Below are 57,671 nucleotides of genomic sequence, written 5' to 3' on the forward strand. Positions count from 1 at the left end.
ATCCTTGAAAACTGGATACCGAAAACGAAACATCGCGTTTTAGAAGGTTTCTTCTCTACAAACTGTGCAAACAGTGGTAGGCGAGAAATTGAAATACACCGTTTCTAATTGATTTAGAAACACTTAGGTTAAGCTACTAAGAGCACACGGTGGATGCCTAGGCGCTAGGAGCCGATGAAGGACGTGGCGAACAACGATAAGGCCTCGGGGAGCTGTAAGCAAGCTGTGATCCGGGGATGTCCGAATGGGGAAACCTAACTGGATTCATCTCCAGTTACTCACACCTGAATACATAGGGTGTGCAGAGGCAGACGAGGGGAACTGAAACATCTAAGTACCCTCAGGAACAGAAAACAAGAGTGATTCCGTCAGTAGCGGCGAGCGAACGCGGAACAGCCCAAACCAATGAGCTTGCTTGTTGGGGTTGTGGGACGTCTCTTTGGAGTTACAAAGGAGTATCGTAATTGAAGAGGTCTGGAAAGGCCCGCTAAAAAAGGTGAAAGCCCTGTAGATGAAATGATGCTCTCTCCGAGACGGATCCCGAGTAGTGCGGGGCACGTGAAACCCCGTATGAATCTGCCAGGACCATCTGGTAAGGCTAAATACTCCCTAGCGACCGATAGTGAAGCAGTACCGTGAGGGAAAGGTGAAAAGGACCCCGGAAGGGGAGTGAAATAGAACCTGAAACCGTGTGCTTACAAAAAGTCAGAGCCCTATTACTGGGTGATGGCGTGCCTTTTGTAGAATGAACCGGCGAGTTACGTTCCCGTGCAAGGTTAAGGTGAAAAGCCGGAGCCGCAGCGAAAGCGAGTCTGAATAGGGCGACTGAGTACGTGGACGTAGACCCGAAACCAGGTGATCTACCCCTGTCCAGGGTGAAGGTACGGTAACACGTACTGGAGGCCCGAACCCACGCACGTTGAAAAGTGCGGGGATGAGGTGGGGGTAGCGGAGAAATTCCAATCGAACCTGGAGATAGCTGGTTCTCCCCGAAATAGCTTTAGGGCTAGCCTCGGAAGATGAGTCGTGGAGGTAGAGCACTGATTGGATGCGGGGCCCGCAAGGGTTACCAAGTTCAGTCAAACTCCGAATGCCACAGACTTTATTCCGGGAGTCAGACAGTGAGTGCTAAGATCCATTGTCGAAAGGGAAACAGCCCAGACCATCAGCTAAGGTCCCCAAGTGTGTGTTAAGTGGGAAAGGATGTGAAGTTGCACAGACAACCAGGATGTTGGCTTAGAAGCAGCCACCATTGAAAGAGTGCGTAATAGCTCACTGGTCGAGTGACTTTGCGCCGAAAATGTAACGGGGCTAAACACACCACCGAAGCTATGGCTTGATACGTTGTATCAGGGGTAGGGGAGCGTTGAATGAAGATTGAAGGTGTACCGCAAGGAGCGCTGGACCTCATTCAAGTGAGAATGCCGGTATGAGTAACGAAAAGATCAGTGAGAATCTGATCCGCCGAAAACCCAAGGATTCCTGAGGAAGGCTCGTCCTCTCAGGGTAAGTCGGGACCTAAGGCGAGGCCGAAAGGCGTAGTCGACGGACAACAGGTTGAAATTCCTGTACCACCGAAAGCCGTTATGAGCAATGGGATGACGCAGGAGGATAGTGACGCGGACTGATGGATGTCCGTTCAAGCAGTGAGGCTGGTATGTAGGCAAATCCGCATACCCCAAGGCCAGGCTGTGATGAGGAGCGAAAATTATAGTAGCGAAGGTCATGATTTCACACTGCCAAGAAAAGTCTCTAGCCAGGAAGCAGGTGCCCGTACCGTAAACCGACACAGGTGGGTGAGAAGAGAATTCTAAGGCGCGCGGAAGAACTCTCGTTAAGGAACTCGGCAAAATGACCCCGTAACTTCGGGAGAAGGGGTGCCCCGGTAGTGTGAATAGCACGAGGGGGCCGCAGTGAAAAGGCCCAAGCGACTGTTTAGCAAAAACACAGGTCTGTGCGAAGCCGCAAGGCGAAGTATACGGGCTGACGCCTGCCCGGTGCTGGAAGGTTAAGGGGAGTGGTTAGCGCAAGCGAAGCTATGAACCGAAGCCCCAGTAAACGGCGGCCGTAACTATAACGGTCCTAAGGTAGCGAAATTCCTTGTCAGGTAAATTCTGACCCGCACGAATGGCGTAACGATTTGGGCGCTGTCTCAACGAGAGATCCGGTGAAATTTTAATACCTGTGAAGATGCAGGTTACCCGCGACAAGACGGAAAGACCCCATGGAGCTTTACTGCAACTTGATATTGAACTGGGGTGCGATTTGTACAGGATAGGTGGGAGCCGTAGACATCGGAGCGCAAGCTTCGTTGAGGCGCCGTTGGGATACCACCCTGATCGCATTTGAGTTCTAACCTCGTACCGTGATCCGGTACAGGGACCGTGTCAGGTGGGCAGTTTGACTGGGGCGGTCGCCTCCTAAAGTGTAACGGAGGCGCCCTAAGGTTCCCTCAGAATGGTTGGAAATCATTCGAAGAGTGTAAAGGCATAAGGGAGCTTGACTGCGAGACAGACACGTCGAGCAGGGACGAAAGTCGGGCTTAGTGATCCGGTGGTACCGCATGGAAGGGCCATCGCTCAACGGATAAAAGCTACCCTGGGGATAACAGGCTTATCTCCCCCAAGAGTCCACATCGACGGGGAGGTTTGGCACCTCGATGTCGGCTCATCGCATCCTGGGGCTGAAGTAGGTCCCAAGGGTTGGGCTGTTCGCCCATTAAAGCGGTACGCGAGCTGGGTTCAGAACGTCGTGAGACAGTTCGGTCCCTATCTGTCGTGGGCGTAGGAAATTTGAGAGGAGCTGTCCTTAGTACGAGAGGACCGGGATGGACGCACCGCTGGTGTACCAGTTGTTCCGCCAGGAGCATCGCTGGGTAGCTACGTGCGGAAGGGATAAGCGCTGAAAGCATCTAAGCGTGAAGCCCCCCTCAAGATGAGATTTCCCAGTATGTAAGACCCCTTGTAGACGACGAGGTCAATAGGTTGGGGGTGGAAGTGCCGCAAGGCATGGAGCTGACCAATACTAATCGGTCGAGGGCTTATCCAATAAAGCTAACACGCGATGTTTTTCGTTTTCGGATTCAGTTTTCAGGGAGCAACACACCTGCCCGTTTGGTAATGATGGCGGAGGGGTTCCACACGTACCCATCCCGAACACGACCGTTAAGCCCTCCAGCGCCGATGGTACTTGGACCGCAGGGTCCTGGGAGAGTAGGACGTTGCCAAGCAAAGCAAGACGATTGACCGTTTCGAGGAGAGATCCGGCGAAGCGGTGACTATTCCCTGATAGCTCAGTTGGTAGAGCACTCGACTGTTAATCGAGTTGTCACAGGTTCGAGTCCTGTTCGGGGAGCCATATGGAGAGGTGTCCGAGTTGGCCGAAGGAGCACGATTGGAAATCGTGTAGGCGTCACAAGCGTCTCGAGGGTTCGAATCCCTCTCTCTCCGCCACAAGTAAGGCCCGTTGGTCAAGTGGTTAAGACACCTCCCTTTCACGGAGGTAACAGGGGTTCGAGTCCCCTACGGGTCATATCTTTTCTTTCATTACATTGTTAAGTTTAGTAACATTGCTTATAAAAATAACTTGACAATGCTAATCAAAAAATGATATAATATGTTTTGTGTCACAATGGAGGTTTAGCTCAGCTGGGAGAGCATCTGCCTTACAAGCAGAGGGTCGGCGGTTCGATCCCGTCAACCTCCACCATAGAATACTATAGTAAGAACAATGACGCGGGGTGGAGCAGTCCGGTAGCTCGTCGGGCTCATAACCCGAAGGTCACAGGTTCAAATCCTGTCCCCGCAATTAATCTGGAACCGTGGTGTAGGGGTTAACATGCCTGCCTGTCACGCAGGAGATCGCGGGTTCAAATCCCGTCGGTTCCGCCATTAATTGCTTTATAAAAGTATCAACTCACTACATTAATAGATGGTTATCATCGTGATTGAGTAGAAGAGTCGACACACAGCAATACATTAGACTACGGCTCGGTAGCTCAGTCGGTAGAGCAGAGGACTGAAAATCCTCGTGTCGGCGGTTCGATTCCGTCCCGAGCCACCATTTAGCTTAATGTATAACACTTGCCGGTGTAGCTCAGTTGGTAGAGCAACTGACTTGTAATCAGTAGGTCGGGGGTTCAAATCCTCTCGCCGGCACCATCTTTTTTTTATTTATTGTGGAGGCTTAGCGAAGTGGCCAAACGCAGCAGACTGTAAATCTGTTCTCTCCGAGTTCGGTGGTTCGAATCCATCAGCCTCCACCAGTTTTGAAGGGGCATAGTTTAAAGGTAGAACAACGGTCTCCAAAACCGTTAGTGTGGGTTCAATTCCTGCTGCCCCTGCCAATATAACATTAATGATTTATTTTATAGCATGGCGATCGTGGCGAAGGGGTTAACGCACCGGACTGTGACTCCGGCATTCGTGGGTTCAAGTCCCATCGGTCGCCCTTTTTATTGGGGATTAGCCAAGCGGTAAGGCAACGGACTTTGACTCCGTCATGCATAGGTTCAAATCCTATATCCCCAGCCATTATTTACTTTTACTTAAATGATATGTAAGCGGACGTGGCTCAGCGGTAGAGCATCGCCTTGCCAAGGCGAGGGTCGTGGGTTCGATTCCCATCGTCCGCTCCAAATTTTACAATATAATATGGCGCCATAGCCAAGTGGTAAGGCACAGCTCTGCAAAAGCTCTATCCCCAGTTCGAATCTGGGTGGCGCCTCCAGTTATTTTTTAAATTCTTGCGCCCTTAGCTCAGCTGGATAGAGCGTTTGACTACGAATCAAAAGGCCAGGAGTTCGAATCTCTTAGGGCGCGCCATTTTAGCTCTTATGTTTTAAATGGAAGTACCAAAAAAATAGCATTATTTTTACTTAGCCGGTGTGGCGGAATTGGCAGACGCGCGCGACTCAAAATCGTGAGGGAAACCGTGGGGGTTCGAGTCCCTTCACCGGCATACACATGAAAAGCACTAGATCAAATGATCTAGTGCTTTTTTTATTTGCTTTTTTAGAATCACACAGCATACTTGTTCAGTATGTAGTATGTAGTATGTAGTATGTAGTATGTAGTATGTAGTATGTAGTATGTAGTATGTAGTATGTAGTATGTAGTATGTAGTATGTAGTATGTAGTATGTAGTATGTAGTATGTAGTATGTAGTATGTAGTATGTAGTATGTAGTATGTAGTATGTACTTAAATTGAATATATATAAGTTAATCGGATAATTCACAAGGGCTCCCCGTCTAAGGTCTAGGATAAAAAACCACCTGTAGTCCATTTTGCAGAATACAATTCTACTTTACAATGTGTATATAAGGCAAAGACAACATTTGCTACAACCAGATAGGAAAGTAAAAAGGTACTTGCTTTACAATCTTAAAGTATTGTTATCTGGCTAAAGATCAACATCTAAGAAGTGTATACCGAAAATGATGAATACCAATAACGAGGTAAAGGAGGTGGAACATTTGCGCATAAATCGTAAAAGTATAGCTGCTTTTGCATTAATTTTCATCGGTGTGTTGATGGTTTTTGGCAAATTTTTACCCGAAGTACATAGTCTACTCAGTTATCTGATAGGACTATTATTCCCAGTCGCATTACTTGTACTTGGATATTATGCTTTACAAAGCGGACATCGATTTTTAGGAATTGCATTATCCGTTATAGGTGCGTGTATCCTATTTGCTAAATTGTCTTGGATTATCGGGCCTGCTATTGGAATCGCATTAATATGGTGGGGTTATTCATTACTAAAAAATCGTCATCATCAACAAGAACAGAATAGAATGTTCTAAACAGATCATATTCTTTATGTAAATCACTTCTTATTGTTGATGTACAGGCTGTGAATGGGTAACATTCTAATAAAGCGATTTATATTGTACGATATAAAGATAATAAGATGTTATTACGAAATATTGTAAGTTATTTTTGAAAAAAGTAGTAAAATATTAGTAATAGTTGATTTCATCTGTTATTCATACTTGTTCGATATGATGCAATACGATATAGATGAATATCAAAAAAGATCACTTGTGATCAAGCAAGGGAGGGAGCAATTATTCATGAACGTTTTTAAACGTGTACGTGATATTACGGTGGCTACTTTAAATGAAAGATTAGAACAGAGTCAAGATCCTGTGAGAATGATTGATCAATTTCTTTTAGATACACGACGTGCTATTACAGAAGCTGAACAATTGCAGCATCATGTGACTCAACATACACGTCAGTTAAAACAACATGTAGATCAGGCATCTGCGATGCGTCAAAAGCGCGAAGAACAAGCGATGTTAGCTCTACAGGCTGAAGAAGAAGATTTGGCTCGTATGGCTTTGCAAGAAAAAGTGATGTATGAAGAAAAAGAAAATCAGTATTCTGAATTGTTGGATCAAAATACAGAAGCTTTGCGAGAAGTACAGGCTCAATTAAATACATTAAAATCAGAGTACCAAGCAGTCTATAGCAAACGTGAGTATTATTATGCTCGTATGGAGACTCTTCGTTTGCAACAACAGATGAATCGTCGTTTTGGTAATGCGGTACAAAGCACACCACAAGCATTTGGACGATTAGAAGATCGCATTTCTGATTGGGAGATTGAAGCCAAAGCATTACGGGATTTGCGAAATGGTGATTCTTATTCTTCTGGTTCAGGCACAACGAATGGTGTGTCGTTAGATGAGGAATTGGAACGGTTAAGACGTAAGCTTGATGCAGATCGTAAGGAGGAGTAATATGCGTCCGAAGTTATATCGTTCAAATCATGATCGGATTTTGACGGGACTTAGTGGCGGTCTAGCTGAATATTTTCAGATTAATCCTACGTTGTTGCGGGTTCTGTTAATATTAAGTATTCCTTTTACCGGAACAACGACAGTGTTGATCTATATTATTGCAGCACTGATTGTACCTAAACAACCGCCAGTATATCGTCCTTTTGAACAAAGTCCTTTTCATGAAGAATATCAAGAAGATCGTTATGGTCCGCGTCAAAGTTATGGCGGATACTGGGGTACTTCACAAAATGCGTATGAACCTAATACGTATGATGCTCCACAAAAAAGCAATTCTCGTTATTTTGGGAAAAACCGCCCTCCACAACAAGCTCCAGATCAGACATCCAAATCAAATGGTGATCTTGATTCGATGATGGAAGGTATTGAAAATAAAGCTTTACGTAAAGAAGTAGAACAATTAAGAAAAAAAGTCGCTCAATATGAGAAGGGAGATTTATAATATGGGAGTTTTTAAAAGATTGAAAGATATGACTAAGGCATCGGTGAATGATTTACTAGATAAGGTAGAAGATCCAATTGTAATGTTAAATCAATATCTGCGTGATATGGAAGCAGAAATTCATCAAGCAGAGGTTACTGTAGCTAAACAAATGGCAAATGAACGTCGTATGAAACAACGTTTTGATGAAGCTGCACGTGTAGGTATGCAACGTGAAAGCCAAGCAACCGCTGCACTTAAAAATGGTCAAGAAGAAGTGGCTCGTAAATTGCTAGAAGAAAAGTTGTATTTTGATCAAAAATTCACTGAGTATTCTGAAATGCACAGCCAAGCTAAAGAGCAAGTGACAGATATGATGAACCAATTGCATGAAATGAAAGACGAGTTCTACAAAATGCGTAACAAACGTAATGAATTGGTTTCTCGTGCTCAAATGGCAAAAGCGAAAAAACAAATGGCTCAAGTAAGTTCTGTAAATTCAATTGATAAAGGCGGCGCTTCGCTTGGATTTAACCGCATGGAAGAGAAAATCATGCAAATGGAAGCAGAAGCAGATGTAATGCGTGCTCCTTACCGTTCTGGTTATGGATCAAGCCCGTATGTGAGTGCAGAAGATGCAGAAAAACAACTTAGAGTGGATGAGCAATTGAATTTGCTGAAAAGTAAATTAGCACCTAAAACGATTGAATCTAATCCATCTGAAGGTCCATCTCTTTCTAAAGAAGATACACAATATTAATTTGTTCTTTTGAGCAGACTAAGTGCTCATAGATGTTATATAGCTATTCATAGATGTAAATCATAGTTATTAAAATGACAATATGATATGCTAGAACAGGCGAAGCCATACAGCGTATGTGTCATCATGCGGGTATGGCTTTTCTATTATTAGCAGTAAAGGAGGTGCGGTTATGGGAAGAAAAAGAAAAATATTTGCAGTGTTATTAATTGCGATTGGCTTGCAGGTGCTTTTGGGTGTATCATTTGGCTTTTTTACGGTTGCCGCACTTCTTTTGTTGCTAATTGGAATTATGCGTTTACGTAGTGGAGCGATGAGACAAGGGTATATTTTCGGCGGAATAGGATTAGGGTTATTGTTGTTAGATCATTTGATGATTGTGGTCGGGGTTACTTTGATATCGCTAGGATGGTTTTATGTACATGCTAATAAAGTCCATCGGGGACAACCATATCGTTTGAAACAAGGATTTATCACAAATATGCGTTATGATCGTGAACCGTGGATGATGCAAAGTTCTAGTTCATGGCATGCTATCGGAGATATTGATTGTGATCTGTCGCTGGCTATGCCTGATGAATCGGAGACTGTTCTTTATTTTCAAGGAATATTAGGAGATCTGGACTTTTCGATACCAGAAGATTATGGTGTAGAAATTGAAGCTTATTTATTGTTTGGTCAGATTGGCTGTGAATCGAATGGATATCCTATAGCAGAACGGCAACAAGGAGTGCAGAATCGATTGCAATGGAAATCAGCTAATTATGCTACCAGTAAACAAAAAGTGAAGTTGGTTATTTCGTATATTGCAGGAGATTTAAATATTCGATTATCCTCGTAATCTGTTTATGCAAAAGTAGACTTTTACAGCAGTAGCAGTAGGCTATTTCTATCAAGCTAATGAATGGATAAAAGGTACTAAATTTTTAAAAAGTCAGAAAAGCAGGAGGACTTGATACGTGAAAAAAAGAAAACCTGCTGACTTGATTGTCCGCAGTATGAGTGAAGGGGTTTTACTGTCCTTCTTATTACTGGTTATTATTATTTATGTACTATATACCTCTGGTCATTTGAAAATAGATTTATCCTGGCCTTCTTTATTACAGACTGGTGCAGCGTTATTGGTACCGGTTATTGTTGTAGGTGCATTATATGGTTTATATCATGCGCTTAGGCTCAAAATGCGTCTGGATAAATTACGGGATACGTTATTGATGTGGGAAAAAGGCAATTGGTCGCAAGCGGCTCCTCAATGGGGAAATGATGAATGGTCACGACTGGGTGAGCAAATTGATCGCATCGGTAAAAAGTGGGAAGATCAGATTAGTAGTCTGCAACGTTTATCTACTAACAATGCACAATTGGCAGAACAGGCTAGAATTACAGCTATTATCGAAGAACGTCAGCGTTTAGCGCGAGAATTGCATGATGCAGTCTCTCAGCAGTTGTTTGCGATTTCGATGACAGCGACAGCGATAGGACGTACTTTTGATAGTAATCCAGCCCGTGCTAAGCGTCAGGTTGAATTAATAGAAGAAATGTCATCTGTTGCACAATCGGAAATGAGAGCGCTACTATTGCATCTTCGCCCTGTATATCTAGAAGGGAAGCGTCTGTCTCAGGGGTTACGGGAATTAATTCGCGAATTGCAAGCCAAAATCCCGATGGAAATTACTTTGGATATGGATGATGATCTGCGGTTGTTAAAAGGAGTAGAAAATCATATTTTCCGTATTGTACAGGAGTCTTTATCAAATACACTACGTCATGCCAAAGCCGAGCGGATGGAGATTCGGATCGTGCAAAAGGTAGATTCTGTACGGGTAACTTTGAAAGATGATGGAATCGGATTTGAATTAAACGAAACCAAACAAGCTTCTTACGGCTTATCTACAATGAAGGAACGAACAAATGAACTCGGAGGCACTATTCAATACATAACTGCTCCTGGAAAAGGAACACGTATAGAGATTGTGATTCCGATTGTGACTTTAAATACGGAAGAAAGCAGGTGGGGATAATACAATGGAAAACGATGAGCAATTGATCAAAGTATTATTAGTCGACGATCATGAGATGGTTCGTATTGGACTTGCGGCTGTACTAGACACAGAAGATGGTATTGAAGTGGTGGGTGAAGCAAGTAACGGAGAAGAAGGTATTCGTCTTGCGCAAGAATACAAACCGGATGTCATTCTAATGGATCTTGTGATGGAAGGTATGGACGGTATCGAAACAACAAGACGTGTATTGCAGATCAATTCTGATTGTAAAGTGATTGTACTGACAAGTTATTTGGATGATGAAAAAATGTATCCTGTGATCGAAGCAGGTGCTTTTAGTTATTTGCTTAAAACATCCCGTGCTAGTGAAATAGCAGATGCTATTCGAGCTGCTGCTAGAGGACAATCAGTGCTGGAATCACAAGTGGCTTCTAAAATGATGAGTCGCTTTCGTGAGCCACTTGAACGTGCACTTCATGAAGAATTAACAGATCGTGAAATGGATGTCCTTCGCTTACTAGCACAAGGTAAATCCAATCAAGATATTGCAGATGAATTAATTATCGGTATCAAAACGGTCAAATTCCATGTAACAAATTTGCTAGCCAAGTTAGGTGTAGAAGATCGTACACAGGCTGCAATTTATGCGTATAAAAACGGATTAGCCGAGTGATACACTATTTGCGTACAGATATCAAATTTATTTGCAAAAGATATAAGTACTTCTTATAGTGGTCAGATAGCGATAGATAGGGTAATTATGGTAGAATACGTTTACCACATTACAGATTTTACATAGAAAGTTGAGGAGCTATGACTGGAAAACAAAATCTTGAGACATTGCAGACACCAAGTGCGGTATTTTTCATTTTTGGAGCAACCGGGGATTTGGCAAGACGTAAATTGTTTCCTGCTATTTATAGTTTGTATCGTGAAGGTAAACTTGCAGAGGATTTTGCAGTCATTGGTGTAGCGCGTCGACCGCGTACCAATGAAGAATTTCGGGAAGATCTCCATCAGTCTATCATAGAGTTTTGTCGCTACAAGATCGGAGCCGAAGAAGATTGGACTCGATTTGCAGAACATTTTGAATATAAATCGTTAGATATTAACAATGTCGCCGGTTTCCAAGAGTTAAGAGAACAAACAGAAGTGATTGAGAATAAGTACGGTATCCCAGGCAACCGATTCTTTTTCTTAGCACTTGCACCTGAACTATTTGGCAGTGTATCGCTTAACCTTCGTGCAGGTGGCATGATGGATGGTACAGGCTGGAATCGTCTGGTGATTGAGAAGCCTTTCGGATATGATCTGGAATCTGCACGCAAACTTAATGCAGAGATCAATGAAGTGTTTGAAGAAGATGAAATTTATCGGATTGACCACTATTTAGGTAAAGAAATGGTGCAAAATATCGAAGTGATTCGATTTGCGAATGCTTTCTTTGAACCATTGTGGAACAATCAGCATATTTCAAATATTCAGATTACGCTTAGTGAAACGGTCGGAGTCGAAGAACGTGGTGGATATTATGATCATTCCGGTGCATTGCGTGATATGGGACAGAACCATATGTTGCAAATGTTAGCGATGATCGCGATGGAACCGCCAAGTCGTCTATTACCTGAAGATATTCATGATGAAAAGGTAAAAGTGCTTCGCTCTCTTCGGGCATATATGACACCAGAAGAAGTGGATCAAAATGTAGTACGTGGTCAATATACAGCAGGTGAATCTAAAGGTAAAACATTACCTGGATATCGTGAAGAAGACAAAGTAGATCCTGCTTCTAATACAGAAACGTATTTTGCAGCACGATTATTTGTAGATAATTTCCGCTGGTCAGGTGTACCTTTCTATATTCGTACTGGTAAACGTCTACCTGTGAAAACAACGGAGATTATTGTTGAATTCAAGCGGACACCAACAAATGTATATCTTGGACAGCGTCATAATCTAGAGCCGAATCTATTGGTTATTCGTGTCAATCCAATGGAAGGTATTTATATCAAAATCAATGCTAAAAAACCAGGTTCTGATTCTGAAATTCAACCACTTGCGATGGATTTCTGTCAAAGTTGTATGATCGGAATCAACTCGCCAGAAGCGTATGAAAGCTTGATCGAAGATGCAGCCCAAGGAGATTCGACATACTTTACCCGTTGGGATGAAGTATCTGCGGCTTGGAGCTTTATCGATCATATTGCGGATGCATGGGCACAGAACCCTACAGATGTAAAACCATATCCTGCTGGTTCTTGGGGACCCGATGCAACTCATCTATTGCTTCAGCAAGATGGATATCATTGGTGGCCTGTGAATGGTCAAGATGAAGATGATGTGATTTGGCAAATGGGAAGTAGCAATTAACGCTGATGTTTATCTAGTTTTGCTATATGTGTAAGTAAGTCGTTTCCTTTACTGCTATTCGGCAGTGAGGAAGCGGCTTTTTTGTTTTGAAGTATGTTAGAAAGAGAGACTTTGATAAAAGATAAAAGATAAAAGATAAAAGATAAAAGATAAAAGATAAAAGATAAACATCGGGGATATCCTTCGGGTACTTGGTCGTGCAACAGGAATTGACACGTTAAAAGAAGCAGTGTGTACTCAACTTGAAGAGATTGACGCAGAGATACGCAGGTTGGACGAACTCAAGACAAGTCTGATCCTTTTGTTGAGTAAAGAAGATGCGGAAATCGTGAGCTATGTAGAATCGTTCCGACGTAGCGACAAATAGGAAGCGTCCGCGATTTCTTCTCTTATTTTGTGTCGTAAATGTGTTATAATAGAGGGATGAACCAAGAGGAGAAGGGAACGTGGAAATGAGTAAAACGATAGATCAAGCTTTGCAAAATGAAGTCGACAAACGCAGAACGTTTGCCATTATATCTCACCCGGATGCCGGGAAAACAACATTAACAGAAAAATTATTGCTATTCGGGGGCGCTATCCGTGAAGCGGGTTCGGTTAAAGCTCGTAAAGCAAATAAACATGCGACCAGTGACTGGATGGCGATTGAGAAGCAACGGGGTATCTCGGTTACTTCTTCAGTGATGCAATTCGATTATAATGGACATCGTATTAATATACTGGATACACCGGGTCACCAAGATTTTAGTGAAGATACGTATCGTACGTTAACTGCGGCAGATGCAGCAGTGATGTTGATTGACGTTGCTAAAGGTGTAGAAGCACAGACGATCAAACTATTTAAAGTATGTGCTCAACGTGGTATTCCAATCTTTACTTTTATTAACAAATTAGACCGCGAAGGACAAAGTCCTTTTGAATTGATGGAAGAATTAGAGCAAGTACTAGGTATTCGTTCTGTACCTATGAACTGGCCGATCGGTATGGGACGCGAGCTGTCTGGTGTCTATGATCGGATGAAAACACGGGTTGAATTGTTTAATGGGAAAGACCATTCTACAATTGAAGTGCAAAAAGTAGAAGATTATCGCGATCCAATTATTAAAGAAATGGCTGGCGAGTTTTTGTATGATCAGCTTTGCCAAGATATTGAATTGTTGGATGTAGCAGGTGATCCTTTTGATTATGATAAAGTATTACGTGGTGAATTAACGCCTATCTTTTTCGGTAGTGCAGTTAATAACTTTGGTGTGCAGACATTCTTAGAAAATTTCTTGGAGCTTGCACCCAAACCAGAACCACGCCGTAGTACAGCAGGTATGATCGATCCAATGAACGATAAGTTCAGCGGATATGTATTTAAAATTCAAGCGAATATGAATCCAGCTCACCGTGACCGGATTGCCTTTTTACGTGTAGTATCCGGTAAGTTCGAACGTGGTATGAGTGTTCGTCATGTACGTGTAGGTAAAGAGATCAAACTAGCACAACCACAACAATTTTTGGCACAGGATCGTGATATTGTCCAAACGGCTTATCCTGGCGATATTGTAGGTTTGTTCGATCCAGGTATTTTCCGTATAGGAGATTCGTTAAGTCAGGGTTCTGATATTATTTTCGATGAATTGCCTACGTTCTCGCCTGAGATTTTTGCTAAAGTGACTGTAAAAAATGCACTCAAGCACAAACAGTACCAAAAAGGAATCGATCAGTTAACAGAAGAAGGTACGATTCAAGTATTTAATACTGTTAGCTTTGATGAAACGATTCTAGGTGTAGTAGGACAACTGCAATTTGAAGTATTTGAATATCGGATGAAAAATGAGTATGGTGTAGATGTACAATTGCAACGGATGCCTTTCCAATTTGCACGCTGGATTATTACAGATAAAGTAGATGCTTCCAAATTCCGTATCAACTCTACACTGGTTAAAGATAAAAAAGGCAATCATGTTGTCCTATTTGAAAATGAGTATGCGATGCGTACAGCAATCGACAAAAATCCAGATGCTCAGTTTTTGGAAATGGCTCCTTAATCAGAAATATAGCATATGCTTATGAAAAGCTTGGAGGTTACAATATGCCTAGAAAGCAGTATGCCATTATTGGTATCGGACGCTTTGGTTCTAGCATTGCCAAAACATTGAGTGAAATGGGCTTTGACGTATTGGCTATCGATTCAGATGAACACCGTATACAAGAAGTATCCAAAATCGTAACTCAAGCCGTAACAGCTGATTCTACCGATGAAGAAGCTTTGCGCTCATTGGGATTACGTAACTTTGATGTAGTCGTTGTTGCGATTGGAGAAGATATTCAATCCAGTATCTTAACAACACTGATTCTTAAAGAAATGGATATTCCAACGATTCTGGTGAAAGCACAAAATGAACTGCATGGTAAAGTATTAACTCGGATCGGTGCAGACAAAGTCATTTTCCCGGAACGTGATATGGGTGTGCGGGTAGCGCATCATTTGACATCACCGAATGTGCTGGATTATATCGAAATTTCAGAAGATTACAGCATAGTGGAAATGAAAGCGTCTGAGCCGATGATCGGTTCGAATCTAAAAGAACTCAATATTCGTGTCAGATATAGCTGTAATGTAATGGCGATCAAACGTGGCAACCAGATGAATATTGCGCCTTCACCGGATGAGCGTCTCAAACCGGATGATATTCTGGTTATTGTTGGTCAAAAAAATGATCTGCTCAAAATGGAATTAGGTCTGGAAGAATGACCGAAATTCTATCGACCCAGAATGCTAAAGTCAAGGAATGGGCGCAATTGCTTGAGAAAAAGCATCGGGATAAGCAGGGTAAATTTATTGTAGAAGGTATTCATTTAGTGAGCGAAGTTCTTCGCAGTGATTGGGATATCGATTGTATCGTCTATGATACAGAGAAAGGCATTCCTGCTGAGTTGCGCGAAGATATCGCTCATTATTCTGGTGGAGCTCAGTATATTGCGGTATCTGAAGCTATACTTGCCAAATGTACAGATACCAAAACGCCACAGCCTGTTTTTGCTATTGTATACAAACGTAATGCGCTCACAGATCGCTTGCTTGAGATAGAGCATAGTCTAGTGATGGTACTGGATAATGTACAAGATCCGGGAAATGTGGGCACGATTATTCGTAGTAGCGATGCGGCAGGGGCAACCGGTATTGTACTTGGTAAAGGTTGCGCTGATCTGTATAATCCCAAAACAATTCGTTCGACAATGGGTTCCTTGTTTCATTTGCCTGTGATTGAAAGTGATCTTAGTGAACTGTTACCTGTTGCGAAGCAAAAAGGGCATCTCGTGCTCAGTACATCGTTACAAGCCAGTCAATCTTGTTATGAATTTAATTTTACAGCAGGAGCTTGGATCGTGATCGGCAATGAAGGCAAAGGCATTTCAGCAGAAGTATCGCAGTTAGTAGATCAGCATATTTTGATTCCGATGCAAGGACAAGCAGAATCGCTAAATGCGGCGATGGCATCGACGATACTGTTATTTGAAGCGATGCGTCAGCGGATATCTTAATGATCTAATATAAAGATTAAATATAACAAAAAGGAACTTCATCTAAAAAGAGAAGTTCCTTTTTTGTCGTAGCTACCATATTAGTATGTCGTAAAGCATAATATAAACTTTATACAATAGCAGTCTTGCAAAAAACGAAAATATTTATACTTTTGCAGGTCTTTTCACCAAACTGATAAAGCACAGTACAGCGAGCACTTCGGCCACCAAAATAACCACACTCATCGGCACAGCAGTCAGCCCACTACCGAGTCCCACTAATGGAGAAGCCGCTCCACCTAATAGAAGTGGAAGCAGCCCTAACAGCGCAGAAGCGCTTCCTGCGGCGTTGCCCTGACTTTGCATAGCGAGTGAAGTCGATGTAGCTCCTACAGAGCCTACACAAGACACAACAAAGAATAACATCGCAGCAATAGGGAACAGTCCACCACCAGCCAGCGCAATAATCAATAACAATAAAGCAGCTGTAAAAGCGATCCCTAGACTGATTTTCAAAATAACCAATTCGCCATATTTACCAGATAGACGACCTGCTAATTGAGCGAAAATGACAATGCCTAATCCATTCATAGCAAAAAACAAACTAAATCCTTGTGCAGATACACCGAATATCTTCTGCACCACAAAAGGAGAACCTGCAATATAAGCAAACATTGCGGCGGTAATAAAAGCTTGTGATAAGGCGAAGCCGATAAAATGACGATCTTGAATCAATCGTCCAAATGTACGTAGTGTGGAGCTTAGTCCACCAGAAGCTTTGCGTTCATTGGGTAATGTCTCCGGTAAACCAAACAACACCATAAATAACATCACTGCCCCGATAACCGCTAAAACAATAAAAATACCTTGCCACGGTACAAATTTGAGCAATGCGCCCCCGATAATTGGAGCAGCGATTGGAGCTACACCGTTAATAAGCATCAGAAGCGAGAAAAACTTGGTGAGTTCATGTCCTGAGTACAGATCACGTACTACAGCACGCGAGATTACAATCCCAGCAGCTCCTGTCACGCCTTGTATAAAGCGTAGTACAATCAGTAGACCGATACTTTGTGTTAACGCACAACACAGCGATGCTACGGTATACAAGATCAATGAGATGATCAGCGGAGCACGTCTACCTTTTACATCGCTTAGTGGCCCAACAAGTAATTGTCCGAATGCTAGACCGAGCAGGCAAGCAGTTAGACTGAGTTGCGCCAGCGAAGCATTGGTATTCAAATGTTCGGCTAGCGTAGGCAAAGCAGGTAAGTACATATCAATCGATAATGGAGCAAACGCAGATAAAGAACCTAAAATCAAAGCAATCCATAACCGTTTGGAACGGGTTAAGGAAGATGCTGTTAAAGGTTGATTGGATGAAGCTTTGTTCATTAATGTTCTCATTCCTTTCTTCTATCACCGCATAGTATATGCGACTGTATTTACATTTTAGCTAATGGATGTTCAGACAAATAGATGGCTGTACATCCTTGCAATAGTATTTAGTGTAAACGAATAAAGTATAGTAGGAAAGCCTAATATTTCGGTATGCATTAATTCGTGCTATAATAAATCCCAAAAGATTGTAACATCCTGAAAGCCAATTACACCCGAGGAAGGAAGGTCAACTATCTTGTCCACTAAAGCCAAACAACCGAAACCTGAATGGATCAAAATCAAGATGACCAATGACAGTAACTATCAGGAAATTAAAAGTATGATGCGTTCCAAAACTCTTCATACCGTCTGCGAGGAAGCACGCTGTCCTAACATTTATGAGTGCTGGGCGAATCGTACAGCTACTTTTATGATTTTGGGAGATATTTGTACACGTGCTTGTCGTTTTTGTGCAGTCAATACGGGGATGCCTACGGAGCTTGATTTGCAAGAGCCAGAAAGGGTTGCGGAAGCGGCTGAAAATATGGGGCTTCAACATTGTGTAATTACAAGTGTAGCCCGTGATGATCTGAAAGATGGCGGAGCACATATTTTTGCGGAAACGATTCGTGCAGTTCGCAAGCGTTTACCACTTTGTAGTGTGGAAGTATTGATCCCTGACTTTATGGGAGATATTGATTCACTAAAAATTGTTATGGATGCTAAACCGGATATTCTAAATCATAATATTGAAACAGTGGAACGGATGTCTGATCGTGTTCGTGCAAGAGCTAAATATCCTCGTTCTATGGAATTGTTACGTAACTCCAAAACACTACAACCTTCGATTCCAACCAAATCTAGTATTATGCTAGGTGTAGGTGAGGAATGGGATGAAATTTTAAAAACAATGGATGACCTTCGTGCCATGGATTGCGATATTATGACGATTGGACAATATTTGCAGCCTTCACCAAAACATTTGGATGTGGCTAAATATTATACTCCTGATGAATTTGCAATTTTAAAAGAAGAAGGATTAAAGCGTGGATTCAGTCATGTTGAGTCTGGTCCGCTTGTCCGTAGTTCCTATCATGCGCATGAACAGGTTCAATCCGCATCGAAGTCGAAGGAAACCTCGACGGTCTAAATGCTGAAAGGCGGGAGAACCTTGATTCAAATCGGCGGTAAAACATACGAAATTATTAAAGAGCATCGTGATGGTTGGAATGCAGAAATATTCCGTGAACGATATAGTGAAGTATTGGATCGGTATGATTATATTCTAGGAGACTGGGGTTATAATCAATTGCGTCTCAAAGGATTTTATCGTGATGGACATCCCAAAGCAGGTAAAGATACTTCTTTATCCAGCTTGACTGAATATATTAATGAATACTGTAACTTTGGTTGTGCTTATTTTGTATTGCAAAAAACAAAAGAAGTTGCAGAGCCACCGAAGCCAGCTAATGGAGAAAAAGCAGAAAAGTCTGAGAAATCCGAGAAATCGTCTAGAGGACAAGGAAATCATTCCAAAAAAGACAAGCAGGATAAAGCAGCTTCCAAAGCTGTGCCTGCATCTGCTCCAGTCGTGCCTGCAACTCCGGTAGCACCTGTTGTTGAAACAGTAGAAGTACCTGTTACAGAAAAGCCTGTAGAGCCTTCTACAGAGCCTGTACAACCTCCATCTGTAGAAAGTCATACAGAAGTCGAGGCAGACGTAAAACCAAGCGAAGAAAGTTCCAAATCTTAATTTTCTCGTTCAACACAAAAAGCTTCCAACTCCACAATCACAGTGGCGTTTGGAAGCTTTTTTTAGATACAGCTAAAGTCATATGGTATTACCGTTCTTATTTATCCTAGAAATGATTGACGTACACGATTCCAAAATGGATAAGGACGATAACGTGCAAAGCTTACTTGCTTTTTGGAAACCTGACAACGAATAGAAATCAGATCATCAAATGACATATTTAAATGATCCATTGTCAATTGTAGCTTTTGTGGTTTGCGTGAATGAATATCACAATGATGATGCTTGGGTAACATTAACGAAGAACCGAGTGTACGATAAATTCGGTTGTTGATCGAAGCAATCTCAGCGATCTGAAGAGCTTCAATCGTTGGATGTACCATAGCGCCACCAAGTGCTTTGTTATACGCAGTACTCCCCGAAGGCGTAGATACACAGATACCATCACCACGGAACATTTCAAAAATCTCATCGTTGATATCGACTTGAGCGACAACTGTCGTTCCGTCTACCCCTTTGAGTGTAAATTCGTTAAGTACGGTATGATGAGTTGTTCCGCTCTTGGTCTGAATATCCAATTCAATTAATGGATATTTGACAATTTTGGGATGACGATCTGATGTTGATGACTCACCCGCCATAAAATTAACTAAATCAGCCAATTCATCTGCTTTCCAGTCAGCATAAAATCCTAAATGTCCGGTATGAATACCGACAAATGCTAAATCTGGGATATGATCGATAAATGTGTGAAACGCATGAAGCATAGTTCCGTCTCCACCAATAGATACGACGATCTCTGGTGATTCAGCATCTAGCTGAAATCCGCGTTCGGCAGCAAGCTTATGGAATTGCTCGCTCAGTTCGATAGATAATTGATCTCCACGATCAAGCACATAGTATCTCAAGTTTGGAAAGCTCCTTTGTCCTTTATCGTTAAATCCTTTGTAAATATACTCACCTTCGATGATAATCAATTCTTGAGCGGAACACAATGTTTAACTGTAAATCTATTTTAAAATAAATAGGGTTTAGTCATATGACTGATACATAACCGACATAATGTAGGCTTCTGTAAAGAGTTTGTAATCTAATTGTTAAAGAAAGCGTTTGCAAAAAGGGTTATATTCTGCAAAAAGGTATGATAAAATAAAGGTATAAATGGTCGTCGGAATTGTCAATGATTGTTAGTACACACTTAGAATGGAGTGATGAACATGACTACAAGCATTCTTGCCGGTATTCTCGTATGTCTATTCGTGTACGTCATTCGTGCTTCTTTTGTTCAATCTGGTGAAGAAGATCGAAGCATGTATTGACCTAGACCGCACTTGTATTTTACATTATATTTTTTTCATATATTATACATTGATTAAAGACGCTAAAGAAATCTTTGGCGTCTTTTTTATGATATAATTTGACACATGACGTATAGAAAGAAAGTTGGCGAGCGATAGTGAAATTTGATCAATCTTTGTATGTATTGCTAGGCGAAGCAGATGGAATCAAGCGCTTGGTCGAAGCTTTTTATCCTAAAGTACAGCGTGATCCTTTAATTGGTCCGCTTTTTCCTGAAGATATCAATCCTGTGATGGAGAAACAATATATGTTTCTTTCTCAATTTTTCGGAGGGCCGGCGCTTTTCTCTGAAGCTTATGGTCATCCGATGATGAGAGCGCGTCATATGGCGTTTCCGATTACCGATGAAAAAGCAGATGCCTGGTTAGCCTGTATGAATGAAGCTTTGAAGGAGCTAAATATTGAAGACGAATTACGTGTATTTGTGGTAGATCGTTTATCAGGACCGGCTCATCATTTTGTAAATACGCATTAATTTGATTTGGGGGAAGTGGGTTAGATGGAGGGGACAACAGAGTTAGAGCCGTTATATACGATAAAAATCACCTGTCCACAGTGTGATGAAGAATTCAAAACAAGTCGTGTTCGTCCAAGTATGAAAAGAGCTTCCAGACGTGATTCTGACTTTTGTGCTTATTATCAGCATGAAAATCCTGATTTTTATGTTGTACGGATGTGCCCGCATTGTGGATTTGCTTCTACTGAAAATTCACAAGCCACATTAACAGATCGTCAGCGTGAACTGTATATGGAGCAGATCGGCAGTCGATTGATCAAGCGTGATATGGGTGGACATCGTACTAGAGAGCAAGCGTTAGAATCTTACAAATTCGCATTAATGTGTGCACAAGCCATCGGGGATCGAGAACGCATTATAGCAAGCTTTCTTCAACATATTGCCTGGATTCATCGCTATGGTGGTGAAACAGAGCAAGAACTTCGCTTTTTACGCTATTGTCTGGATTCTTATATTAAAGTGTATCAGATTGAAAGTGTTAGTGGTGGGGATGCCAAGTTATTATATCTGATCGGTGAATTACACCGCCGACTGGGTGAATTTAACGAAGCAGTTAAATGGTTTTCACGTGTTATTCATGATAAACGGATTACAGACTCAGCGATGATTCGAGCTTCGCGTGAACAATGGGCTTTATTGCGAGAACAAATGTTATCCAAAAACATGGATTTGCCAGAGGAAATGAAAGAATCATAAATAACAAATAGCGGGCACTCTAATGATCTTTAGAGTTGTCCGCTATTATTACAATATCTATACATATACATTTGAATATTAGTGACGAAGGACTGTATCTGCTAACAAATAATCTGAATCGGTATCTAACAAAGTGATTCGATTACTGCAACAAGGGAACACCAGTAATTTTTTTTTGCCTTCATGGATCGAAATTAACTCTTTCGGTTTGAGTGGTAAAATTATATTTTCTGCCTGACAAAATGGACATTCATGAACATAAATATCATTCATAATAATGTCGTAAGGCCAGGTCTGATTAAAAGGAATCATAATTATTCGTTGCCGCCTTTTTCGTCTTCTTTTGCCAGTTCAGCAATTTTTTGAAGCAGGATATGCTTGGGCATATGCATCAGTTGTTCTAAAGGTACATTCAGCTTCTCCGCCAATTTGACTGCGGTATCTGCTGAGATCTGTAGTGGTTGCATAAAGCTTCCCTCCTATCTTGGAATATGATGATTTAGAGTATACTATACTTATACCCACTTGACGATGGTACAGTAAATCAAGCATTATATTTGTTATGATTTATACATAGATTTGAAATTGTAGCCAATAATCGGCATACTTGTAGCTACAAGCAAAATGATCAATCATTCCAACATATGTCTATTTACAGGCAGATACAGAAAGGTGTGCTATGATGAACCATCCTATTCAACCTACATGGAATTTAGAAACGATTTTTGCTGGAGGTTCCAGTTCAGAACAATTGCAGACTTTTTTGCAAACATTATCTCAAGATATTCAAGCATTATATCAGCAATTAGAGTCGATGACAGCACCTCAAAATGTTACAGAGACTGAACAATATGATGGATTGTTAGATCAACTACAAGCTACACGTATTCGTCTACGTGAAGCCTCTTCTTTTGTCGGTTGTCTAACAGCTCAAGATCAAACAGATAAAGAAGCAAATCGTCTTGGATCATCAATCTCTACGATGTCCGCTAATCTGCAAGGCGTATTTGTCCGTTTTCATAGCTTACTAGCTGCAACAGCAGATGATGTCTTCCAGCAATGGGTCAGTCGTCCTGAGATTGCACCGATTTCTTTTTATCTGACAGAGAATCGTTCACTAGCACGTGAGAAAATGGCTCCAGAACTGGAAGGATTGGCGTTAGATCTTGGTGTGGATGGTTATCATGGTTGGAGTAAATTATATGATACGATTGTAAGTCATATCCAGATTCCGTTTGAACAAGATGGCAAAACAGTGATGTTATCCGCAGGTCAAGCGGCTAATAAAATGAATGATACCAATCGTGAAGTACGCGAAGAGATGTTCCGCAAATGGGAAGAAGCATGGGGCAATGCCGAAGATTATTGCGCCGATACGCTTAATCATCTTGCCGGCTTCCGCTTGAAATTATATGAACGTCGTGGTTGGGAACAAGTGTTAAAAGAACCGCTAGCGATTAACCGGATGTCTGACCAAACGTTATCGGCAATGTGGAATGTAATTGTGCAAAATAAACCGGTGTTTGTCGATTATCTAAAACGCAAAGCGCAAATTCTTGGTGTCGATCAGTTAAGCTGGAATGATGTAGATGCACCAATCAGTACGGTAGATAGTCATGTCGATTATGATGATGCTGCCAAAATTATTGTTGATCAATTCCGCAAATTCAATCCTGAAATGGCTGATTTTGCAGAACATGCTTTTAATCAACGCTGGATCGAAGCTGAAGATCGTGCTGGCAAGCGTCCAGGCGGGTTCTGCACGTCTTTACCATTAAGTAAAGAAACACGTATCTTTATGACTTACAGTGGCACAGCATCCAATGTGTCGACGTTAGCGCATGAGCTAGGACATGGATATCATCAACATGTGATGAATGATCTGCCTGCATTTAGCCAGGGATATGCGATGAATGTTGCCGAGACAGCTTCTACATTTGCTGAAATGATCGTAGCTGATTCTCTAGTAAAACAAGCTCAAAATGAAGAGGAAAAATTGTCTTTGTTAGAAGATAAAATTCAACGTAGTATCGCATTCTTTATGAATATTCATTCACGTTTCTTATTTGAGACACGTTTTTACGAGCAACGTCGTAATGGTACAGTAAGTACAGATGAAATTAATCGCTTAATGGAAGAAGCACAACGTGAAGCCTATTGTGATACATTGTCTTCGTATCATCCACATTTCTGGGCATCCAAGCTTCATTTTTATATTACAGGGGTACCATTCTACAATTATCCGTATACATTTGGATATATGTTCAGTACAGGGATCTATGCACTAGCTCAGCAAGAAGGAGCAAGCTTTGCTGCGAAATATGATGCACTATTGCAAGACACAGGACGTATGAGCGTAGAAGAGTTAGCACAAAAACATTTAGGTGTAGATCTGACTCAACCGGACTTCTGGCAAAATGCGATGAATGTAAGTATTGCTGATGTCGAATTATTTATGAATATGACTGCTGAACAGGTCAACAAGTAATCTGCTAGACTAGCATAGATATAATCAATAATAAGCATAAAATAAATAAAAAAAGATATTCACGTTGTGTTCTTGATCGAAAAGAATGCAGTGAATATCTTTTTTTATTTAAATCATATCAACCTAGTAAAATCCAATTATTCCGTTAAATAGTGAATAAAATCGTAGGTAAATATAGGAATAATAATCGATTTTTGTCGAATAGTAGTAAAAAGTACCTAATTGTTAAAAATAGTATTGATCAGACTTTAAATTGGCACTATAATGAGTCAGAAGTCCTACATTAACAAGTGTTTTAGAGAGAGGAAGGGGAAAAAATGCCTAAGAACGATCTAGTTTCTCTAGCGAGACAACTCGACATCGTGTTCAAGGAGCTTGAAAATGAATTGACCAATTTGGATTCGGGTACTGTATTTATCCAGATCCGTAACAACACCGTTGGTAAATTCGGTATTAAACACAACCCAATCGCAGGAAGAAATGGGGAGTGGAACGGGCCAGAAGAAGGGTTAAGCAGTATTCAGATCAAATCGTTTCGACAAATGGCAATTGAATCGCTAAAATTCAAAAATCATTGGACGCATGGGGAAATCAGTTACGAATTTGCTATTCGTAAAGGAATGATTGCGGTCGATACTACGATTGAATCTAACTACAATATGGCTAACCACATGATTCGCTATCCAAGAGCTACATACAGCGAAGTACAATCAGAGTTGTCCTAATATCGACGAAGCAAGCTTACAGCAAGATATTCCGAGCTTTATTTAGATCATCATGTTTACTGCACTCATACCTTATATATGTTATAGAACTCTACAGAAGTACGACGTGAATCTGCACGTCACTATATATTCGATGAATCTTTATAAGAAGGAATAGCAATATAATAGCAACACGAAAAAAGATGACTCCGATAAGAGTCACCTAGGCGTGTAGATACTTATCTAGCGATAAGTAATCTGCACGTTTTTTCGTTATGTTGGTTATGATAGAGATTTGTAAAATTATTCATCTCATCGCAGTAGCTTACTTTTATTTCAGTTGAGTGTACTTTTCAATCACATCAATCTGAAGACTAAATTCAACAGGCTGTTCAGGAGCAACATCAATTAAGCCTGTGAAGTCTTGCGAATGTGTAGAATTGGCTGCATCTGGCAATGTAGTATAAGGCTCAATACATAGATACTGATCACTTTCGCCTTTGGTATACAGTACCCAATATTTGAAATAATCAGGATCAGCAGAATAACGAATACCATAACCATCATCACGGGTTAATTCTGCACTGACCGGTCGCTTATCACCGATTCGAAGTAAATTATCCCAGTTCCGATTTGCCATATTCATACCTGTATTTAATTCTTCCCATTCATCCAAAGGTGCTACTTCGCCCGTAGGAATCTGTTCGGCATCTTGCAACAACTGGTCGCTAACTGGAATCTTTAATGTCCAACGCTGTGGTTCACCATCTAATAAGAACCACGTATGTAGACCGAATCCAAATGGAGCAGATGTATCACCCAAATTGGTTATTTTCATACGTTGCATGAGTGAAGTACCTTGTAATTGTAATGTCATCTCTAAACGAAGTGGAATCGGATATTGACGCATCCAGTTCGGATCGTCTGCTGTTAATAATTCAGTTGTAATCGTGCAACCTTCATCATTCTCATCAATATCGGATACACGCCATGCCTGGGTACGGTGCAATCCATGAATATGATTGTCGTTGGCTGTATTTTGATCAAATTGATACGTTGTTCCACTATATTCGAAATGTCCACGACGGATTCGTCCAGGTGGCATCAGCATAGGCATGCCAAAGTGATACGGTTTTTGCAAATAAAAATCAAGATCACTTTCTTCCGGGCGGCGCAAAATCTCACGATTTTCTTGCAAGTCGCGAATGCCGATTACATTGTTACCGAGTCTTGGCAGCAATGTAACTTCTAACTGCTGACTTTTCAAAATATACGTGTCATAACCGTTCCATGTTCCTTTGGTTACTTTCATGGCGCTGCTCCCTCTTTCTGCATCGAAATATACATCCATGATAACAGATTTTGAGCGAAATTGGGATTTGACAATGTCACATTTGCCAATTATGATGAGATCTAAGAATACGATGACAGAGAGTAGTACGCAAAAAGAGCTTCTTCAGAAAGCTGATGGATGATGCGAATCAGCGGAGAACTTTTGCCGAATGGACTCTGGAGTGCTGTGCTGAACCAGACATCTGAGATAACATGAGGATGGGTCTGTAGTAGGTAGGTCGGTGGTTCGCCGTTATCTGAACACATTCAAGATTAAAATAATGCTTATAGAGTATATCCATATACGACTGTATTATTTTGATGAATAAGGGTGGCACCACGGTCACACGTCCCTTGCAGGATGTGGGCTTTTTTTGTTTTCTAAAATAAGGAGGAACAATACATGAAAACGGTATTATCAGGTATTCAACCAAGTGGTTTGTTAACTATTGGTAACTATATCGGTGCAATGAAAAACTTTGTTGCATTACAAGAAGATTATAATAGTTACTTTATGGTAGTAGATCTGCACGCGATTACAGTCGCTCAAGAACCAGCAGCATTACGCGAAGCTTCAGAATCAGTAGCAGCATTATACTTAGCAGCAGGGCTTGATCCGGTAAAAGCAAATATTTTCTTACAATCACATGTTCCTCAACACGCAGAACTGGGATGGATTATGACCACACTTGCAGCGATGGGCGAGTTGGAACGGATGACTCAGTTCAAAGATAAATCCGAAGGTAAAGATTCGGTAGGTGCAGGATTATTTGTATACCCGGCATTAATGGCGGCAGATATTTTGTTATACAATGCCGATCTGGTTCCTGTAGGTGACGATCAGAAACAACATTTGGAATTAACACGCGATCTAGCAGGAAGATTTAATCATCGTTTTGGAGACTATTTTACAGTGCCAGAACCGTTTATTCCAAAAGTAGGCGCACGTATTATGTCATTGGATGATGGTACGAAAAAAATGAGTAAAAGTAATCCGAATGTAGGTAGCTTTATCGCATTACTTGATCCACCTGATGTGATTCGCAAAAAGTTAAGTCGCGCTACTACAGATTCAGGACGAGAAGTGATGTATGATCCGCAAAACAAGCCGGAGATCAGTAATTTGATGAGTATTTACTCTCAATTTTCAGGGCTTAGTTTGGATGAAATAACAGCTAAATATGAAGGACAAATGTACGGTGGATTTAAAAAAGAATTAGCAGAGGTTGTCGTTGCAGGTCTAGAACCGTTGCAACAACGTTATCGCGATATTCGTGAATCTGGAGAAGTTCATCAAGTTCTCCGCCAGGGTGCTGAAAATGCACAAGCCGTAGCGGAGAAAACATTGATAGCTGTAAAAGAACGGATGGGCTTTTTACCTGCTCAACGTTAATTTACAATAAAGACAGCTATATGCTAGACAGTAGGTGTTCCTGCTTGACGTTGACGTTTGGCTTTGGTTACAAATCCCCAACCGATATTACCGATAGCCACGACACCTAGCAATATGGCTAACCATGCAGAATAAGAGATAGCGATTGCACAAAACATTAACAATACAATAGAAGAGACGGCAAACCACAGCGAAAGACCTTTACTCATGATGGATAGCCTCCTGAATGATATGGTCCGATCATGCGGACACATGCTTGAATAATAACTACTTTCTATTGTGCCTGAGCAGACTATAAGGGTCAAGTCTCATTCTGAAATGAAATTCAATATATTTGAATAGACAGATAAAGTAATACCTGTAAAAGCCTGTACTTTCGGTAGAAATATCGATGTACAGGCTTTTTTAAATTCTAATTGATTATTATTCTCAATTGTGTTGAAATAAGAAAGTGTTACCGCCTGAATAGAGATGATCGATAGGTATAGGAGGTTTTTACAGATACAACTATGAATAAAATGAAAAGTATACAAGTGAGTGGCTTGTTTCTTGTTGCACTGATTATTTTAGTGTTATCGATATTTATGGCTGTTTCTTATGGAGCCAAATCATTACCGATCGCGACTGTCTGGGATGCGGTATTTCATTACGATTCTACAGTGACTGCACATCAAATTGTATATGATATTCGATTACCACGCGTGTTGGGGGCTGTTTTTACAGGTATGGCATTTGCTGTTGCCGGTGCTTTGATGCAAGGGGTAACCCGTAATCCTATGGCAGACACAGGCATACTTGGTGTGAATGCTGGAGCGGCTTTTGTCGTAGCATTATGTTTTGCCTTTTTACCTCAATTAGCTTATTCGTATCTGATGTTGTTATCGTTTGTAGGCGCAGCACTCACTACCTTACTCATTGTAGTGTTAGCATCATTTACTCCAGGTGGTCTAAATTCTTTGAAATTAACGGTTGCCGGGGCTGTGATTGCAGCGATGTTACATTCATTAAGTACAGGGATTGCACTTTATTTTGGCTTAAGTCAAGATCTGGCTTTCTGGTATGCAGGTGGTGTATCAGGTGTGACATGGGAACATCTTCATTTATTGATCCCTATTGTGATCGTGATTATCATCTGGAGTATCACTATGGGGCGTTCGATTAGTTTTCTAGCTTTAGGTGATGAGACGGCTGTGAATCTAGGCATTCGTACAAAATCGGTAAAAGTATTGGCAATGATAGCAGCGGTAATATTAGCTGGTGCTTCTGTAGCAGTTGCAGGTTCAATCAGTTTTGTAGGATTGGTTATTCCTCATATCGCCAGACGCTGGATCGGTGTTGATTACCGGGTAGTCATTCCGTTCTCTGCATTGTTAGGCGCTATTTTATTAGTATGGGCTGACTTTGCTTCACGAATGGTTAGTCCACCGCAAGAATTTGCGATTGGTGCTATGGTCGCGCTAGTTGGGGTGCCATTCTTTCTTTATTTAGCACGTAAAGAAGGAAGGGGATTATAACGATGGATATTCAACAGTTGCAGGATCGCAAACAACGCCGGGCACTCTGGATGATGATCATTATGGTCGTTGTAGCTATGATGATCGTATTGATCAGTCTTAATACAGGCTCGATCCGATTATCGCCACTACGTGTGATGTGGACATGGTTAGGGCAAGGTTCTAAGATTGAAAATCTTATTATGTTTCAGTATCGACTACCTCGCATAGTAATTACTATTTTAGCAGGAATGGGTCTGGGGGTTGCCGGAGCTGTTCTACAAGGGGTATCTCGTAATTCACTTGCTGATCCGGGTATATTAGGAATTAATGCTGGAGCAGGATTTGGATTGATCATTTTTGTTTCCTTTTTTCGAACGATGGAAGGTTCTATCGCTTTGCTGATTCCTTTATTTACCTTTGGCGGTGGTGTATTGATTGCTTGTATCATCTTTATGTTATCGTATGACAGACAGCGAGGATTGCTTCCTATTCGTTTAATTCTTGTAGGGATCGCTGTGGCAGCAGGGATTAGTGCAATTACTTTGTTGCTGTCTTTGAAATTAGATCCAGATACATATGCTTTTGCAGCAACATGGTTAGCTGGAAGTGTATGGGGGCGAGATTGGATTCATGTATGGTCTTTACTTCCATGGATCATCATTTTGGTTCCCTGGGTATATCTACGTTCCAGAACGCTAGATATGTTTGTACTGGGAGATGAGATTACGACAAGTCTAGGTAACTCCACTACGAAAAGCCGATTGGTGTTGCTATTATTAGCTGTCGGATTAGCTTGTGCCAGTGTGTCTATGGTAGGTTCAATTGGATTTATCGGCTTAATTGCTCCACATATTGCAAGACAATTAGTAGGCGCTCGCCATCAATATATGATACCTGTAGCCGCGATGATCGGAATGATTATTATGCTAAGTGCTGATACGATCGGACGCTCCATTTTCCAACCGAATTTTGTACCGGCAGGCGTAGTTGTAGCATTAATTGGTGGACCTTATTTTATTTACATTTTATTTAAGAAAACAGTCTAATGAAAAAAAAGTACTACCTTAACCATTAATGACTGAATACACATCTTGGAGGAAATACCGTATGAATATCAAAAATAGTTTAGTAACCAGTGTCTTTATAGCCATTATGATCTTGTTATCAGCATGTGGACAACCAGCAGCTTCAACAACGTCTTCATCTGCTTCTGAATCTTCTTCCAGTATGGTCAAAGAAGAAAATGGGGTTATCATACATGATGCCAAAGCTAAAATTGCTTCTATGTCGATCCATATTACAAATAATTTGCTGGCATTAGGTATCCAACCGGCTGGTTCTGTTATCGGTGGCGATGTTAAAGACTTTTTACCACATGTAGCAGATCGTCTCAAAGGAACAACCAAATTAGGAGTTGTGACTGATCCTGATATGGAAGCATTGCTTGCTCTGCAACCAGATGTTATCTATATCGATAAAGAATACTCCGGTAAAGATATTGCTAAATTTGAGCAAATTGCACCTACGATTGTGATCGATATGGATCAAGGAACATGGCAAGATCAGCTTAAAGAAATATCAACACATGTAGGGCTTGAAAAAGAAGCCGATACATTTATTGCACAATACGATACCAAAGCAACACAAGTCAGCACATTGATTCATACCAAATTAGGAGCAGACGCTAAAGTAATGGCGATTCGAATGACACCTAAAGAATTACGTGTGATGAGTACAGCGCGTCCGCTAGGGCCGATTATGTTTGAAGATTTGAAGCTGAAGATGGCAAATGGATTAGATCAATTTTCAAAAGACGAGCCATATGAAGTCATTTCCAAAGAAGTGTTGCCTGATTTTGATGCAGATGCGATCTTCGTTATTATTAGCAAAGGAAATGATGCACAAACGAATTTTGACGAATTGGAAAAAAATCCGTTATGGCTTAACCTTAAAGCTGTTAAAAATAAACACGTATATGTATTGGATGGACAAAAGTGGCTTGATTATTCTTCTTTAGGACAACAAATGGCTTTGGAAGATGCAGAGCAATTATTTAGTAAATAAATTGAAGCTATAATGAATAAACAATAAACAAAGAACCTCTAATCAGAGTCTAGTCATATTCAGCATTACTGCTGTATATCTAGATAGATTAGAGGTTCTTTTGTATTTGTATCATTTAGTTATAGAAGTTAGCCTACATGTAGACCTAAGCGATCATTCATTTTGTCAGGGCTTAACCAACCTACATAAGAATCAATCGCATTGTAATTGTGATCCATCACCACTACACCTACGAAAGGATATTGACGACGATGGCGATAACGAACATCTGCCCAACGAACAATATAACCGGTAGATGTCTCTTCTACTTCTGAGACGGTGTACGATGAAAAATAAAGCAATGCACGAATATCGCGATGTTTGCGAGAAGCTTCAATCGCCGGATGATCCATAGATTCAATATAGTCTGCCCAGATTAACCGATCTGGACTGTACCATCCCATTCGATAACTGCCATCTTTTTTAGCATGAACAACATGCCAACGACGCAGTGAAATTGTTGGAATCAATACATAATGTCCATCAGGTTCAGGAGAACGACCGTTTTCGATATCCAATTCTTCTACTTTTTTCGTCAGAACAAAATGAGTTACAGTACGCCATACATAATAGAGTGCAATCACTACATAAAGGGTAATAAATAATGGAGCAGGTGCGACTAGACCTGTAATCCACAATAATAAAGCAAGAATATGAGTACTGAAGATAAACGGATCAAAAATGTTAATAATATTCCATGATATCCACTTATCGCTAAACGGTCTGACCGCTTGTGTCCCATACGTATTAAATAGATCGGTAAACACATGCACCATCACAGCAATAGCTGTCCATAACAGCACATGCCATATGCCGGCTGGATGAATCAACAGCGATGTACCTACACCAATCAACAATATCCATAACGCCATAAAAGGAAGAGAGTGTGACATTCCTCTGTGATTGCGTATATAGGTTGCGTTATCTTTAAATCTCAAAATCGTATCAAAATCCGGTGCTTGTGAACCTACAATCGTAGCTACCATTACAGCAATAGCCAATCTTGGATCAGAAGCGACCACAGGATCCACATAAGCAAGTCCAGCAAGTCCAAATCCCATAGCAAAATGGGTGGCAGTATCCATTGCAATTTCTCTCCTTTAGCGCTTGGCAGTAAAAGCGCGACATCTTCTGATGTAATAAAAAATGATTTTTGTGTAACAAAATATCTTACGATAAGCGCTTGGCAATAAAAGCGCGACATCTTCTGATGTAATAAAAAATGATTTTTGTGTAACAAAATATCTTACGATAAGCGCTTGGCAATAAAAGCGCGACATCTTCTGATGTGATAAAAAAGCTCTATACTTTATTGATATCGGCAACATTAGCAAATGGATTATAGCTATTTTACATGATATACGTAATAATTGCCTGTTCAGATTATGATAAACCAATTGCAAAAAGATGAATCTTTTAACCATGACACAGTCTGTCAATAAATTGTCATAAACGGCGATATGACAACGATGAATCCAAAAGACTTTTTATAATAGGTATGATAAAGTGAATAGTACCTATGGTGTATTCGGCAGGGCATGTGACCCTATTTTAAAGAAAGATTGTATGCTTTGCAAAAATGATGTTAAAGGTACTACAAGATATTGCGCTTATAGAGTTAAGCGCTAGGGAGGAACTTATCAGCGTGGATAAACAAATCAGTTATCAGGCTTCTTCGGATTCCACAACATCCTCTACCGAACCTTCGCCTTCAGATCAACCGGTGACTTGGAGAGATTTTGTGACGCTTGCCAAGCCAGGGATTTTGAGATCGAATCTGATTGCGACCTTCGGTGGATTTTGGCTCGCTTCTGGTTGGAATGTAGATTACATCCATTTGTTATGGACATTGCTAGGTACGATGTTGGTGATGGCCTCTTCATGTGTGTTTAACAATTATTTTGATCGTGAGCTGGATACCAAAATGATACGCACACAAGATCGTGTACTAGCAACACGTCGTATCTCACCTTATATTGTACTCTGGTATGCCATCATATTAGGTATACTCGGATTAGCGGTACTAACATTATTTTCAGGTCTGCTTGCAGCGGCATTTGGTGTGCTTGGGATGTTTGTCTATGTGATCATCTATACACTGTGGTTAAAACGCTCATCTACATGGAGTACGTCACTTGGCGGGATATCAGGAGCGATGCCACCGGTTATTGGATATGTAGCAGTTACCAATCATGTGGATCTAGGCGCGTGGTTATTATTTGCTATGTTATTCTTATGGCAACCACCACACTTTTGGGCACTCGGCATTCGCCGTGTAGAAGAATATCGAGCAGCAGGTTACCCTCTTTTGCCAGTCGTTAAAGGAATCCAACGCACAAAGTATCAAATGCTTCCGTATATTGCTTTGTTAATTCCTATTCCTATTTTGATGTATATGTACAACTATACAGGTATTATTTTTATGATCGTATCGCTGGTGTTGTCTGTATTGTGGTTCGGGATGGCAGTAGCCGGATTTAGAAAACAAGACAATGACAAGTGGGCGAAAACGGCGTTTATTTTTTCGATTAACTATCTGACGATTAGTTTTATTATGATGATTATCGATACGGTTCATAAAGGATAAGCTTCTACCTCTACAATGATAAAAAAAGAACACCACAGGAGAGACAACTCTATGTGGTGTTCTTTTAATATATGATGGGGTAAATAATATACTCTTCCAAGCCCGCTTTTTCTAATTGAGCAACAAGATATTCATCAGGGGTGCCTTCAACACCAGCATAACCACGTCTTGTGTACATATGAATAGCATCGGGAAACGTATCACGCAATACACCACGAATTTTTTTGCCAGCAGGATCATTGTCCATAAATAAGTACACTTCATCATGTCCGATTTGTTTGCGTAGCTTTTCTAATTTTAAGGCATTGAGTGTTCCAAATGTACATTCTATGTGTACTTCTTCTTTCAATAAGCGACGTAAGCGACTGCGATCATTTTTGCCTTCGACAATAATATGCATCGTATCACATCCTTCCAATTATTGTAATATATCAAAAGATAGCTTACGAAATAAAGTGATCTAGAGCGTTTGCTGACATATCATCTATACATCTTGTATAATGAACAAAGGTTATAGAGTAGGGTATGTATTATTACACAAATGCATTCATCATGAAAAATGAAAGTTGGAGGTTGAAGCTATGGATTGGCAAGTGTGGAGCGAGTTTTTTAAACAAAATTGGCTAATCATTCTGGTTGCCTTAATTATACTATTTCTAGTGATTAATCTGGTCAAAACGGTAATTAAATGGTTGATCGTGATTATTATTGCTGTTGCTTTGTTCATATATAGTGGGATTTCTATGGATCAAATTAAAGATACAGTTTCCGGTGTAACCGAGCAGACCCTTTCAGCCTTACAGCAAGAAGCAACAGAAGTGATGAAAAAAGAAGCCGCTGATGCCAAATTTGAAAAAAATCAAGATGGTACGTATACGATTCGCACCACCAATCTTGAAGTATTAGGAACACCAGGCAAAAACACAGTAAGTGTTACTTTCCGCGGGGTGTCTTTGGGTGAATGGGATGTGAAGGGAACGATGAAATCTTTTATAGAAGAAGCCAAATCGAACGCTGGCACATCAGGTAACCCTTCTTAAATAGCATGATCAAAATGTAGGGGGACCTGTATGACGATGAATGAATTGTCCACGTTTTTCGATAGCAGTCCAGTATCGGTTTTAATATATGTCATTATAGTATTCTCTATTATTCAAGGAATACGTCATGGTGCAGTACGTTCAGCAGGGCGATTGCTCTCATGGGCTGGACGTACATTGTTAACCGTGTTAGCACTTGTGTTAGCTGCTCCTTTTGCGTTGTGGGCTTCTCCTTATGTGCAGTCTTGGGCGCAAAGCGTATCTTCTGTGACACCGGAAGGTCAATTGGAATGGTGGCGTGAAATGTATTACTCAGCGATTTATTTAATCTCTGAATTTTCGTTGTTACGTTTTATTGTGTTATTTGTTTTGAGTTATGTAGTAGCCAGTATCGCTTTTTCATTGCTAGCCGTCTTGCTTTTACCGGAAAAATGGAGCCGCGGCTCTATGGGTGGAGAACCTAAGCGTTCTTCATGGCTGAATCGTTTAGCAGGTGGAGGTATAGGACTGCTTAACGGAGCAGTTCGATCTATTATGGTTATTTTGATTTTATTTATCGTGGTCAGTCTTTATCCAAGTACAACTGTAACTTCATACGTAGAAGGTTCTGCGTTGTATCGGCAAAGTGTATCCACTGTGATTAAGCCGTTAACCGGTTCTTTTGTAGCTGATACATTACCTGTGTTTACCAGTGCAGTGGAGAAAGAGCTAACTGGTATTTTTCAACGCAAATATGATGTCGTTGATCGTAGCATTCCGTCTGATATTGAAGATGCGGCAGCAGCGATTGTAGCCAAAGGAACAAGCACAGAAAGCAAAGCGCGTTTGTTATATGAATGGGTAGGTTCACGGGTGACTTATGATTATAGTAAAGTCGAAAATTATGAGCAACGTGGAATCTGGCATGAACAAAATCCTGAAGAAACATTTGCTACTCGTAAAGGGGTATGTATCGATTATGCTCGGTTGTATGCTGTAATGGCACGTTCTCAGGGAATTGATGTAAGAGTGGTTACAGGTCTTGGTTATAATGGACAAGGCGGTTATGGTCCTCATGCGTGGAATCAAGTGTATTTACCGGATTCAACACAATGGGTTCCTCTTGATCCAACATGGGCTTCCGCAGGCGATTGGTTTAATCCGCCCAAATTCGCAGAGACTCATATTGAGCAAAGTGTGTTGTAAAAGAGCGAAAATATTCAATAGCAGGTTGTCTATGGTATGATAAAAAAAGTTCAAATGTCGCCTCGTTTTATAGTTGATGTACAGAATGACAGGCATCATGTAGTGCCGTAAGAGAAAGGGAAATGTTACAACATGAATAAATCGGGTATGGATGATCCGTCAAAGCGCGAGTTGAAAAACCAACGTCAGTTTTCAATTCGACTGAATGTGTTTTTCTTTGCGACTTTTATCATTTTTAGTGTCTTAATTGTTCGTCTGGCGGTATTGCAGTTCGTAGAAGGTCCAACGTTGAAAGAAAAAGAAGCAAGTATTTCGAGTAAAAGTACGCCTATTCCACCGATCCGTGGCAATATTATGGATGCATCCGGTGAAAAAATTGCTTATTCTACGTCGTCACAGTCTTTATATTTTACTTTGGAAAAAAACTATTCTTTAGCAAAAAATAAAGACGAATTATATGGCATTGTGAGTAAGCTCAAAAAGGTATTCAATCAATACGGTAATAAAGATGAAACGATGACCGCAGATCAGATCATCGAAGCGATGGATATTACGTATCGCAAAAACTTCGGTTATACGCCGCGTCGGATCAAAAAAGATTTAACTAATGAAGAGATCGCTTATTTCCTTGAACATAAAGATCAATTCCCGGGAATTGAGATTGTAGAGGAAAGTGTTCGACATTATGATACCGATCGTGTCGCTGTGCAGACAGTAGGTTACTTGTCTTCTTTTGCCGGTGTTCGTAATACGATGGATCATTATAAAAACAAAGCGAGATTAGAAGATCCTCAAGAAAAATATCTCGATACCGAATTTGTCGGTGTAGATGGTATAGAATATGCGTATCAAGATGATCTACGTGGTAAAAATGGTCTCAAAACAACGCCTGTTAATGCGATGAATATTGCAAGTGGTCGTACTGAACTGACTGCCCCTGAAAAAGGCAATAACGTGTGGATGACCATTGATAAAAATGTACAAAAAACAACGCAACAAGCGATTACCGATCAATTGTCGTTCCTTCACTCTTATCGCAGTGGTTCCTCTTACGCGCCTAATGCCCAAACAGGATATGCAGTAGCGATGGAAGTGGATACCGGAAATATAGTCGCTATGGCAAGTATGCCTGATTATGATTCCAATGTATGGGAAAGTATGACGGACGACAAATATAAAGATATTCAGCATTATTATGCTAACGGAGCGATTCGTGAAGTGTATCGCGAAGGACATGCTTCTTCAATGGTGTTGATGGGTTCAGTTATTAAGCCGTTAAGCGTTCTGATAGGATTGAAAGAAGGATTATTCACACCTTATAGTGGTTATCAAGATATTGGATTTGCTCAGTTTGGTAAAGCAGGATACGAAACCAAAGTACGTAATTCTAGCAATCACGTCTACGGTTATTTGACTCCTTCTACTGCAATCGAACATTCATCGAATGCATTTATGGTCGATATGGTGGGTAAAAAGCTGTATACCACATACGGTGGCAAATCTATTAATGTATGGGATAAATATATGAAAGAATTTGGTCTGGGTGTTTCTACGAAAAGTGGACTTCCTTATGAAAGTGATGGCTCAGGCGAATATATGAATCTTAAAGCTGCTGGTAGTGCGCAAGCAGCAATGGCATATGCTTCATTTGGACAACAAGGGAAGTATACTACACTGCAATTAGCGCAATATGTAGCAACATTAGCGAATAAAGGCACACGTCTTAAACCTCAATTGGTAAGCAAAATTACCGATTCAGAAGGTAATATTGTACAGAAAACAAAAGCACAAGTGGTTAACCAAATCGATTTCCCGGATTCTTACTGGTCGACAATTAAGTCTGGAATGAAGAGTAAAGTATCTGGATTTGATGGTTTCCCTTATGACTATGCTCGTAAAACAGGTACATCGCAGCAATCAGTATATGGTCATTTAGTGGACAACGGTGTATTTATCGCTTATGCTCCACGAGATAATCCGAAGTTGGCAGTTGCTGTTGTAATTCCTGAAGGTGGATTTGGTGCACAAAGTGCAGCTCCAGTAGCTCGCAAAATCTTTGATGCCTATGATCAAGAATACGGATTAGATGGTATTCCGAAAAAAGTATCAGAAGCCAAAACAACCGATCAAGCAACAGATAGTAGTACTAATTAAATAGTAAATTAGCGTAATTGATCTAAATTGTAGAGTAGCGGGTTCCTTCTAAAGAGGAACTCGCTTTTTTGTTATCTTTTTGTAGTCTACATCTCGTTAACATATGTTAAAATGAAGAAAGAACAACATTATATGGAACGAAATACATAGGAGGTTCAACAACCCGAATGAAAAAGTGGAATGATCAATCATCAGAGGATCTTGAAGTCAGTCATCGTAAGCAGTTTTCGGTGCGTTTGAATATATTCTTTTTCTCTGTATTTGTTATTTTTAGTGTACTTATTGTACGTCTGGCTATTTTACAATTTGTAGAAGGCCCAACATTGAAAGAAAAAGAAGCATATGTTGCAAACGATATCACCCCAATTGTACCTACGCGTGGTAATATTTACGATGCGACAGGAACCAAAGTTGCTTATTCTCTTTCGATGCAATCATTATATTTTACACTAAGCAAAGATTATCGTTTGGCTAAAAACAAGCCAGAGTTGTACCAAATTATTGGTGATCTCAAGCGTGTATTTAATAAATACGGTGATCCTGATCGCAAAATGACAGCCGCAGAAATCGAAAAAGAGATGGATATTAAATATATTAAAAACTATGGCTTCACTCCACGCCGAATTAAAAAAGATTTGAGCAATAGTGAGATCGCTTATTTTCTGGAACACAAAGATCAATTTCAAGGGATAGAAGTAAGGGAAGAAAGTGTACGTGAATACAGTAAAGATCAATTAGCTGTACAGACCGTAGGTTATCTTAAAGCATTTTATGGTGTAAAAACTTCAATGAATAAATATAAAAATCGTGCTCGATTAACAGATGAAGGTTCTCGTTATATAGATACTGAATTAGTAGGTGTAGATGGTCTTGAGTATACGTATCAAGATGAACTTCGCGGAACCAATGGTGTGAAAAAAACACCAATCAATGCACTCAATCGTGTAAATGGACGTGCTACTTTAACACCACCAGTTAAAGGTAATAATCTATGGATGACCATTGATAAAAACCTACAATTAGTTGCTCAGCAGGCGATCACAGATCAACTTGCGTATTTACATTCATATAGTAGTGGGAATGCGTATGCACCTAATGCCCAAACAGGATATGCAGTAGCAATGGAAGTGGAAACAGGGAATGTTGTCGCTATAGCGAGTATGCCAGATTATGATTCAAATATCTGGGGAAATGCCCCTAGCCAAGACCAGATCAATGAAATTCTATCTCGCTCTGCCAACGGGACAATTCGAGAAGTATACCGTGGCAAAGGAGCTTCATCGATGGTCTTGATGGGTTCTGTTATCAAACCGTTAAGTGTATTAATTGGAATGGAAGAAGGACTATTTACACCTTATGCTGGTTACTCAGATCGTGGATATGCAGAGTTTGGTAAAGCAGGTCATGAGACTCGTGTACGTAATGCATTGGGAGAGGTTCTTAATTATTTAACACCTACCACTGCTATCCAAAAATCTTCTAATGCTTTTATGGTCGATATGGTTGGTAAGCGTATGTACAACAAACATGGTGCGAAATCAGTCAACGTTTGGGATAAATATATGAAAGAATTTGGACTAGGTGTGACTACGGGAAGTGGACTTCCTTATGAGAATGAAGGTCGTGGAGAGTATATGAATATTGAAGCTGCTGGTAGTACACAAGCAGCAATGGCGTATGCTTCTTTTGGACAGCAAGGACGTTATACAACATTGCAATTAGCGCAATATGCCACAACACTTGCGAATCGTGGTAAACGTCTCAAACCTCAATTTGTAAGTAAAATTACAGATGCCGAGGGTAATGTAGTCAAAAAAATTCAACCAGAAGTATTAAATACCGTAAACTTCCCGGATGAATACTGGAATACCGTTATTCAAGGGATGCGAAGTAAAGTTCCTGTATTTGAAAATTATCGTTATGATGTGGCTCGTAAAACAGGTACATCGCAGCAATCGATTTATGGCAAATTAGTCGATAACGGAGTATTTATTGCTTTTGCTCCTCGTAACAATCCGAAGTTGGCGATTGCGGTTATGATTCCAGAAGGTGGATTTGGTTCTCGAAGTGCAGCTCCAGTCGCTAAAAAAATCTTCGATGCGTATGATCAATACTATGGATTAGATGGAGTACCTAAAGGTAAAGCTGTTACAGAAGAAACGACAACAGAATAAACAGATTAATACATTTACAAAAGGTGGATATCTATGAATTTTAATAAAAGTCCTGCTCATGAAAATGAGCAGGACAAAAATCGGAAACAGTTTGCGATTCGGCTTAATATCTTTTTCTTTATAACGTTTATTGTATTTTCAATTATTGTGGTCAGATTAGCTATTATTCAATTTGTAGAAGGCCCTGAATTACGTAAAGTTGCTGAAGGAGATATTGTGAAAGAAGTTCCTCTTTTACCAACACGCGGAACCATTTATGATTCAAGTATGCAACCTATTGCGTACTCGGAACCAACACAATCATTATATTTAACATTAGACAAAGATTATAATCGATCAGATCGTACACAAGAAGCGAAGCAGTTAGCTAGAAAGCTACAAAAAATATTTGATCAATATGGTGATCCTAACACCAAAGCATTAACAACAGTTGATATTTTTAAAGCTATGGATACTACATATGCCAAAGCAAATGGATATACTCCAAGACGTATCAAAACAGGATTATCCAATAAAGAAATTGCTTATTTTCTAGAACGTAGAAATGAATTTAAAGGGATCGAAATTGTAGAAGAAAACATTAGGCACTATGATACAGATACAGTGGCTGTCCAGACTGTAGGGTATTTGCGACCATTTGTCTCCTCAATGAGTAGAAATAAATACAAAAATATTCAGCGTAATTCAAGTGAAGATCCTGCCATGAAATATTCGGCTATCGAAAATGTAGGTTTTGACGGATTGGAACTGTTATATCAAGATGAACTCAGAGGAAAAAGTGGTTATCGCAGAGTGCCAATCAATCCCAAAAATATGGCTTCTGGACCGACAGAGCTGATTCCACCTGTTAAAGGGTCTGATCTGGTATTAACAATCAATAAAGAGATACAAGTCGCTACTGAAAAAGCGATTACAGAGCATACAGCCAAAATACGTTATTCAGGCACACGCGGAGTTAGTGCTCCTAATGCTGTAACAGGATATGCAGTAGCCATGGAAATAGATACAGGTAAAGTGGTTACTATGGCAAGTATGCCTGATTATGATAGTAATATTTGGAGTAAAGATACACGTACTGAAAGTGAATGGAAAAATATAGAGCCTTACTATATGAATGGTGCTATTCGATCTGTCAATCGTCCAGGTGGTGGCGATCATCCTTCTTCGGTTGTTTTACTAGGGTCGACGATGAAGCCTTTATCTGTGTTAATTGGTTTAAATGAACAGTTATTCACACTTGGAGATCGTTATAATGATCATGGTATTACCACATTAGGAAAAGAAGGATATGGCACTAAAGTACGTAATGCAAGTAGCCGAGCTTATGGAACATTAAGTCCGATTGGTGCTATATCTCATTCATCCAATACATTTATGGTGGATATGGTTGGTAAACGACTATATCAGAAATATGAAGGTAAACCAGGTGTAGAAGTATGGGATAAATATATGGAGCAATTTGGATTAGGTGTATCTACTGAAAGTGGACTTGCCGCAGAATATATAGGATACAAAGAATATATACATGAGATGGAATCTGGTAGTGCTCAATCTGCGCTAGCCTATGCTTCTTTTGGACAGCAAGGGAAATATACTACTTTACAGTTAGCTCAATATACAGCGATGTTAGCGAATCGTGGAGAACGGTTGAAACCACAATTTGTGAATGAGATTCGAAATGCAGATGGGAAAGTAACAAAAAAATTCAAAAAAGAAGTGCTTAACAAAGTAGATTTGCCTTCTCAGTATTGGGATGCGGTTCAATCAGGAATGCAAAGTGAAGTGGATGCGTTCAAAGGATTTCCTTATGATTATCGTCGCAAAACAGGAACTTCGCAACAACGGATGGCTACAGGTAAAACGATTGAAAATGCGGTTTTTATCGCTTATGCGCCTGCACAAAATCCGAAGTTAGCAGTGGCAGTTGTTGTTCCTGAAGGTGGTTATGGTGCTCAGGGAGCAGCTCCTATTGCACGTCAGATTTTTGAAGCATATGATCAACAATATGGATTAGACGGTATTCCTAAAAAGAAACCGATTGTAGAGGCAAGTGGAGAAATAGATTCGCTAATTCGTTAAATAATAGGTCTTTATGATGAATCCAGCAAGGGGCAAAATAGCCTCTTGCTTTTTTTTGCGCTCTACTTTAAAATTTGCACAAGGGAAACATTATTTCCTAATATAAAAATATAGTCATATAAGAAAAATAATTGCTTCAATGTAAGATTTGGCGTTTAGATTATTGGTAGATAGTCATTGAGTATTTTGAAATGATAGGAGGATCATATATGTCAGTTCATCGTTCCAAATCATCATGGGCGCAAGCGTATTTAATTCATAAGCGCCATCGCAAATCAGGATTATCCTCTCCGTTATATCAACGCATTTTATACGGAATAAGTATCGCTGTAATTGTATTGATTCTCAGTGGATGTACCACGATTCAGGGAGCTGTTGATGATTCACCTTCTTTTGAAGAAGGAGGAAAATTACGAATTACAGCAACAACAGGGATGATTGCTGATGCGGCTCGTGAAGTAGGTGGAGAACATGTGACTGTAACAGGATTAATGGGTCCTGGTGTCGATCCTCATATGTACAAAGCTTCGCAAGGGGATATTCGTAAATTAGATGATGCTGATCTGGTGTTGTATAACGGATTACATTTAGAAGGTAGCATGACCAAGATTATGGAGAAAATGAGTAAATCTCGTCATGTGGTTGCTGTAGCTGAAAATATCGATCCTACACAGCTACGATACAGTGAAGATGGAGCAACCGAATATGATCCACATATCTGGTTCGATGTAAGCCTGTGGATGAATGTCACACAGACGATAGAAGCCGCACTGATTGAAGCTGATCCTGCACATGAAGCGGATTACCGTCAGAATGCCACTCAATACTTAGCAGCATTGAATACTTTGCATCAAGAAGTACAGACCAAAATAGCCAGTATTCCAGAATCTGGTCGAGTATTAATTACTGCTCATGATGCTTTCGGATATTACGGAGATGCTTACAATATCGAAGTAAAAGGATTACAAGGCATCAGTACAGCCGCAGAATACGGCTCTAAAGACGTAAGCGATCTACGTAATGAATTGGTAGAACGTGGGATCAAAGCGGTATTTGTAGAGTCTAGTGTGCCTTCTAGATCAATGGAAGCTATTATTGCAGGTGCTAGATCGATGGGGCATACCGTCCAAATTGGAGGAGAGTTATTCTCTGATGCGATGGGCGAGGCAGGTACAGAAGAAGGAACTTATATCGGAATGGTACGCCACAATACAGATACGATTGTAGAAGCGCTCAAATAATATAAATAATTAACACATTCAAACACTTTATTACACAAGGAGGTTTATGTATGACAAGTTCTGCTTTTACCAATATTCGTGTAACAGACAATGATTCTCAATCGTTACCTCTTCAGGTCTCAGGGCTTACAGTAGCTTATCATAAAAAGCCAGTTGTAGAGGACGTATCATTTTCGTTAGCACCGGGACGGCTTATTGGTCTGATTGGTCCCAATGGAGCCGGCAAATCGACATTACTAAAAGCATCATTAGGATTAGTTCCTTCAATCGCAGGTGATGTCAAAGTATACGGCAAAACATATCAACAAAACCGTAAAAAAATCGGCTATGTGCCACAACGTGAATCGGTAGATTGGGATTTTCCTACAAATGCTTTGGATGTTGTATTGATGGGCACATATGGACGATTAGGTTGGTTCCGTCGCCCTGGCAAAACTGAACGCGAAACAGCAATGGAATGTCTGCGCAAAGTAGGAATGGCAGATTATGCACAACGACAGATTAGCCAATTGTCTGGTGGACAACAACAACGTATTTTTTTAGCTAGAGCTTTAGCGCAACAAGCTCAATTGTATTTGATGGACGAGCCGTTTGCCGGAGTCGATGCTACAACAGAGAAAGCGATTATCTCATTGCTAGAACAACTCAAAGCAGAAGGTAAAACAGTTCTTGTTGTCCACCATGATCTATCGACAGTAGAATCCTATTTTGATGATGTATTGTTACTGAATCGTACTTTGATTGGTGCAGGTGCAGTGAAAGATATATTTAATGCTGACATGCTACAGCAGACATACGGTGGCAAAATGGCAGTGTTACAAGGTAAAGAAGGCATTGTGCTTGCAGGTAAGTAACTGCATATTCAATCAAGTGCTGAATAAAGAATAGCTGACTTTACCAATATGATGTAATTCATTTAACAAAATCAGATGGATAAAGAGAGTCTAACGATAAGCATCGGGGGTGAAGAGGACGTATGTTCAACACGATAGGAGCTTTGATACTTGATCCGAATGTACGCTGGATTATTGTAGGTTGTATCTTGTTAGGGTTAAGTAGTGGAGTGATTGGTTCCTTTATGGTTTTACGCAAACAAAGCTTGATTGGAGATGCGCTGGCTCATGCGGCATTACCCGGTATTTGTATTGCTTTTATGTTAAGTGGTGTGAAATCGACAGGTGGCTTTTTTATCGGTGCATTAGTTGCTGGTGTCATTGCTACATTCGGTATTCGCTGGATCACACAATATTCACGTATCAAGCAAGATGCAGCAATGGGCATTATTTTATCTTTCTTTTTCGGAGTAGGAGTGTTGTTACTAACTCATATTCAACATAGCGGAGATGGAGGGCAAAGCGGACTGGACAAGTACTTATTCGGACAAGCAGCATCCATGATGCAAAGTGATGTGTATGTTCTTGCAGGAATCAGTATATTGATGATTGTGATCTGCATTGCGTTATTTAGACTATTTAAATTGATCAGTTTCGATCCCGGATTTGCACGAGGAATGGGATTGCCGGTCGCTTTTTTGGAACAATTATTATTGCTTTTAACCGTTATTATCGTAGTCGCAGGGATTCAAGCGGTCGGTGTAGTCTTGATGTCTGCCTTATTAATTACACCTGCAATTGCTGCACGCTTTTGGACAGATCGTCTGCATATTATGGTCATACTATCAGGTATATTCGGAGCTCTTAGTGGTCTGATCGGAACGCTGTGGAGTGGCATGGTATCTCAATTGCCTACAGGTCCGGTGACTGTACTTGCTGCTACTGTATTTTTTGCGATCTCGGCATTAGGTGCTCCGCGTCGTGGATGGTTAGCCAAGCTCTGGTCACGTAAGCAGACCAAAGACCAATGGCATCGTCAAGGAGGAATCAGCCATGAGTAGTGATTTTTGGATCATATTAACAGCTTGTCTGATGTCAGCGGCGTGTGGACTGCTAGGTTGTTTTCTTATTTTGCGTAAAATGGCATTGATCGGTGATGCGATTAGTCACGCAGTATTGCCCGGCATTGCGATCGCTTTTCTACTCAGTGGAACACGAGATTCGTTAGCGATGATGATCGGTGCGACTGCTCTTGGATTGCTTGCTGTATTTCTGATTCAATGGTTGCAAAATTCAGGCATACAATCCGATGCGTCGATCGGTATTATTTTTACAGCGCTATTCGCGATCGGTGTTATTATTATCAGTCTGAATGCTCGCAATATTGATCTGGATCTCGATTGTGTATTGTTCGGCGAAATTGCTTATGTACAATGGGATACATGGACAGCCAACGGGATAGATATGGGACCACGTTCGGTCTGGATGTTAGGGTCAGCGTTGTTGATTATTTTATTGTTACTTGCTTTATTCTATAAACAATTCAAAATTTCAGCATTTGATCCTGCGATGGCTGTGGCTTGTGGGATTCCAGTGATGTTATTCCATTATTTATTAATGGGGATGGTATCGATGACTTCTGTGGCTTCTTTTGAAAGTGTAGGAGCGATACTGGTTGTCGGTATGTTGATTATTCCTGCTTCTACCGCTTATTTGCTTACAGATCGTCTGGGCAGAATGTTGATGTATAGCGTACTTACAGGAGTCGTTAGCTCTATTATTGGTTATTATACAGCATATGTGCTGAATGCTTCGATTGCAGGAAGTATTGTTACGGTAGCAGGTATATTGTTCGGATTTGCGTTTGTATTTTCTCCTAAGCATGGCATATTGCTTCGCCGCTTACGTCAACGACGTTCTAACGGAGCAGCTATCGCTGAATAAGAATTGTATAAGAACAATGTAGAACTATGCTTTCCAATAATTTTATGTATATAGAAAGTGAAGCAATATAATAGGTCTACACCTGAATGTAAACCATTTGCAAAACATCCTGTAATATTGCAGGGTGTTTTGATTATTTTTCACATGTAATTTACAAAAGCTTTTGTGACCGCTGTAATATCTATGTTAAAATGAGCCTGATATACCCTATGATAACTGACTGACTCCAGTAGATGGCATACACATCATCATAGAAATAGGAACAAAGAAAGGGACGGTACGACAAGATGACAACACGTAAATATAAGTTATTAGCTTTAGATATGGATGGAACATTATTAAATGATAATCACGAGATTACACTCGAAACGATTAAATGGATTAATAAAGCGATGGATGAAGGTATCCATGTGTGTCTATCTACAGGACGCGCAGCGCATAGTGCTATGCCGTATGCCGAGCAATTAGGCTTAGATACTCCAATGGTAACAGTAAACGGTAGTGAGGTCTGGAAAGCACCTCATGAGCTACACCGACGTACACTGGTCGATCCTGATTTGATTCGCCAAATGTATGAACTGGCTATTGAAAAAGATGTATGGTTCTGGGCTTATACCGTAAATGGACTGCACAATCGAGATAACTGGTTAGAACCAGGGACAGATCTTACAAGTATTGAATGGCTCAAATTCGGCTATAATACGGAAAACGATGAACTTCGTTACCAGATTCTGATGGCGTTACAAGATATGGGCGGACTTGAGATTTCCAACTCTTCTCCACATAACCTGGAGATCAATCCACTAGGTATTAACAAAGCAGCAGGTATTAACGAAGTATGCCAATTGCTGAATATTGATATGTCAGAAGTGGTTGCTGTAGGGGATAGCTTGAACGATCTAGCGGTTATTCAAGCGGTAGGTCTAGGCGTAGCGATGGGTAATGCACAAGAACCTGTAAAAGAATCAGCCGATCTAGTCGTAGGTTCTAATAATGATGATGGTATTGTCGAAGTCATTCGCGATTATATCCTTGTCTAAAAAAATTGTGCAACGCTTTACGCTTTCTTCGAGTATATATGTATAGAAAGATTACTGGGAGGAGTGAACCCTACCGATGGAAATTCTCGGTTGGAGCTTAGTCATTATTTTATTTATCGTCGGTATTGCAGGTGCTATCTATCCTGTATTGCCGGGCGCGTTAGCTATTTATTTTGGATTTTTCGTATACGGATGGTTTTTCTCATTCGCTGAATACAATGTATGGTTCTGGATTATTCAGACATTGATTGTGATTGTGCTATTTGTCGCCGATTACGTCGTCGGTGCGTACGGAACCAAAAAGTTCGGCGGAACCAAGCTCACCGTTATTTTATCGACGATCGGTTTGATTGTAGGGCCATTTGTGATTCCTGCTTTTGGTCTGATTTTAGGGCCATTGATCGGTGCGATTCTGGGTGAGTTGATTTCAGGGAAAGATTTTCAACAATCGCTCAAAGCTGCCTGGGGAACGATGCTTGGATTGTTTACGAGTATGATTGTGAAAATTATTTTGCAATTGGCGATGATTGCGATCTTTTTCCTTTGGATTTTTGTATTTTAAAAAATAACCCGCATTGCTTAGATGACTATAGGTTGTCTATAATAGAGGTTGTTGAAAAAGCCCAAGACCGGAAGGCATTTCAGCCTTCCGGTTTTTTGGTATGGTTGAGATCGGGCGTGAGAAAAGGGGAACCGTTTTGTCTAAAACAGAGTCATTTGTTAGAGGAACCGTCATTTTAGCTGCTGCTGCTTTAATTGCACGTGTGCTAGGTTTGGTACAACGTGTACCGTTAGAGCATATGTTAGGCGTAACAGGGAATGCATCGTTTACTGTAGCAAACAATTTGTATTTAATGTTATTAGCTGTAGCAACAGCAGGTATTCCAAGTACACTGAGTAAAATGGTATCTGAACGTTATGCACTAGGTAGACCTGCAGAAGCACAACGCATTTACTTTGCAGCGTTGTTATTTGCAGGTGTGATTGGTGTAATTATGACCGTAGGTTTGTATATTTTTGCACCATTTTTTGCGGTGTATAGCTCTAAAGTGCCTGAAGCGATTTTAGCTATTCGAGCTATCGCTCCATCATTATTATTGTTTCCGATGATTGCGATGATGCGCGGTTATTTTCAGGGACGTAACTTGATGATTGCGGGTGGTATCTCTCAAATTGTTGAGCAGATCGCACGTGTATTTACAGCTATTTTGTTAGCTTATATTATTTTGCAGTTAGGATATGGTGGTGTAGAAGCTTCTGCCGGTGCTTCTTTTGGTAGTGTGCTTGGTAGTATAGGTGCATTTGCAGTAATGATCTATTATGCTGTCAAAATGCGTAAACAAGATAAATTAGAAGGTATAGATGCTAAATCAGACAAAGATCATGCAGTCATTCCATTAACGCAAATTTATGGTGATATTTTTAAATTATCGATTCCTATCGTACTATCTTCATTAACGATTCCAGCCGTTTATTTTATCGATAGTATATTGGTCAAACCTTTATTGATTGGGCAATTAGGAGATGCGATGGCTACAAATGTGCTGGCGATTTTGGGAGCTAGAGCGCAAAGTGTAGCAGGTATTCCACCGATCTTAGCTATCGCACTCAGTCAATCGCTTATTCCTATTATTTCAGCAGCATTTGCTAGTCGCAAAATGGAACATTTGAAAAATCAAATTACATTAGCATTACGAATTTCTGTACTTACAGGTGTTCCAATTGTTTTGATTTTCAGTACCGCAGCATATTCAGTCAATGGATTATTATTTAGTACGCAAGAAGGTGCAGGTATTATTGCTGCTTTGACACTGGGTACGATTTTTCAGATTACGATGATGACGACCAATTCTATGTTAATCGGGATCAACAAAGCGAATTTATCGATGGTACATGTCATGATCGGTATTGTGGTCAAATTAGTTGCTAGTTTTGCGTTAGCTCCGTTTATTGGAATCTACGGTATTATTGCAGGAACAGCTTTATGTTTTATCACCATTACATGGATGAATATTCGTTCATTGCGCCAAATCGTAACTTTCTCTGTATTAGGCAACCGTTGGGTCGGATTTATTGTGACTGTGGTGGTATTAGGTGGAATTGGTCTACTGCTGAACCAGGTCGGCATTCTATTAACGGCTTATATGAATGAACGGGTTGCATTTTTTATCGGTTGTTGTATGGTAGGAATAGCGATATTATTGGTATATCCTGTTATGCTTGTTCTGCTAAGAGTCGTTCGAGCGAATGAACTGGATTCTTATCCAAAAGTATTGCGTAAAGTTTTCCGTCCATTGATGCGTCTACAAAAGAATTAGGAGGAATAGCATAATGCAATTGATTAATAGTAAAGAAGATTTCACTACCGTTACTCACTCTTCGCAATTAACTGTCGCTGTGTTCAAAGCAGATTGGTGTGGAGATTGCCGATATATTGATCCATTTATGCCTGAAGTAGAAAGTCAGTATGCAGATCGTCTAACGCTTGTAGAGGTAGATGTAGAAGCAACAGGCGATGTGAGTCAAGAACAGAACATCTTGGGTATCCCTAGCTTTGTAGCTTATGCGAACGGCAAAGAATTAGTACGTTTCGTCAACAAAGCGCGCAAATCTCGCGAAGAAATCGAGCAGTTTTTGGATCGCGCTGTTGCTGTCTATGAGACATTAGCTACATCAACAGCGGAATAAAAAGAATGTATAAATAAATGCTTACTAACCACCTTTTTTATAAAGGGTGGTTTTTTTACTATGTGAAATATCATTTGTTTGTCGACACGGTTCTGCCATAATACAAGGATTGATCATTTTTTGTCACAATCCAGTGGTTCCGTCTATTTTGCAATCAGGTATACTAAAGTAGAACATAAACATTGTGTAACTATCATATAAAATAGCGGGTGATTCTCTAAATGGCAAGAAAGTTCAGAATAACAACTACACATCTAAAATGGTTGAGCTTTGTCACCTGTGTTGTTATGTTTTTAGCAACCATGGGAGGACTTGTAGTAACCAAATCAGGTTCAGGACTCGGTTGCGGAAATGAATGGCCGTTATGTCATGGCCAATTTGTACCTGCGTATACGATTTCTTCATTGATTGAGTATTCGCATCGAGCTATTAGTGCTCTGGCAGGCTTAACAGCATTATTTTCTTTTATCGGATTTATCTTTTTTAATAAGCATCGTGAGCTTAAAGTATATGCATCGTTAACATTGCTATTTGTTTTGGTACAAGCCGTTATGGGTGCATTAGCAGTTGTATTTTCACAATCTGCTCCAATCATGGCACTACATTTCGGATTTGCAATGATCGCTTTTGCTAGTTCGTCGATGATGGCGCTTGGTGCAAGGCGGATGGATCAGCAAAAAGGTGATTTGCCAATTCCAGATGAACCACCGGTGAGTAAAGGAATGCGTAATCTAACATGGTTCGCAACTATCTACACATACATGGTGGTATATACAGGAGCCTTTGTCACACATACCGATTCTAGAGGTGGGTGTTCTGGCGTATTACTATGTAATGGTTCTATCTTACCTGAATTATCCGGTGGGGTAGCGGTAGCATTTTTCCATCGCGTAGCCGCTTATAGTCTGTTAATCGTTATTGCAGTGCTAGCACATTATGCCTACCGTCGTCATCCGTATAATCCAGGTATTCGTAAGCTTGGAGTGACTGCGATCGTATTTATCATCATGCAGATTCTAAGTGGTATGTTGAATATTGTAACAATGAAAATACCAGAGTGGTATTTCTTCTCCAGTATGTTGCATACGTTGTTGATTCAGATTTTGTTCGGTGTGTTATGTTATATGAGTGTGCGTGTATGGCAATTAAGTCGTGGTACACGTGGCAAATTAGGGCAAAATGTATAACCGTATGATCTATTTAGACAGCAATAAAAAGTGAATATACATCCAATAGATTACGTCAGATGAACAATTGATGAAAAATTTCTAATTTCCTTAGGAAATATTCATTTTTGCTTTGACAAAGAGTGTGAAGTTCACTATACTGAGAAAAGATTTTCATTTTCATTCGAATTTTTCATATTTTCTTATCGAGAGTGGTGGAGGGACTGGCCCGATGAAACCCGGCAACCGATTTTGGAATAGCTATTACGTAGTTTTCCAAAATGTCATGGTGCTAATTCCTTCAAAATGGCGTGTGCAATTGGTACATGGCGATTTTGGCAGATGAGAAGGAAGTATCTCTAATAATAGAGAACCCTTTTCTGCGAAAGGGTTCTTTTTTTGTATAAAGAAGAGAGAAGTGAATACCGACATATATGATAGCGAGAATATATCCGACTTATTCGATGGTTTATATATGATTAATGTAATATGAATGCAGGAATGAAGAAGTACAAGGAAGGAGCACCTATCTGTGATTGAATTAAAAAGTATTACTAAAACGTATGGTAAAGGGAAAAATCTAAGCCCTGCGTTAAGCGGTATAGATTTGAAAATAGACAAAGGCGAGATTTTCGGCGTTATCGGTCACTCCGGTGCAGGTAAAAGTACATTGATTCGATGTATTAATTTACTAGAACGTCCAACCTCTGGTGAAGTCTGGATCGATGGTGTGGAAATGACCAAGCTGAACAAAGCGCGCTTACAAGCAAGACGACGCAAAATAGGTATGATTTTTCAACACTTCAATCTATTATCTTCAGCGACAGTATATGAGAATATCGCTTTTCCTTTGCGCTTAGTCAAAACACCGGAACGCAACATCAAAGAAAAAGTGAAAGAATTGCTCGCTCTAGTTGGACTGGAACAACATGCCAATAAATATCCTGCTCAATTATCAGGTGGACAAAAGCAGCGTGTCGGTATTGCTCGGTCACTAGCTAGCGACCCTGATGTATTGCTTTGTGATGAAGCGACATCTGCTCTTGATCCTCAGACTACAAATTCGATTTTAAAATTGCTGGTCGATATCAATGAGCGCTTTAATTTAACAATCATCTTAATCACTCATGAAATGCATGTCATTCAGAGCATTTGTGATAAAGTAGCTGTTATTCATCGGGGCGGTATTGTAGAACAAGGGCCTGTAACAAATGTCTTTTTGAAGCCACAGCATGAAGTGACACGTGATTTTATTTTAAATGAGTCTAATAATGCTGAATTACTAATTACTTCGTGGACAGCACCAAATGTTCCTAATTCATTGACTGTCAAAGTGTCTTTCTTGGGAGATAAAACGTATGAATCGATCCTTTCGCAAACGGTACGTCAAACTGGAGTCGATTTTGCTATTTTGCAAGGAACGATTTCAACGTTAAAAAATGTACCTTATGGACAGTTGATTGTTCGCTTTGAAGGAACAGAAGGAGACATTAAGCGTACACTCGATGGATTGACCGCTGAAGGTCTCGATGTGGAGGTGATCAACTGATGGGTGAATTGGATTTCTCACAAATTGATTGGAATGAATTTGGTACAGCGACCTTAGATACACTCAAAATGGTAGGCGCTTCTGGATTATTTACATTAATTCTAGGATTGCCATTAGGCATTTTGTTATTTATTACAGGGCGTTCTACTGTAGCATGGGTGCGTTATTTCTATGCAGTCATCGCGTTTATCGTTAATATTTTGCGTTCGGTTCCATTTATTATACTGATTGTGGCGATCTTACCATTAACGCAAATTCTAGTAGGAACAACGATTGGTGTACTTGGAACGATCCCACCATTAGTTATTGCTGCCGCACCGTTTTTTGCTAGATTGGTCGAAACTGCACTTCGTGAAGTCGATCGTGGTGTGATTGAAGCAGCGAATGCGATGGGAGCTTCGTTGTGGCAGATTATAACGCGCGTACTTGTACGTGAAGCAATGCCAGGGCTATTAGCAGGGTTAACCGTTACTGTTGTTGCGCTAGTCTCTAATACAGCGATGGCAGGGATGATTGGTGCAGGAGGACTTGGAACACTTGCAATCAACTATGGTTATTATCGCTATGATACAGCGATTATGCTAGTGGCTGTAGTCATTATGGTTATTATTGTTCAAATTCTACAAATGCTTGGTGATCGTCTAGTGGTTCATTTTTCTAGAAGATAATCGGTAATACAAAAGAGATTGAACACAGAGTAGTTATTCTGCTGAATATTTATATGATAATAGATAATCACGAATATTCAGCATTTGTATCATATACGTATACCAATCCAAAACCAATAAAGGGGTAAAGAAGATGAAAAAATGGACTTTGATTTTGCTAAGTATTATGTTGGTTGCTATCGTATCTGCTTGCGGTAACAAAGCAGCAGACAACACAGCAGCAACAGGAACAACAGAAGGCGGAGCAGAAACCGTAACGTTGAAAGTAGGCGCAACAGCTGTACCTCACGCTGAAATCTTAAAACATATTCAACCTGCACTTGCTAAAGAAGGCGTAAATTTACAAGTTGTCGAATTTACAGATTATATTCAACCTAACGTTCAATTGAACGGCAAACAGTTAGATGCAAACTACTTCCAAACATTGCCTTACCTTGAAGAGCAAAACAAATCTCGTGGTATGACTTTAAAAGCTGTACAACCTGTACACATCGAGCCTTTCGGTGCATATTCTACAAAATATAAATCAATCGATGAGTTACCAGACGGTGCAAATATTGCGATTCCAAACGAAGTATCTAACGGAGCACGCGCTTTGATTTTGCTTGCTAACAATGGATTGATTGAATTGAAAGACAAAACAAATATTACTTCTTCTGTAAAAGATATTACAGCTAATCCTAAAAACTTTAAATTTACACCGATGGATGCAGCTTTTATCACTAGACAATTGGGTCAAGTAGATATGGGTATGATCAACATGAACTATGTATTAGAAGCTAAAATCGATCCTAAATCGGCATTGTTGACTGAAACAAGTAGCGCACCATATGCTAACTATTTAGTTACTCGTGAAGACAACCAAAATGATGCAGCTATCGAAAAATTGAAAAAAGCTTTAACATCTGATGATGTTAAAAAATTCATTGAAGATACGTACAATGGTGCTGTAATCCCAGCATTTTAATTAAAATATACAAATAAAAATAAGGTTATAGCTAAAGTTATGATTTGTGATCAAATACAAATGATAACGGGCTATAACCTTATTTTTTTATCTAGTATTTCGCTGATCGATGGATCGATCGTTACATCCTAATCATTTACAACACTTGCTTGTACTTTTAATTTTCCTGTAGATCCATCGGTAGTTACCGCAAAGATATTCCACAGCCCCCACGAAGCTTGTCTATATACATCATATAAAGGTAAATTCCATTGTTGTTGCTGACCAGGTGCTAAGCTAGATTTCATAAGATTTCTGGTATCATCAGGAAAGTTAATTTCGTAATCGATTGTTTGCTTGCCTGTATTTTTTAAGATCAATTTTATATCTACATGATTTTGATATGTAAAAGGAATATTAGCTTGACCTCCAGAGAGTATAAATGTCTGTTGTGGTAACCCTTTAACTTTTGAAGTAAAACGGGTCTGTTGATAGGTTACTAGGTTGTCTATCTGTGTGTGCGTTAGAGTAGAACGATTCACAGAATGGTGTAACACATGATGGCTAGTTGCGGTATCTGCAAATACAGAACTAGAAGTAGCTAACGATATAGATAAAACTAAAGGTACATATAATAACTTTTTGAGGCTTTTCATTATTAAAGTTTCCTTTCTGTTTAGCTAGACCATGTAATGATTATAACGTGTTATGTAAGCTCCTTTTTTGATATACACCGATGTTATTTGGCTTTATGATGCCATTAAAATAGGAGGATAAATGATCAAACATTATATAAAATATGCAAACTATTTACTGATGAACCAATGGAGTAAAATTCGCCTGAGTTACATCTACAAGATCCTGTGGAGCGAGTTCTACTTGCATCCCAATTTTGCCTGCGCTGACAATCATCGTTTCTAAGATCATAGCTTCTTCATCAATAAAAGTAGGATACAATTTCTTCATTCCGATAGGAGAACAGCCCCCTCGAATATAACCTGTCCATTTCTGCAATTCATTCACAGGTAGCATATCCAATTTTTTTTCACCTGCTGCTTTAGCTGCTTTTTTTAGATCTAATTCTGCTCCTACTGGAATCACAAAAATAAACAAGTTATGTTTGTTTTGCGTGACCAATGTTTTAAATACCATTTCAGGTGGTTTATTAATTTTGGCGGCAACTGCATTACCATGAATTTTGCCGTCTTTATTATCGTATTCAATAATCTCGTATGCAATATTTTCTTTGTCTAAAATACGCATTGCATTTGTTTTGCTAGTACTCATTGAATGTACCTCCTTATCCAAAAAAAGCGTAATACATCTATTATAAACTATCTTTTCGTCATTCGTAGTCCTATATACGGTGTTGTTTGGTGATCCTTTTGACATCTATAGGTTAAGGTCTGTACACTAGATAAGAATAAGTATCATCCAAAAGCTACAATACAAACGTATTATATGATAGAAGCGCAATATAGTAGAAGATATGCGATAGCATTGTCTAGAGGAGGAACTTTTTTGGATCGGAAAATTGCCCTGATTACAGGCAGTGCCAAAGGATTAGGAAAAATGACGGCGCTTACGCTAGCGAGTCAAGGCTGTGATATTGCTTTAAATTATATGAATAGTCATGAAGAGGCTGTGCATCTACAATCTCGCATTGAAAATATGGGCGTACGCTGTATTGCTGTACAAGCAGATATCTCTATCGAAGAAGACATAGACCAGCTTGTAGACGAAGTAGAACAACAATTAGGCGGTATTGATATTCTTGTCAATAATGCAGGCCCTTTTATCCGGGAACGCCGTTTATTCGCTGATTATGAGCGGACAGAGATTATGTCGTTAATGCAAGGCAATCTTATTGGAGCGATGTTATTAGATCATCGTGTATTACCTCATATGCGTCAGCAGAAATGGGGACGGATTATTCATTTTGGGTTTGGACATGCTGCTGAATCCAGATCATGGCCTCAGCGTGCTGTCTATGCCGCCGCCAAAGTAGGATTAGTTTCTTTTACCAAAACGTTAGCTGTAGAAGAAGCTGAAAATGCGATTACGATTAATATGATCTGTCCCGGAGATATTCGTGGAGATAACAAAGAAAAGCGGATCGCCGATGTACTTCATCTAAGCGATGATGAAACACCAAGAGGTCGTCCTGGAAGTGGAGAAGATATTGCACGTGTGATCTCGTATCTATGCCATTCGGATTCTGATTTCATTACAGGCAATATTATGGATATTTCCGGTGGACTTGATCCGATTCGCCCTTATATCAAAGGGTAAACAGTTGTAATATTAGCCAAAAACAACCAAAAAAGCGTCCTGTTCCCCGAAGGAAACAAGACGCTTTTTGTTATGCCACGAAGGCAATCTATGATTACCTCTGTATAGAAAAGTCTGAATTAGAATACTTGGACAACCTCTTCCACACCTTCAACTTCTTCGAAAAGGGCGCGTTCGATACCCGCTTTAAGCGTGATTGTTGAACTTGGGCAACTACCACAAGCTCCCATCAACTTAAGCTTAACGATACCATCCTCAACGTCTACCAATTCAACGTCGCCGCCATCGCGTTGCAAGAATGGACGCAATTTGTCCAGAACTTCCAATACTTCATCGTACATTTCTACTTGTACACTTTCACTCATATTGTTCAACTCCTTTCGTAACTATATTATAGTATAAATACACCAAAATTTCAGCATTTACGCAATGATTTTTATACTCATTTCAAATTTCTTTATGAAAATGACAATATAAGCGTATATTTAGACACATTTTATAGTATGATGTTCAAGGTAACAACGATTGGAGGAATACAACCATGAGACCGATTATTGAGTTTTGCCAGAGCAATATGCATACAGGTACAGATCAGGTAATGAGGAAATTAGAAGCAGAACCTGACTATGATATTATAGAATACGGCTGTTTAGGTAACTGTGGCCAATGTTATGCCATGCCATATGCTCTAGTAAACGGAGAAATTGTCGCATCAGAAGATGCTGACACATTATATACATTAATTTTGGAAAAGATTAATGAAGCTGATGCTTGGGCTGATCTCGATTTAGATTGAGATCAGCTTTTTTCTATGCAATCAGCAACAACACCATGCTAAATATCACTATACAGTCGGGATGAAGTAAAAAGTCATCCTAGCCGAAATGATGTTTGGACATCCAGAGCACGCCACTTTTTAGAAGGCGAGGCACTTTACCGGTAACAGAACTTTTGCCACCGAATCCAAATCCTGTACCGAATCCGGATTTT

At 40.1% G+C, this 57,671-nt stretch carries 53 protein-coding genes, 16 tRNA genes, 2 rRNA genes, 1 riboswitch and 1 other annotated feature (1 of these 73 only partly in view); of the genes, 59 read left to right on the plus strand and 12 right to left on the minus strand.

All coding sequences use genetic code 11. The features are described 5' to 3' along the window. Nucleotides 1-126: 126 nt before the first annotated feature. The 29 genes from PQ460_RS04635 to PQ460_RS04775 all read left to right on the plus strand — a co-directional run bounded on the left by PQ460_RS04635 (nucleotide 127) and on the right by PQ460_RS04775 (nucleotide 15,895). Nucleotides 127-3,048, plus strand: a 23S ribosomal RNA gene (locus PQ460_RS04635). 64 nt (nucleotides 3,049-3,112) lie between these two features. Beyond that, nucleotides 3,113-3,229, plus strand: a 5S ribosomal RNA gene (rrf, locus tag PQ460_RS04640). A 52-nt stretch (nucleotides 3,230-3,281) separates the two neighbouring features. After that, nucleotides 3,282-3,357 (plus strand) — tRNA-Asn (locus PQ460_RS04645). A gap of 3 nt (nucleotides 3,358-3,360) precedes the next feature. Next, nucleotides 3,361-3,452, plus strand: a tRNA-Ser gene (locus tag PQ460_RS04650). A 7-nt stretch (nucleotides 3,453-3,459) separates the two neighbouring features. Further along, nucleotides 3,460-3,531, plus strand: a tRNA-Glu gene (locus tag PQ460_RS04655). A 101-nt stretch (nucleotides 3,532-3,632) separates the two neighbouring features. Continuing rightward, nucleotides 3,633-3,708, plus strand: a tRNA-Val gene (locus PQ460_RS04660). Nucleotides 3,709-3,733: 25 nt separating this feature from the next. Next, nucleotides 3,734-3,807: transfer RNA gene (locus PQ460_RS04665), tRNA-Met, on the plus strand. 7 nt (nucleotides 3,808-3,814) lie between these two features. Beyond that, nucleotides 3,815-3,890 (plus strand) — tRNA-Asp (locus PQ460_RS04670). Between the two features lie 96 nt (nucleotides 3,891-3,986). Beyond that, nucleotides 3,987-4,062 (plus strand) — tRNA-Phe (locus PQ460_RS04675). Nucleotides 4,063-4,084: 22 nt separating this feature from the next. Next, nucleotides 4,085-4,160 (plus strand) — tRNA-Thr (locus tag PQ460_RS04680). A gap of 19 nt (nucleotides 4,161-4,179) precedes the next feature. Next, nucleotides 4,180-4,264 (plus strand) — tRNA-Tyr (locus tag PQ460_RS04685). Between the two features lie 7 nt (nucleotides 4,265-4,271). Next, nucleotides 4,272-4,345: transfer RNA gene (locus PQ460_RS04690), tRNA-Trp, on the plus strand. A 31-nt stretch (nucleotides 4,346-4,376) separates the two neighbouring features. After that, nucleotides 4,377-4,449, plus strand: a tRNA-His gene (locus tag PQ460_RS04695). 8 nt (nucleotides 4,450-4,457) lie between these two features. Next, nucleotides 4,458-4,532, plus strand: a tRNA-Gln gene (locus tag PQ460_RS04700). 29 nt (nucleotides 4,533-4,561) lie between these two features. After that, nucleotides 4,562-4,636, plus strand: a tRNA-Gly gene (locus PQ460_RS04705). Nucleotides 4,637-4,654: 18 nt separating this feature from the next. Beyond that, nucleotides 4,655-4,728, plus strand: a tRNA-Cys gene (locus PQ460_RS04710). 18 nt (nucleotides 4,729-4,746) lie between these two features. Continuing rightward, nucleotides 4,747-4,823: transfer RNA gene (locus PQ460_RS04715), tRNA-Arg, on the plus strand. A 56-nt stretch (nucleotides 4,824-4,879) separates the two neighbouring features. Continuing rightward, nucleotides 4,880-4,959, plus strand: a tRNA-Leu gene (locus PQ460_RS04720). Nucleotides 4,960-5,475: 516 nt separating this feature from the next. Continuing rightward, the gene (locus PQ460_RS04725) at nucleotides 5,476-5,805 is read left to right on the plus strand and encodes a hypothetical protein (RefSeq protein WP_274171902.1); all 330 of its coding nucleotides are present in this window, start codon (nucleotides 5,476-5,478) and stop codon (nucleotides 5,803-5,805) included. 270 nt (nucleotides 5,806-6,075) lie between these two features. Continuing rightward, on the plus strand, nucleotides 6,076-6,747 hold the full coding sequence (locus PQ460_RS04730; protein WP_274171903.1) for a PspA/IM30 family protein: 672 nt from the start codon (nucleotides 6,076-6,078) through the stop codon (nucleotides 6,745-6,747). A gap of 1 nt (nucleotide 6,748) precedes the next feature. After that, entirely contained in the window at nucleotides 6,749-7,249 is a 501-nt protein-coding gene (locus PQ460_RS04735) for a PspC domain-containing protein (protein WP_273613548.1), read from the plus strand. 1 nt (nucleotide 7,250) lies between these two features. Next, nucleotides 7,251-7,988, plus strand: a complete 738-nt coding sequence (locus PQ460_RS04740; RefSeq protein WP_274171904.1) for a PspA/IM30 family protein — start codon at nucleotides 7,251-7,253, stop codon at nucleotides 7,986-7,988. A gap of 172 nt (nucleotides 7,989-8,160) precedes the next feature. Further along, nucleotides 8,161-8,829, plus strand: coding sequence for a cell wall-active antibiotics response protein LiaF (gene liaF / locus PQ460_RS04745; protein ID WP_274171905.1), 669 nt, complete (start codon nucleotides 8,161-8,163; stop codon nucleotides 8,827-8,829). 118 nt (nucleotides 8,830-8,947) lie between these two features. Beyond that, nucleotides 8,948-10,009, plus strand: a complete 1,062-nt coding sequence (locus PQ460_RS04750) for a sensor histidine kinase (RefSeq protein WP_274171906.1) — start codon at nucleotides 8,948-8,950, stop codon at nucleotides 10,007-10,009. Nucleotides 10,010-10,013: 4 nt separating this feature from the next. Further along, entirely contained in the window at nucleotides 10,014-10,664 is a 651-nt protein-coding gene (locus tag PQ460_RS04755) for a response regulator (protein ID WP_273613544.1), read from the plus strand. 140 nt (nucleotides 10,665-10,804) lie between these two features. Continuing rightward, entirely contained in the window at nucleotides 10,805-12,361 is a 1,557-nt protein-coding gene (zwf, locus tag PQ460_RS04760) for a glucose-6-phosphate dehydrogenase (RefSeq protein ID WP_274171907.1), read from the plus strand. Between the two features lie 452 nt (nucleotides 12,362-12,813). After that, nucleotides 12,814-14,397 carry a peptide chain release factor 3 gene (locus PQ460_RS04765; RefSeq protein WP_274171908.1) on the plus strand — a complete coding sequence of 528 codons (1,584 nt, stop codon included), beginning with the start codon at nucleotides 12,814-12,816 and terminating at the stop codon, nucleotides 14,395-14,397. Between the two features lie 44 nt (nucleotides 14,398-14,441). After that, entirely contained in the window at nucleotides 14,442-15,104 is a 663-nt protein-coding gene (locus PQ460_RS04770; RefSeq protein ID WP_274171909.1) for a potassium channel family protein, read from the plus strand. Beyond that, complete coding sequence (locus PQ460_RS04775) at nucleotides 15,101-15,895, plus strand: TrmH family RNA methyltransferase (RefSeq protein ID WP_274171910.1); 795 nt, start codon at nucleotides 15,101-15,103, stop codon at nucleotides 15,893-15,895. Before PQ460_RS04770 ends, PQ460_RS04775 begins: the two co-directional genes overlap by 4 nt. A gap of 144 nt (nucleotides 15,896-16,039) precedes the next feature. On the opposite strand, the gene PQ460_RS04780 is transcribed toward PQ460_RS04775, so the two are convergent. After that, nucleotides 16,040-17,281, minus strand: coding sequence for a multidrug effflux MFS transporter (locus PQ460_RS04780; RefSeq protein WP_420540623.1), 1,242 nt, complete (start codon nucleotides 17,279-17,281; stop codon nucleotides 16,040-16,042). 229 nt (nucleotides 17,282-17,510) lie between these two features. On the opposite strand from PQ460_RS04780, the gene lipA reads away from it, so the two are divergent. Together lipA and PQ460_RS04790 are read left to right on the plus strand one after the other, a co-directional pair. Further along, a complete protein-coding gene (gene lipA, locus PQ460_RS04785; RefSeq protein WP_273613541.1) occupies nucleotides 17,511-18,404 on the plus strand; it encodes a lipoyl synthase in 894 nt (297 codons plus the stop codon). A gap of 21 nt (nucleotides 18,405-18,425) precedes the next feature. Then, nucleotides 18,426-19,007, plus strand: a complete 582-nt coding sequence (locus PQ460_RS04790) for a YutD family protein (protein ID WP_274171911.1) — start codon at nucleotides 18,426-18,428, stop codon at nucleotides 19,005-19,007. Between the two features lie 101 nt (nucleotides 19,008-19,108). Here the strand turns inward: PQ460_RS04790 and PQ460_RS04795 are convergent, their stop codons facing one another. Further along, entirely contained in the window at nucleotides 19,109-19,915 is an 807-nt protein-coding gene (locus PQ460_RS04795; RefSeq protein ID WP_204826857.1) for an NAD kinase, read from the minus strand. A gap of 548 nt (nucleotides 19,916-20,463) precedes the next feature. Here PQ460_RS04795 and PQ460_RS04800 point away from each other — a divergent pair. Then, nucleotides 20,464-20,841: a globin domain-containing protein gene (locus PQ460_RS04800; protein ID WP_273613535.1), complete on the plus strand. Its 378-nt coding sequence runs from the start codon at nucleotides 20,464-20,466 to the stop codon at nucleotides 20,839-20,841. A 24-nt stretch (nucleotides 20,842-20,865) separates the two neighbouring features. Continuing rightward, nucleotides 20,866-21,579 carry a DUF2225 domain-containing protein gene (locus PQ460_RS04805; RefSeq protein WP_204826855.1) on the plus strand — a complete coding sequence of 238 codons (714 nt, stop codon included), beginning with the start codon at nucleotides 20,866-20,868 and terminating at the stop codon, nucleotides 21,577-21,579. A 78-nt stretch (nucleotides 21,580-21,657) separates the two neighbouring features. On the opposite strand, the gene PQ460_RS04810 is transcribed toward PQ460_RS04805, so the two are convergent. Together PQ460_RS04810 and PQ460_RS04815 are read right to left on the minus strand one after the other, a co-directional pair. Then, nucleotides 21,658-21,891, minus strand: a complete 234-nt coding sequence (locus tag PQ460_RS04810) for a hypothetical protein (RefSeq protein WP_273613534.1) — start codon at nucleotides 21,889-21,891, stop codon at nucleotides 21,658-21,660. A gap of 2 nt (nucleotides 21,892-21,893) precedes the next feature. After that, nucleotides 21,894-22,046: a YycC family protein gene (locus PQ460_RS04815; protein ID WP_204826853.1), complete on the minus strand. Its 153-nt coding sequence runs from the start codon at nucleotides 22,044-22,046 to the stop codon at nucleotides 21,894-21,896. 215 nt (nucleotides 22,047-22,261) lie between these two features. Between PQ460_RS04815 and PQ460_RS04820 the strand changes: the two genes are divergently transcribed. Beyond that, entirely contained in the window at nucleotides 22,262-24,067 is a 1,806-nt protein-coding gene (locus tag PQ460_RS04820; protein ID WP_274171912.1) for a M3 family oligoendopeptidase, read from the plus strand. A gap of 317 nt (nucleotides 24,068-24,384) precedes the next feature. Then, a complete protein-coding gene (locus PQ460_RS04825) occupies nucleotides 24,385-24,792 on the plus strand; it encodes an O-methyltransferase (RefSeq protein ID WP_204826851.1) in 408 nt (135 codons plus the stop codon). A gap of 310 nt (nucleotides 24,793-25,102) precedes the next feature. Here the strand turns inward: PQ460_RS04825 and PQ460_RS04830 are convergent, their stop codons facing one another. Then, nucleotides 25,103-26,083, minus strand: a complete 981-nt coding sequence (locus PQ460_RS04830; protein WP_273613532.1) for an aldose 1-epimerase — start codon at nucleotides 26,081-26,083, stop codon at nucleotides 25,103-25,105. A 103-nt stretch (nucleotides 26,084-26,186) separates the two neighbouring features. Then, nucleotides 26,187-26,461, plus strand: a binding site (T-box leader). A 45-nt stretch (nucleotides 26,462-26,506) separates the two neighbouring features. On the opposite strand from PQ460_RS04830, the gene trpS reads away from it, so the two are divergent. Then, a complete protein-coding gene (trpS, locus tag PQ460_RS04835; protein WP_204826849.1) occupies nucleotides 26,507-27,496 on the plus strand; it encodes a tryptophan--tRNA ligase in 990 nt (329 codons plus the stop codon). Nucleotides 27,497-27,519: 23 nt separating this feature from the next. Here trpS and PQ460_RS04840 read toward each other — a convergent pair whose 3' ends face one another. Beyond that, nucleotides 27,520-27,705, minus strand: coding sequence for a hypothetical protein (locus PQ460_RS04840; RefSeq protein WP_204826848.1), 186 nt, complete (start codon nucleotides 27,703-27,705; stop codon nucleotides 27,520-27,522). Nucleotides 27,706-28,014: 309 nt separating this feature from the next. Here PQ460_RS04840 and PQ460_RS04845 point away from each other — a divergent pair, with 309 nt between their 5' ends. The 3 genes from PQ460_RS04845 (at nucleotide 28,015) to PQ460_RS04855 (ending at nucleotide 31,056) form a co-directional block, all read left to right on the plus strand. Further along, a complete protein-coding gene (locus PQ460_RS04845; RefSeq protein WP_274171913.1) occupies nucleotides 28,015-29,010 on the plus strand; it encodes a FecCD family ABC transporter permease in 996 nt (331 codons plus the stop codon). A gap of 2 nt (nucleotides 29,011-29,012) precedes the next feature. Then, entirely contained in the window at nucleotides 29,013-30,038 is a 1,026-nt protein-coding gene (locus PQ460_RS04850) for a FecCD family ABC transporter permease (RefSeq protein ID WP_274171914.1), read from the plus strand. 67 nt (nucleotides 30,039-30,105) lie between these two features. Beyond that, on the plus strand, nucleotides 30,106-31,056 hold the full coding sequence (locus tag PQ460_RS04855; protein WP_443147206.1) for an ABC transporter substrate-binding protein: 951 nt from the start codon (nucleotides 30,106-30,108) through the stop codon (nucleotides 31,054-31,056). A gap of 128 nt (nucleotides 31,057-31,184) precedes the next feature. On the opposite strand, the gene PQ460_RS04860 is transcribed toward PQ460_RS04855, so the two are convergent. After that, entirely contained in the window at nucleotides 31,185-32,180 is a 996-nt protein-coding gene (locus tag PQ460_RS04860) for a metal-dependent hydrolase (RefSeq protein ID WP_274171916.1), read from the minus strand. Between the two features lie 560 nt (nucleotides 32,181-32,740). On the opposite strand from PQ460_RS04860, the gene cyoE reads away from it, so the two are divergent. Further along, on the plus strand, nucleotides 32,741-33,682 hold the full coding sequence (cyoE, locus tag PQ460_RS04865) for a heme o synthase (RefSeq protein ID WP_274171917.1): 942 nt from the start codon (nucleotides 32,741-32,743) through the stop codon (nucleotides 33,680-33,682). A gap of 64 nt (nucleotides 33,683-33,746) precedes the next feature. On the opposite strand, the gene PQ460_RS04870 is transcribed toward cyoE, so the two are convergent. Continuing rightward, on the minus strand, nucleotides 33,747-34,082 hold the full coding sequence (locus tag PQ460_RS04870; RefSeq protein WP_273613526.1) for a toprim domain-containing protein: 336 nt from the start codon (nucleotides 34,080-34,082) through the stop codon (nucleotides 33,747-33,749). 181 nt (nucleotides 34,083-34,263) lie between these two features. Here PQ460_RS04870 and PQ460_RS04875 point away from each other — a divergent pair, with 181 nt between their 5' ends. The 17 genes from PQ460_RS04875 to PQ460_RS04955 all read left to right on the plus strand — a co-directional run bounded on the left by PQ460_RS04875 (nucleotide 34,264) and on the right by PQ460_RS04955 (nucleotide 54,410). Continuing rightward, entirely contained in the window at nucleotides 34,264-34,722 is a 459-nt protein-coding gene (locus PQ460_RS04875; protein ID WP_273613525.1) for an ATPase, read from the plus strand. Nucleotides 34,723-34,752: 30 nt separating this feature from the next. Next, a complete protein-coding gene (locus tag PQ460_RS04880; protein WP_274171918.1) occupies nucleotides 34,753-35,907 on the plus strand; it encodes a transglutaminase domain-containing protein in 1,155 nt (384 codons plus the stop codon). A gap of 132 nt (nucleotides 35,908-36,039) precedes the next feature. Next, nucleotides 36,040-38,061: a peptidoglycan D,D-transpeptidase FtsI family protein gene (locus PQ460_RS04885; protein ID WP_274171919.1), complete on the plus strand. Its 2,022-nt coding sequence runs from the start codon at nucleotides 36,040-36,042 to the stop codon at nucleotides 38,059-38,061. A gap of 167 nt (nucleotides 38,062-38,228) precedes the next feature. Beyond that, nucleotides 38,229-40,235, plus strand: a complete 2,007-nt coding sequence (locus PQ460_RS04890; protein WP_274171920.1) for a peptidoglycan D,D-transpeptidase FtsI family protein — start codon at nucleotides 38,229-38,231, stop codon at nucleotides 40,233-40,235. Nucleotides 40,236-40,268: 33 nt separating this feature from the next. Further along, a complete protein-coding gene (locus PQ460_RS04895) occupies nucleotides 40,269-42,314 on the plus strand; it encodes a peptidoglycan D,D-transpeptidase FtsI family protein (protein ID WP_274171921.1) in 2,046 nt (681 codons plus the stop codon). Between the two features lie 209 nt (nucleotides 42,315-42,523). After that, complete coding sequence (locus tag PQ460_RS04900; RefSeq protein ID WP_274171922.1) at nucleotides 42,524-43,555, plus strand: metal ABC transporter solute-binding protein, Zn/Mn family; 1,032 nt, start codon at nucleotides 42,524-42,526, stop codon at nucleotides 43,553-43,555. 50 nt (nucleotides 43,556-43,605) lie between these two features. Next, on the plus strand, nucleotides 43,606-44,409 hold the full coding sequence (locus PQ460_RS04905) for a metal ABC transporter ATP-binding protein (RefSeq protein ID WP_274171923.1): 804 nt from the start codon (nucleotides 43,606-43,608) through the stop codon (nucleotides 44,407-44,409). A 122-nt stretch (nucleotides 44,410-44,531) separates the two neighbouring features. Further along, nucleotides 44,532-45,449 (plus strand): metal ABC transporter permease, encoded by a 918-nt coding sequence (locus tag PQ460_RS04910; RefSeq protein ID WP_274171924.1) that lies wholly within the window; start codon nucleotides 44,532-44,534, stop codon nucleotides 45,447-45,449. Next, a complete protein-coding gene (locus tag PQ460_RS04915; RefSeq protein ID WP_274171925.1) occupies nucleotides 45,442-46,332 on the plus strand; it encodes a metal ABC transporter permease in 891 nt (296 codons plus the stop codon). The genes PQ460_RS04910 and PQ460_RS04915 overlap by 8 nt, the downstream gene beginning before the upstream one ends. Before the next feature lie 287 nt (nucleotides 46,333-46,619). Then, nucleotides 46,620-47,372, plus strand: coding sequence for a Cof-type HAD-IIB family hydrolase (locus PQ460_RS04920; protein ID WP_273613516.1), 753 nt, complete (start codon nucleotides 46,620-46,622; stop codon nucleotides 47,370-47,372). Nucleotides 47,373-47,448: 76 nt separating this feature from the next. Next, nucleotides 47,449-47,934: a DUF456 domain-containing protein gene (locus tag PQ460_RS04925; protein WP_273613515.1), complete on the plus strand. Its 486-nt coding sequence runs from the start codon at nucleotides 47,449-47,451 to the stop codon at nucleotides 47,932-47,934. A gap of 136 nt (nucleotides 47,935-48,070) precedes the next feature. Next, nucleotides 48,071-49,690 (plus strand): putative polysaccharide biosynthesis protein, encoded by a 1,620-nt coding sequence (locus PQ460_RS04930; RefSeq protein ID WP_274171926.1) that lies wholly within the window; start codon nucleotides 48,071-48,073, stop codon nucleotides 49,688-49,690. Nucleotides 49,691-49,703: 13 nt separating this feature from the next. After that, nucleotides 49,704-50,060: a thioredoxin family protein gene (locus PQ460_RS04935; RefSeq protein WP_273613513.1), complete on the plus strand. Its 357-nt coding sequence runs from the start codon at nucleotides 49,704-49,706 to the stop codon at nucleotides 50,058-50,060. 221 nt (nucleotides 50,061-50,281) lie between these two features. Beyond that, entirely contained in the window at nucleotides 50,282-51,247 is a 966-nt protein-coding gene (locus tag PQ460_RS04940) for a COX15/CtaA family protein (protein ID WP_273613511.1), read from the plus strand. Nucleotides 51,248-51,426: 179 nt separating this feature from the next. Continuing rightward, nucleotides 51,427-51,575, plus strand: a riboswitch (SAM riboswitch). Between the two features lie 183 nt (nucleotides 51,576-51,758). Next, nucleotides 51,759-52,775 (plus strand): methionine ABC transporter ATP-binding protein, encoded by a 1,017-nt coding sequence (locus tag PQ460_RS04945; RefSeq protein WP_273613510.1) that lies wholly within the window; start codon nucleotides 51,759-51,761, stop codon nucleotides 52,773-52,775. Continuing rightward, nucleotides 52,775-53,443, plus strand: a complete 669-nt coding sequence (locus PQ460_RS04950; RefSeq protein ID WP_204826828.1) for a methionine ABC transporter permease — start codon at nucleotides 52,775-52,777, stop codon at nucleotides 53,441-53,443. The genes PQ460_RS04945 and PQ460_RS04950 overlap by 1 nt, the downstream gene beginning before the upstream one ends. A gap of 133 nt (nucleotides 53,444-53,576) precedes the next feature. Further along, complete coding sequence (locus PQ460_RS04955; protein WP_273613509.1) at nucleotides 53,577-54,410, plus strand: MetQ/NlpA family ABC transporter substrate-binding protein; 834 nt, start codon at nucleotides 53,577-53,579, stop codon at nucleotides 54,408-54,410. Between the two features lie 128 nt (nucleotides 54,411-54,538). On the opposite strand, the gene PQ460_RS04960 is transcribed toward PQ460_RS04955, so the two are convergent. Together PQ460_RS04960 and ybaK are read right to left on the minus strand one after the other, a co-directional pair. Then, nucleotides 54,539-55,045, minus strand: a complete 507-nt coding sequence (locus PQ460_RS04960) for a hypothetical protein (RefSeq protein ID WP_274171927.1) — start codon at nucleotides 55,043-55,045, stop codon at nucleotides 54,539-54,541. A 154-nt stretch (nucleotides 55,046-55,199) separates the two neighbouring features. Then, nucleotides 55,200-55,676 (minus strand): Cys-tRNA(Pro) deacylase, encoded by a 477-nt coding sequence (gene ybaK, locus PQ460_RS04965; RefSeq protein WP_274171928.1) that lies wholly within the window; start codon nucleotides 55,674-55,676, stop codon nucleotides 55,200-55,202. A gap of 234 nt (nucleotides 55,677-55,910) precedes the next feature. Between ybaK and PQ460_RS04970 the strand changes: the two genes are divergently transcribed. Continuing rightward, complete coding sequence (locus PQ460_RS04970; protein ID WP_274171929.1) at nucleotides 55,911-56,681, plus strand: SDR family oxidoreductase; 771 nt, start codon at nucleotides 55,911-55,913, stop codon at nucleotides 56,679-56,681. Between the two features lie 119 nt (nucleotides 56,682-56,800). On the opposite strand, the gene PQ460_RS04975 is transcribed toward PQ460_RS04970, so the two are convergent. Continuing rightward, complete coding sequence (locus PQ460_RS04975; protein WP_273613505.1) at nucleotides 56,801-57,046, minus strand: NifU family protein; 246 nt, start codon at nucleotides 57,044-57,046, stop codon at nucleotides 56,801-56,803. A 176-nt stretch (nucleotides 57,047-57,222) separates the two neighbouring features. Between PQ460_RS04975 and PQ460_RS04980 the strand changes: the two genes are divergently transcribed. Next, the gene (locus tag PQ460_RS04980) at nucleotides 57,223-57,477 is read left to right on the plus strand and encodes a YuzB family protein (protein WP_274171930.1); all 255 of its coding nucleotides are present in this window, start codon (nucleotides 57,223-57,225) and stop codon (nucleotides 57,475-57,477) included. Between the two features lie 79 nt (nucleotides 57,478-57,556). Here the strand turns inward: PQ460_RS04980 and PQ460_RS04985 are convergent, their stop codons facing one another. Further along, nucleotides 57,557-57,671: the end of an NAD(P)/FAD-dependent oxidoreductase gene (locus PQ460_RS04985; protein WP_273613503.1), read on the minus strand. The gene runs 962 nt beyond the window's last position; only the last 115 of its 1,077 coding nucleotides appear in the window; the start codon falls outside the window, past its right edge; the stop codon is at nucleotides 57,557-57,559.

This window comes from Paenibacillus sp. KACC 21273 (assembly GCF_028736095.1).
Lineage (GTDB): Bacteria > Bacillota > Bacilli > Paenibacillales > Paenibacillaceae > Saccharibacillus > Saccharibacillus kyungheensis.

Excerpts from the sequence above, each read along its gene's own strand:
- PQ460_RS04730 (WP_274171903.1), top strand. The coding sequence starts at position 6,076 with ATGAACGTTTTTAAACGTGTACGTGATATTACGGTGGCTACTTTAAAT.
- PQ460_RS04735 (WP_273613548.1), top strand. The coding sequence starts at position 6,749 with ATGCGTCCGAAGTTATATCGTTCAAATCATGATCGGATTTTGACGGGA.
- PQ460_RS04740 (WP_274171904.1), top strand. The coding sequence starts at position 7,251 with ATGGGAGTTTTTAAAAGATTGAAAGATATGACTAAGGCATCGGTGAAT.
- liaF (WP_274171905.1), top strand. The coding sequence starts at position 8,161 with ATGGGAAGAAAAAGAAAAATATTTGCAGTGTTATTAATTGCGATTGGC.
- PQ460_RS04755 (WP_273613544.1), top strand. The coding sequence starts at position 10,014 with ATGGAAAACGATGAGCAATTGATCAAAGTATTATTAGTCGACGATCAT.
- zwf (WP_274171907.1), top strand. The coding sequence starts at position 10,805 with ATGACTGGAAAACAAAATCTTGAGACATTGCAGACACCAAGTGCGGTA.
- PQ460_RS04765 (WP_274171908.1), top strand. The coding sequence starts at position 12,814 with ATGAGTAAAACGATAGATCAAGCTTTGCAAAATGAAGTCGACAAACGC.
- PQ460_RS04770 (WP_274171909.1), top strand. The coding sequence starts at position 14,442 with ATGCCTAGAAAGCAGTATGCCATTATTGGTATCGGACGCTTTGGTTCT.
- PQ460_RS04775 (WP_274171910.1), top strand. The coding sequence starts at position 15,101 with ATGACCGAAATTCTATCGACCCAGAATGCTAAAGTCAAGGAATGGGCG.
- PQ460_RS04780 (WP_420540623.1), bottom strand. The coding sequence starts at position 17,281 with ATGAGAACATTAATGAACAAAGCTTCATCCAATCAACCTTTAACAGCA.
- PQ460_RS04805 (WP_204826855.1), top strand. The coding sequence starts at position 20,866 with ATGGAGGGGACAACAGAGTTAGAGCCGTTATATACGATAAAAATCACC.
- PQ460_RS04810 (WP_273613534.1), bottom strand. The coding sequence starts at position 21,891 with ATGATTCCTTTTAATCAGACCTGGCCTTACGACATTATTATGAATGAT.
- PQ460_RS04815 (WP_204826853.1), bottom strand. The coding sequence starts at position 22,046 with ATGCAACCACTACAGATCTCAGCAGATACCGCAGTCAAATTGGCGGAG.
- PQ460_RS04820 (WP_274171912.1), top strand. The coding sequence starts at position 22,262 with ATGAACCATCCTATTCAACCTACATGGAATTTAGAAACGATTTTTGCT.
- PQ460_RS04825 (WP_204826851.1), top strand. The coding sequence starts at position 24,385 with ATGCCTAAGAACGATCTAGTTTCTCTAGCGAGACAACTCGACATCGTG.
- PQ460_RS04830 (WP_273613532.1), bottom strand. The coding sequence starts at position 26,083 with ATGAAAGTAACCAAAGGAACATGGAACGGTTATGACACGTATATTTTG.
- trpS (WP_204826849.1), top strand. The coding sequence starts at position 26,507 with ATGAAAACGGTATTATCAGGTATTCAACCAAGTGGTTTGTTAACTATT.
- PQ460_RS04840 (WP_204826848.1), bottom strand. The coding sequence starts at position 27,705 with ATGAGTAAAGGTCTTTCGCTGTGGTTTGCCGTCTCTTCTATTGTATTG.
- PQ460_RS04845 (WP_274171913.1), top strand. The coding sequence starts at position 28,015 with ATGAAAAGTATACAAGTGAGTGGCTTGTTTCTTGTTGCACTGATTATT.
- PQ460_RS04850 (WP_274171914.1), top strand. The coding sequence starts at position 29,013 with ATGGATATTCAACAGTTGCAGGATCGCAAACAACGCCGGGCACTCTGG.
- PQ460_RS04860 (WP_274171916.1), bottom strand. The coding sequence starts at position 32,180 with ATGGATACTGCCACCCATTTTGCTATGGGATTTGGACTTGCTGGACTT.
- PQ460_RS04870 (WP_273613526.1), bottom strand. The coding sequence starts at position 34,082 with ATGCATATTATTGTCGAAGGCAAAAATGATCGCAGTCGCTTACGTCGC.
- PQ460_RS04875 (WP_273613525.1), top strand. The coding sequence starts at position 34,264 with ATGGATTGGCAAGTGTGGAGCGAGTTTTTTAAACAAAATTGGCTAATC.
- PQ460_RS04880 (WP_274171918.1), top strand. The coding sequence starts at position 34,753 with ATGACGATGAATGAATTGTCCACGTTTTTCGATAGCAGTCCAGTATCG.
- PQ460_RS04885 (WP_274171919.1), top strand. The coding sequence starts at position 36,040 with ATGAATAAATCGGGTATGGATGATCCGTCAAAGCGCGAGTTGAAAAAC.
- PQ460_RS04890 (WP_274171920.1), top strand. The coding sequence starts at position 38,229 with ATGAAAAAGTGGAATGATCAATCATCAGAGGATCTTGAAGTCAGTCAT.
- PQ460_RS04895 (WP_274171921.1), top strand. The coding sequence starts at position 40,269 with ATGAATTTTAATAAAAGTCCTGCTCATGAAAATGAGCAGGACAAAAAT.
- PQ460_RS04900 (WP_274171922.1), top strand. The coding sequence starts at position 42,524 with ATGTCAGTTCATCGTTCCAAATCATCATGGGCGCAAGCGTATTTAATT.
- PQ460_RS04905 (WP_274171923.1), top strand. The coding sequence starts at position 43,606 with ATGACAAGTTCTGCTTTTACCAATATTCGTGTAACAGACAATGATTCT.
- PQ460_RS04910 (WP_274171924.1), top strand. The coding sequence starts at position 44,532 with ATGTTCAACACGATAGGAGCTTTGATACTTGATCCGAATGTACGCTGG.
- PQ460_RS04915 (WP_274171925.1), top strand. The coding sequence starts at position 45,442 with ATGAGTAGTGATTTTTGGATCATATTAACAGCTTGTCTGATGTCAGCG.
- PQ460_RS04920 (WP_273613516.1), top strand. The coding sequence starts at position 46,620 with ATGACAACACGTAAATATAAGTTATTAGCTTTAGATATGGATGGAACA.
- PQ460_RS04925 (WP_273613515.1), top strand. The coding sequence starts at position 47,449 with ATGGAAATTCTCGGTTGGAGCTTAGTCATTATTTTATTTATCGTCGGT.
- PQ460_RS04935 (WP_273613513.1), top strand. The coding sequence starts at position 49,704 with ATGCAATTGATTAATAGTAAAGAAGATTTCACTACCGTTACTCACTCT.
- PQ460_RS04940 (WP_273613511.1), top strand. The coding sequence starts at position 50,282 with ATGGCAAGAAAGTTCAGAATAACAACTACACATCTAAAATGGTTGAGC.
- PQ460_RS04950 (WP_204826828.1), top strand. The coding sequence starts at position 52,775 with ATGGGTGAATTGGATTTCTCACAAATTGATTGGAATGAATTTGGTACA.
- PQ460_RS04955 (WP_273613509.1), top strand. The coding sequence starts at position 53,577 with ATGAAAAAATGGACTTTGATTTTGCTAAGTATTATGTTGGTTGCTATC.
- PQ460_RS04960 (WP_274171927.1), bottom strand. The coding sequence starts at position 55,045 with ATGAAAAGCCTCAAAAAGTTATTATATGTACCTTTAGTTTTATCTATA.
- ybaK (WP_274171928.1), bottom strand. The coding sequence starts at position 55,676 with ATGAGTACTAGCAAAACAAATGCAATGCGTATTTTAGACAAAGAAAAT.
- PQ460_RS04975 (WP_273613505.1), bottom strand. The coding sequence starts at position 57,046 with ATGAGTGAAAGTGTACAAGTAGAAATGTACGATGAAGTATTGGAAGTT.
- PQ460_RS04980 (WP_274171930.1), top strand. The coding sequence starts at position 57,223 with ATGAGACCGATTATTGAGTTTTGCCAGAGCAATATGCATACAGGTACA.